The sequence below is a fragment of the Aquicoccus porphyridii genome, assembly GCF_008369105.1.
Classification (GTDB): domain Bacteria; phylum Pseudomonadota; class Alphaproteobacteria; order Rhodobacterales; family Rhodobacteraceae; genus Aquicoccus; species Aquicoccus porphyridii.
Window position 1 is genome coordinate 310,180 of the sequence record NZ_VINQ01000003.1, and the last position, 57,350, is coordinate 367,529.

52 protein-coding genes and 3 pseudogenes (1 of these 55 running past the window's edge) are annotated in these 57,350 nt (G+C 61.8%); 40 read left to right on the plus strand and 15 right to left on the minus strand.

Annotated features, from left to right (window positions below):
• On the minus strand, positions 1-638 hold the 5' portion of the coding sequence (ribA, locus tag FLO80_RS06760; protein ID WP_111362990.1) for a GTP cyclohydrolase II. 454 nt of this gene lie to the left of the window's left edge; the window shows 638 of its 1,092 coding nt (coding positions 1-638); it begins with the start codon at positions 636-638; its stop codon lies off the left edge, out of view.
• 156 nt (positions 639-794) lie between these two features.
• Here ribA and FLO80_RS06765 point away from each other — a divergent pair, with 156 nt between their 5' ends.
• The 5 genes from FLO80_RS06765 to FLO80_RS06785 all read left to right on the plus strand — a co-directional run bounded on the left by FLO80_RS06765 (position 795) and on the right by FLO80_RS06785 (position 4,482).
• Entirely contained in the window at positions 795-1,481 is a 687-nt protein-coding gene (locus tag FLO80_RS06765; RefSeq protein WP_111362991.1) for a response regulator transcription factor, read from the plus strand.
• Positions 1,482-1,817: 336 nt separating this feature from the next.
• Positions 1,818-2,606, plus strand: a complete 789-nt coding sequence (locus tag FLO80_RS06770) for an exodeoxyribonuclease III (protein WP_111362992.1) — start codon at positions 1,818-1,820, stop codon at positions 2,604-2,606.
• 104 nt (positions 2,607-2,710) lie between these two features.
• The gene (trxA, locus tag FLO80_RS06775; protein WP_111362993.1) at positions 2,711-3,622 is read left to right on the plus strand and encodes a thioredoxin; all 912 of its coding nucleotides are present in this window, start codon (positions 2,711-2,713) and stop codon (positions 3,620-3,622) included.
• A gap of 27 nt (positions 3,623-3,649) precedes the next feature.
• The gene (locus tag FLO80_RS06780) at positions 3,650-4,294 is read left to right on the plus strand and encodes an LON peptidase substrate-binding domain-containing protein (RefSeq protein ID WP_111362994.1); all 645 of its coding nucleotides are present in this window, start codon (positions 3,650-3,652) and stop codon (positions 4,292-4,294) included.
• A gap of 5 nt (positions 4,295-4,299) precedes the next feature.
• On the plus strand, positions 4,300-4,482 hold the full coding sequence (locus tag FLO80_RS06785) for a Trm112 family protein (protein ID WP_111363245.1): 183 nt from the start codon (positions 4,300-4,302) through the stop codon (positions 4,480-4,482).
• Between the two features lie 18 nt (positions 4,483-4,500).
• Here the strand turns inward: FLO80_RS06785 and FLO80_RS06790 are convergent, their stop codons facing one another.
• The gene (locus FLO80_RS06790) at positions 4,501-5,712 is read right to left on the minus strand and encodes an FAD-dependent monooxygenase (RefSeq protein ID WP_146611006.1); all 1,212 of its coding nucleotides are present in this window, start codon (positions 5,710-5,712) and stop codon (positions 4,501-4,503) included.
• A 123-nt stretch (positions 5,713-5,835) separates the two neighbouring features.
• On the opposite strand from FLO80_RS06790, the gene FLO80_RS06795 reads away from it, so the two are divergent.
• The 4 genes from FLO80_RS06795 (at position 5,836) to FLO80_RS06810 (ending at position 12,202) form a co-directional block, all read left to right on the plus strand.
• Positions 5,836-7,164: an amidase gene (locus FLO80_RS06795; RefSeq protein WP_111362999.1), complete on the plus strand. Its 1,329-nt coding sequence runs from the start codon at positions 5,836-5,838 to the stop codon at positions 7,162-7,164.
• A 119-nt stretch (positions 7,165-7,283) separates the two neighbouring features.
• The gene (locus FLO80_RS06800; RefSeq protein ID WP_111363001.1) at positions 7,284-8,462 is read left to right on the plus strand and encodes an aminotransferase class I/II-fold pyridoxal phosphate-dependent enzyme; all 1,179 of its coding nucleotides are present in this window, start codon (positions 7,284-7,286) and stop codon (positions 8,460-8,462) included.
• Positions 8,463-8,475: 13 nt separating this feature from the next.
• Complete coding sequence (locus tag FLO80_RS06805; protein WP_111363004.1) at positions 8,476-11,385, plus strand: DNA translocase FtsK; 2,910 nt, start codon at positions 8,476-8,478, stop codon at positions 11,383-11,385.
• Positions 11,386-11,599: 214 nt separating this feature from the next.
• Positions 11,600-12,202, plus strand: a complete 603-nt coding sequence (locus FLO80_RS06810; RefSeq protein WP_111363006.1) for a LolA family protein — start codon at positions 11,600-11,602, stop codon at positions 12,200-12,202.
• A 183-nt stretch (positions 12,203-12,385) separates the two neighbouring features.
• On the opposite strand, the gene FLO80_RS06815 is transcribed toward FLO80_RS06810, so the two are convergent.
• Positions 12,386-12,973, minus strand: a complete 588-nt coding sequence (locus FLO80_RS06815; protein ID WP_111363009.1) for a transglycosylase SLT domain-containing protein — start codon at positions 12,971-12,973, stop codon at positions 12,386-12,388.
• Between the two features lie 231 nt (positions 12,974-13,204).
• Between FLO80_RS06815 and hspQ the strand changes: the two genes are divergently transcribed.
• Positions 13,205-13,531, plus strand: a complete 327-nt coding sequence (gene hspQ / locus FLO80_RS06820) for a heat shock protein HspQ (protein ID WP_111363247.1) — start codon at positions 13,205-13,207, stop codon at positions 13,529-13,531.
• A 25-nt stretch (positions 13,532-13,556) separates the two neighbouring features.
• On the opposite strand, the gene FLO80_RS06825 is transcribed toward hspQ, so the two are convergent.
• From FLO80_RS06825 to FLO80_RS06840, 4 genes are all read right to left on the minus strand, one after another.
• Positions 13,557-13,940 carry a rhodanese-like domain-containing protein gene (locus FLO80_RS06825; RefSeq protein WP_111363011.1) on the minus strand — a complete coding sequence of 128 codons (384 nt, stop codon included), beginning with the start codon at positions 13,938-13,940 and terminating at the stop codon, positions 13,557-13,559.
• Positions 13,941-13,943: 3 nt separating this feature from the next.
• Entirely contained in the window at positions 13,944-15,521 is a 1,578-nt protein-coding gene (gene ggt, locus FLO80_RS06830) for a gamma-glutamyltransferase (protein WP_111363013.1), read from the minus strand.
• Between the two features lie 240 nt (positions 15,522-15,761).
• A complete protein-coding gene (locus FLO80_RS06835) occupies positions 15,762-16,226 on the minus strand; it encodes an ATP-binding protein (RefSeq protein ID WP_188078229.1) in 465 nt (154 codons plus the stop codon).
• A gap of 42 nt (positions 16,227-16,268) precedes the next feature.
• Positions 16,269-16,610 (minus strand): STAS domain-containing protein, encoded by a 342-nt coding sequence (locus FLO80_RS06840; protein WP_111363019.1) that lies wholly within the window; start codon positions 16,608-16,610, stop codon positions 16,269-16,271.
• 98 nt (positions 16,611-16,708) lie between these two features.
• On the opposite strand from FLO80_RS06840, the gene FLO80_RS06845 reads away from it, so the two are divergent.
• From FLO80_RS06845 to FLO80_RS23515, 6 genes and pseudogenes are all read left to right on the plus strand, one after another.
• Positions 16,709-17,881 (plus strand): thiolase family protein, encoded by a 1,173-nt coding sequence (locus tag FLO80_RS06845; RefSeq protein ID WP_111363021.1) that lies wholly within the window; start codon positions 16,709-16,711, stop codon positions 17,879-17,881.
• 128 nt (positions 17,882-18,009) lie between these two features.
• Positions 18,010-18,579 (plus strand): helix-turn-helix domain-containing protein, encoded by a 570-nt coding sequence (locus tag FLO80_RS06850; RefSeq protein ID WP_111363024.1) that lies wholly within the window; start codon positions 18,010-18,012, stop codon positions 18,577-18,579.
• A gap of 10 nt (positions 18,580-18,589) precedes the next feature.
• Entirely contained in the window at positions 18,590-18,961 is a 372-nt protein-coding gene (locus tag FLO80_RS06855) for a GFA family protein (protein ID WP_111363026.1), read from the plus strand.
• 3 nt (positions 18,962-18,964) lie between these two features.
• The gene (locus FLO80_RS06860; RefSeq protein WP_111363028.1) at positions 18,965-19,588 is read left to right on the plus strand and encodes a LysE family translocator; all 624 of its coding nucleotides are present in this window, start codon (positions 18,965-18,967) and stop codon (positions 19,586-19,588) included.
• A 258-nt stretch (positions 19,589-19,846) separates the two neighbouring features.
• Positions 19,847-20,638 carry a phytanoyl-CoA dioxygenase family protein gene (locus FLO80_RS06865; protein ID WP_111363031.1) on the plus strand — a complete coding sequence of 264 codons (792 nt, stop codon included), beginning with the start codon at positions 19,847-19,849 and terminating at the stop codon, positions 20,636-20,638.
• A 176-nt stretch (positions 20,639-20,814) separates the two neighbouring features.
• A pseudogene (locus tag FLO80_RS23515) lies at positions 20,815-21,054 on the plus strand (winged helix-turn-helix transcriptional regulator); the annotation flags it as partial.
• 83 nt (positions 21,055-21,137) lie between these two features.
• Here the strand turns inward: FLO80_RS23515 and FLO80_RS06875 are convergent.
• A complete protein-coding gene (locus tag FLO80_RS06875) occupies positions 21,138-22,034 on the minus strand; it encodes a LysR family transcriptional regulator (RefSeq protein ID WP_111363034.1) in 897 nt (298 codons plus the stop codon).
• Positions 22,035-22,279: 245 nt separating this feature from the next.
• Between FLO80_RS06875 and FLO80_RS06880 the strand changes: the two genes are divergently transcribed.
• Complete coding sequence (locus tag FLO80_RS06880; RefSeq protein ID WP_111363036.1) at positions 22,280-22,894, plus strand: NADPH-dependent FMN reductase; 615 nt, start codon at positions 22,280-22,282, stop codon at positions 22,892-22,894.
• Positions 22,895-22,952: 58 nt separating this feature from the next.
• The gene (locus FLO80_RS06885; protein ID WP_111363038.1) at positions 22,953-24,149 is read left to right on the plus strand and encodes an MFS transporter; all 1,197 of its coding nucleotides are present in this window, start codon (positions 22,953-22,955) and stop codon (positions 24,147-24,149) included.
• Between the two features lie 295 nt (positions 24,150-24,444).
• On the opposite strand, the gene FLO80_RS06890 is transcribed toward FLO80_RS06885, so the two are convergent.
• Positions 24,445-25,050, minus strand: a complete 606-nt coding sequence (locus FLO80_RS06890; protein ID WP_223145461.1) for a LysE family transporter — start codon at positions 25,048-25,050, stop codon at positions 24,445-24,447.
• 93 nt (positions 25,051-25,143) lie between these two features.
• Complete coding sequence (locus FLO80_RS06895) at positions 25,144-25,479, minus strand: cupin domain-containing protein (protein WP_111363043.1); 336 nt, start codon at positions 25,477-25,479, stop codon at positions 25,144-25,146.
• 166 nt (positions 25,480-25,645) lie between these two features.
• On the opposite strand from FLO80_RS06895, the gene FLO80_RS06900 reads away from it, so the two are divergent.
• Positions 25,646-26,206: a MarR family winged helix-turn-helix transcriptional regulator gene (locus tag FLO80_RS06900; protein WP_111363046.1), complete on the plus strand. Its 561-nt coding sequence runs from the start codon at positions 25,646-25,648 to the stop codon at positions 26,204-26,206.
• A 129-nt stretch (positions 26,207-26,335) separates the two neighbouring features.
• Here FLO80_RS06900 and FLO80_RS06905 read toward each other — a convergent pair whose 3' ends face one another.
• Complete coding sequence (locus tag FLO80_RS06905) at positions 26,336-26,788, minus strand: Lrp/AsnC family transcriptional regulator (protein WP_111363048.1); 453 nt, start codon at positions 26,786-26,788, stop codon at positions 26,336-26,338.
• A gap of 121 nt (positions 26,789-26,909) precedes the next feature.
• Here FLO80_RS06905 and FLO80_RS06910 point away from each other — a divergent pair, with 121 nt between their 5' ends.
• From FLO80_RS06910 to FLO80_RS06965, 12 genes and pseudogenes are all read left to right on the plus strand, one after another.
• Complete coding sequence (locus FLO80_RS06910; protein WP_111363051.1) at positions 26,910-27,890, plus strand: nucleoside recognition domain-containing protein; 981 nt, start codon at positions 26,910-26,912, stop codon at positions 27,888-27,890.
• Between the two features lie 136 nt (positions 27,891-28,026).
• Positions 28,027-28,257: pseudogene (locus FLO80_RS06915) on the plus strand (DUF899 family protein); the annotation flags it as partial.
• Complete coding sequence (locus tag FLO80_RS24410; RefSeq protein WP_223145463.1) at positions 28,254-28,712, plus strand: hypothetical protein; 459 nt, start codon at positions 28,254-28,256, stop codon at positions 28,710-28,712. The pseudogene FLO80_RS06915 and the gene FLO80_RS24410, both read left to right, overlap by 4 nt.
• A 70-nt stretch (positions 28,713-28,782) precedes the next feature.
• Positions 28,783-29,367, plus strand: coding sequence for an ANTAR domain-containing response regulator (locus FLO80_RS06925; RefSeq protein WP_111363054.1), 585 nt, complete (start codon positions 28,783-28,785; stop codon positions 29,365-29,367).
• Positions 29,364-30,533 (plus strand): ABC transporter substrate-binding protein, encoded by a 1,170-nt coding sequence (locus tag FLO80_RS06930; protein WP_111363056.1) that lies wholly within the window; start codon positions 29,364-29,366, stop codon positions 30,531-30,533. Before FLO80_RS06925 ends, FLO80_RS06930 begins: the two co-directional genes overlap by 4 nt.
• A 255-nt stretch (positions 30,534-30,788) precedes the next feature.
• Positions 30,789-32,156: a CmpA/NrtA family ABC transporter substrate-binding protein gene (locus FLO80_RS06935; RefSeq protein WP_111363059.1), complete on the plus strand. Its 1,368-nt coding sequence runs from the start codon at positions 30,789-30,791 to the stop codon at positions 32,154-32,156.
• A 102-nt stretch (positions 32,157-32,258) separates the two neighbouring features.
• The gene (locus FLO80_RS06940; protein WP_111363061.1) at positions 32,259-33,335 is read left to right on the plus strand and encodes an ABC transporter permease; all 1,077 of its coding nucleotides are present in this window, start codon (positions 32,259-32,261) and stop codon (positions 33,333-33,335) included.
• A gap of 5 nt (positions 33,336-33,340) precedes the next feature.
• Complete coding sequence (locus tag FLO80_RS06945) at positions 33,341-35,026, plus strand: ABC transporter ATP-binding protein (RefSeq protein ID WP_111363064.1); 1,686 nt, start codon at positions 33,341-33,343, stop codon at positions 35,024-35,026.
• 5 nt (positions 35,027-35,031) lie between these two features.
• Complete coding sequence (gene nirB, locus FLO80_RS06950; RefSeq protein WP_111363067.1) at positions 35,032-37,461, plus strand: nitrite reductase large subunit NirB; 2,430 nt, start codon at positions 35,032-35,034, stop codon at positions 37,459-37,461.
• On the plus strand, positions 37,458-37,787 hold the full coding sequence (gene nirD / locus FLO80_RS06955) for a nitrite reductase small subunit NirD (protein WP_111363069.1): 330 nt from the start codon (positions 37,458-37,460) through the stop codon (positions 37,785-37,787). Before nirB ends, nirD begins: the two co-directional genes overlap by 4 nt.
• Positions 37,787-40,417, plus strand: a complete 2,631-nt coding sequence (locus FLO80_RS06960) for a nitrate reductase (protein WP_111363072.1) — start codon at positions 37,787-37,789, stop codon at positions 40,415-40,417. Before nirD ends, FLO80_RS06960 begins: the two co-directional genes overlap by 1 nt.
• A gap of 72 nt (positions 40,418-40,489) precedes the next feature.
• Complete coding sequence (locus tag FLO80_RS06965; protein ID WP_111363075.1) at positions 40,490-40,717, plus strand: hypothetical protein; 228 nt, start codon at positions 40,490-40,492, stop codon at positions 40,715-40,717.
• A 344-nt stretch (positions 40,718-41,061) separates the two neighbouring features.
• On the opposite strand, the gene FLO80_RS06970 is transcribed toward FLO80_RS06965, so the two are convergent.
• From FLO80_RS06970 to dapF, 3 genes are all read right to left on the minus strand, one after another.
• Positions 41,062-43,026 (minus strand): alpha/beta hydrolase family protein, encoded by a 1,965-nt coding sequence (locus tag FLO80_RS06970; RefSeq protein ID WP_111363077.1) that lies wholly within the window; start codon positions 43,024-43,026, stop codon positions 41,062-41,064.
• 516 nt (positions 43,027-43,542) lie between these two features.
• Entirely contained in the window at positions 43,543-44,814 is a 1,272-nt protein-coding gene (mtaB, locus tag FLO80_RS06975; protein WP_111363080.1) for a tRNA (N(6)-L-threonylcarbamoyladenosine(37)-C(2))-methylthiotransferase MtaB, read from the minus strand.
• A 1-nt stretch (position 44,815) separates the two neighbouring features.
• A complete protein-coding gene (gene dapF, locus FLO80_RS06980; RefSeq protein WP_342781713.1) occupies positions 44,816-45,598 on the minus strand; it encodes a diaminopimelate epimerase in 783 nt (260 codons plus the stop codon).
• A 172-nt stretch (positions 45,599-45,770) separates the two neighbouring features.
• Here dapF and FLO80_RS06985 point away from each other — a divergent pair.
• The 6 genes and pseudogenes from FLO80_RS06985 to FLO80_RS07010 form a co-directional block, all read left to right on the plus strand.
• Positions 45,771-46,001 (plus strand): annotated as a pseudogene (locus FLO80_RS06985) (IS5/IS1182 family transposase); the annotation flags it as partial.
• A 272-nt stretch (positions 46,002-46,273) separates the two neighbouring features.
• Positions 46,274-47,254, plus strand: coding sequence for a LysR family transcriptional regulator (locus tag FLO80_RS06990; RefSeq protein WP_281286968.1), 981 nt, complete (start codon positions 46,274-46,276; stop codon positions 47,252-47,254).
• Between the two features lie 139 nt (positions 47,255-47,393).
• Positions 47,394-48,911 (plus strand): amidase, encoded by a 1,518-nt coding sequence (locus tag FLO80_RS06995; protein ID WP_111363090.1) that lies wholly within the window; start codon positions 47,394-47,396, stop codon positions 48,909-48,911.
• A 15-nt stretch (positions 48,912-48,926) separates the two neighbouring features.
• The gene (locus tag FLO80_RS07000) at positions 48,927-50,201 is read left to right on the plus strand and encodes a TRAP transporter large permease (protein ID WP_111363092.1); all 1,275 of its coding nucleotides are present in this window, start codon (positions 48,927-48,929) and stop codon (positions 50,199-50,201) included.
• Between the two features lie 32 nt (positions 50,202-50,233).
• Positions 50,234-51,205: a TRAP transporter substrate-binding protein gene (locus FLO80_RS07005; protein WP_111363095.1), complete on the plus strand. Its 972-nt coding sequence runs from the start codon at positions 50,234-50,236 to the stop codon at positions 51,203-51,205.
• A gap of 85 nt (positions 51,206-51,290) precedes the next feature.
• Positions 51,291-51,818 carry a TRAP transporter small permease gene (locus FLO80_RS07010; protein WP_111363251.1) on the plus strand — a complete coding sequence of 176 codons (528 nt, stop codon included), beginning with the start codon at positions 51,291-51,293 and terminating at the stop codon, positions 51,816-51,818.
• 218 nt (positions 51,819-52,036) lie between these two features.
• Here FLO80_RS07010 and FLO80_RS07015 read toward each other — a convergent pair whose 3' ends face one another.
• Positions 52,037-53,683, minus strand: a complete 1,647-nt coding sequence (locus FLO80_RS07015; RefSeq protein ID WP_188078230.1) for an amidohydrolase — start codon at positions 53,681-53,683, stop codon at positions 52,037-52,039.
• Between the two features lie 94 nt (positions 53,684-53,777).
• On the opposite strand from FLO80_RS07015, the gene FLO80_RS07020 reads away from it, so the two are divergent.
• The 3 genes from FLO80_RS07020 (at position 53,778) to FLO80_RS07030 (ending at position 57,209) form a co-directional block, all read left to right on the plus strand.
• On the plus strand, positions 53,778-54,284 hold the full coding sequence (locus tag FLO80_RS07020) for a MarR family winged helix-turn-helix transcriptional regulator (protein WP_111363253.1): 507 nt from the start codon (positions 53,778-53,780) through the stop codon (positions 54,282-54,284).
• A complete protein-coding gene (locus FLO80_RS07025; protein WP_111363099.1) occupies positions 54,281-56,170 on the plus strand; it encodes a TRAP transporter permease in 1,890 nt (629 codons plus the stop codon). The genes FLO80_RS07020 and FLO80_RS07025 overlap by 4 nt, the downstream gene beginning before the upstream one ends.
• 70 nt (positions 56,171-56,240) lie before the next feature.
• Positions 56,241-57,209 (plus strand): TAXI family TRAP transporter solute-binding subunit, encoded by a 969-nt coding sequence (locus FLO80_RS07030; RefSeq protein ID WP_188078231.1) that lies wholly within the window; start codon positions 56,241-56,243, stop codon positions 57,207-57,209.
• The last annotated feature ends 141 nt before the right edge of the window (positions 57,210-57,350 follow it).

Consider the following 57,350-nt stretch of genomic DNA (forward strand, 5'->3'; position numbering starts at 1 on the left):
GCATCGCGAGAAGGTCGCCCGATTTCAATGGCATAGTGCTCTTCCCCGCCATCCTCGGGGCGGTAAATATGCAGCCGTCCTGCCCCCGCCGCCTCCATCGGAAGCCGCGCCGCCACGACCGGATGCAGATCGCTCACCTGCTCCAGAACCGGCCCCGCAAGCGCCGCCTGAACCACCGTCAGGCTGTTGGCCAGCGCGAACGCCGCCGCATCCTGCAGGTCAAGCACCACCGCCGACGGCAAGAGCTGCGCCGTCTTCACCAGCCGGATCGCCAGCCGATGCATCCCCGCATCCCCCTCCCGCGCGGACAACAGCGGCCCCTTCATCGGTGTCTTGAGATCATCCGCCGGATCGGCCACCGCCAGCACCCAATCGAGCCGCGCATCCGGCGGCAACACGATCCGCGCCAGATCACCGTCATAGGCCCGCGCCTTCAACGTCTCGGCCCGCCGCGCGGTAATTGCCAGAACCGGTACGCCTCCCAACACCCGCAGGTCCGCCAGCCTCTGCGCGTCCATCGTCTCCGCCGCCAGCACCAGCACCGCCGCCTTTGCATCGGCGATCACGACCGGCACACCCATTCGCAGATCGGCGCGGGCACGGGCCAATGTTTCAATGATGTCAGGTGCAAAGCTCATGTCCGGTTCCTTTTCCCGCTCCGATCTAAGGGAATCCATCACAATATGAAACATTTGCGCACGTGATTACACGTCGACGTGAGAGAATTGCAGCATACCTTGTTCAATGCCATTTCCTGCCTCATGTCTTGATCATACGAACGAGGAGGCCAAACCATGGCACAGCTCAAGAAAATTCTACTGGTCGATGACGACGACGATCTGCGCGAAGCGCTTAGCGAACAATTGATCATGACCGAGGATTTCGACGTTTTCGAAGCCGCGAACGGCAGCGATGCGATCCGCAAGAGCCGCGAGGGCATATTCGATCTCGTGATTCTCGATGTCGGACTGCCCGATACCGACGGGCGCGAGTTATGCCGCGTCATGCGCAAACAGGGCGTCAAGGCCCCCGTGATCATGCTCACCGGCCATGACAGCGACGCCGACACCATCCTCGGCCTCGACGCAGGCGCCAACGACTATGTCAGCAAACCGTTCAAGTTTCCGGTTCTTCTGGCCCGTATCCGCGCCCAGTTGCGCCAGCACGAACAATCCGAAGACGCGGTTTTCCAGCTCGGGCCATACACGTTCAAACCGGCGATGAAGATGCTGATCACCGAAGATGATCGCAAGATTCGGCTGACCGAGAAAGAAACCAATATATTGAAATACCTGTATCGTTCCGCCGAAGGCGTGGTTGCACGCGACATTCTGCTGCACGAAGTCTGGGGCTACAATGCGGGTGTCACGACCCACACGCTCGAAACCCATATCTATCGCTTGCGGCAGAAAATCGAACCTGATCCGTCGAACGCCCGCCTTCTGGTAACCGAAGCCGGCGGGTATCGACTGGTTGCTTAAATGCCACAGGTTGAGTGGTCGTATGGAATACCCGACTTATTTGAGCCAGATCAAAGTTGTATCTTGAACTTGTAAATACGGTTTACCCATCCCGTTGCATGTGCGGGTTATCACATGCACCTCCCTGTTGGACTGGCCCGGGTCACGACCCGGGTCTTTTTTCATCAAGGTGTCGCGACCACATGCCAAGACAGGGATAAGCCAAAACGCTCATGGGTTTTGAGCAACCTGCTTTCAGCGTCCGGTTCCGATATTGCCGCTACCGGAAAATCAGTTCTGGTCACTCTTTCATGCCCGCGATAGCCTGCACCCCACGAACGACAGGAGACGCGGAACATGGCCTTTACCCTTGCGACATGGAACATCAACTCGATCCGTTTGCGCGAACCGATCGTGCGCAAGCTGCTTGAGGAAGAGGCCCCCGACATTCTCTGCCTTCAGGAATGCAAAAGCCCGGTCGAGAAGATCCCACTCGATGGGTTTCGCGCGCTGGGCTATGGCCACATGATTGCCCGTGGCCAAAAGGGATATAACGGTGTGGCCATCCTCTCGCGCCTGCCGATCGAAGACGTGGGAGACAAGGATTTCGCCGCGCTCGGCCATGCCCGCCACGTTGCCGGGCGGCTGGAAAACGGCGTGACCATCCATAATTTCTATGTCCCCGCCGGTGGCGACATTCCCGACCGCGAGAAGAACCTGAAATTCGGCCAGAAGCTCGACTACCTGACCGAGATGCGCGACTGGTTCCACTCCGACCGCCCGGAAAAATCCATTCTGGTCGGGGATTTGAACATCGCCCCGCGCGAAGACGACGTCTGGAGCCACAAGCAGTTGCTCAAGGTCGTCTCCCACACCCCCATCGAGGTCGAACACCTGGCCGACACGCAGGATGCCGGGAAATGGGTCGACATCACGCGAAAGGATATCCCCGAGGGGAACCTCTATTCATGGTGGTCCTACCGCGCCCGGGACTGGGATGCGGCCGACAAGGGGCGCAGGCTCGATCATGTCTGGACCACGCCCGACATCTCGAACGCGGGCCATTCGTCGCGCATCCTGCGTGCCGCCCGCGGTTGGGAAAAACCATCTGATCATGCGCCTGTTTTTGCCACGTTCGATCTCTGAACCCCGGTACGACAGGCCCAACCGGCAAATGCGCATGCGGGCCTTGCAACACAGGCGCAGATACATCATCTAACGGGCAACCCCGAACCCGGAGGACTGCCGTCATGGAAATTGATCTCACCAAATCCGCCAACGCCGCCGAACTCGTCTTTGACGTGACCGAGGCCGACTTCATGGAAAAGGTCATCGAGGCCAGCAAGGAGGTGCCGGTGATCGTCGATTTCTGGGCGCCATGGTGCGGCCCGTGCAAGACGCTTGGCCCGGCGTTGGAAGAGGCCGTGAACAAGGCCCGCGGCGCCGTGAAAATGGCCAAGGTCAATATCGACGAGAACCAGATGATCGCAGGTCAGCTTCGGATTCAGTCGATCCCCACCGTCTATGCCTTCTGGAACGGCCAGCCGGTCGACGGATTTCAGGGCGCCGTGCCGCCCTCGGAAATCCAGAGCTTCATCGACCGCGTGGTCAAGGCCGCGGGCGGTGACGCGTCGGGCGGTCTCGACGAGGCGGTGACCGCCGCCGAGGACATGCTCGCCGAAGGCGCGGCCGTTGACGCTGCCCAGACCTTCGCCGCCATCCTGCAAGAGGATCCGCAAAACGCCGCCGCCTATGGCGGGCTTGCTCGCGCGCATATCGCCATGGAGGATCTCGATCAGGCCGAGGCGATTCTCAATGGCGCCCCCATCGAGATTTCGAAGAAACCCGAGCTCGAGGCTGCGCATGCCCAGCTTGACCTCGCACGGCAGGCCACCAATGCCGGCCCCGTGGACGAGTTGAAAGCCCAGGTCGAGGCCGATCCCGACGATCACCAGGCGCGACTCGATCTCGCACAGGCCCTGCATGCCAAGGGCGAGGTGCAAGAGGCCGTGGATCAACTGCTCGAATTGTTCCGCCGTGACCGCGAATGGAACGATGGCGCCGCCAAGCAATTGCTGTTCACCATCTTCGAGGCACTCCCGCCCCAGGACCCGATCGCACTCAACGGTCGGCGCAGGCTGAGTTCGATGATCTTTGTGTGATCGGGCCTGCCGCGTTATGATACCGGCATGAACCCCGATATGGACCTGCCCCGGACAATTCCGGTTTTTCCGCTCACCGGCGCGTTGCTCTTGCCACGCGCTCGGCTGCCCTTGCATGTGTTCGAGCCGCGTTACCTTGCCATGCTCGATGATGCGCTCAAGACGCCCGAGCGGCTGATCGGAATGATCCAGCCAAACGAGGTTCCGGGTCGTGACGGCCTGACCCTGATGACGATCGGCTGCGCGGGCCGGATCACGCAATTCTCGGAAACCGAGGATGGGCGCTACATGATCACGCTCTCGGGCATCTCGCGCTTTCGCATCCAGAGCGAGGTCGAGGGCTTCACGCCCTATCGCCGCGCAAATGTCAGTTGGGAAGGCTTTGAACGCGACCGTGGCGGCGCTGACCACGATCCGGAGTTTGACCGCGCGGGCTTCTTCCGCTTGCTGGGTCGTTATTTTCAGGCCCGCGGGCTTGATACCGACTGGAACACACTCAAAGACGCCGATGACGAGCTCCTGATCAACTCGCTCTCGATGCTTCTTGAATTCGAACCCGAGGACAAACAGGCCCTGCTCGAAGCACCTTCTCTCTCGACCCGGCGCGAAACTCTTGTCACACTGATCGAATATGCGCTTCACGGCGGCGACGGCGAGGATCTGATGCAATGACCGACATGCCGAAAACCGACTTTGACCGGCATATGCTCGAATCCCTGGTCTGTCCGCGCACCCAGGGGCGGCTCGACTACGATGTCGAGCGGCAGGAACTGATCAGCAAATCCGCCGGTCTCGCCTATCCGATCCGCGACGGCATCCCCGTGATGCTGATCGACGAAGCGCGCGTGATCGAACCATAGCGCGCAAACGCTTCGGTATCACCGCATCAATTCCGGCAATTCACCGGTCAGCCCGGCCGCCTCGCGCAGGAAACCGCGGCGCAGGCCCGGCATGGCGTTCACCACCCCCATGCCCAGATCACGCGCCGTGCGCAAAACCGGGTTGTCGTTGGAAAAAAGCTTGTTGGTCAGGTCCGTCGCCATGGCCAGCGTCGCCACGTCGAACCGGCGCCACTCCTGATAGCGGTCGAGCACGAGAGGAGACGTAAAATCCTCACCCCGCCGCGCGGCCTGTCCCAGAACATCCACCAGCGCCCCCACATCACGCAGCCCAGCATTGAGCCCCTGCCCGGCAATCGGATGCATCCCATGCGCCGCATCGCCGATGAGCGCCAACCGCTCGTCCACGAACCGGTTGGCAATGGTCAGCTTCAGAGGATAGGCAAAACGCTTGCCCTTGAGGCGGATCTGCCCAAGGAAATCGCCGAAACGCGGCCGCAGGACATCAAGATAATCCTTGTCGGACAAGGCGTTGATCGCCGCTGCGCTGTCATGTGTCTCGGACCAAACGATGGACGACACGTTGCCCGGCAACGGCAGGATCGCCAATGGCCCCGGCGGCATGAAAAACTGGTGTGCGATGCCGTGATGCGGCTTTTCATGTCCAATCGCGCAGACCAGCGCGGTCTGCCCATAGTCCCAACCGGTCCGCCGGATTCCCGCGCGCTGCGCCGTGCCCGACTCGCGCCCGTCGCACCCAACCAGCAACCGCCCGCGCAGAATCTGCCCGCTTTCCAGCCGCAAACTCACGCCGCTCGCATCCACCTCTTGTGCGATGACGCGGTCCTGAACCTGATGAATTCCGGGCTCTTCGTTCATCGTATCGAGAAAGGCCCGCCTCAGATAGCGATCTTCGAGCATGTGGCCCATCGGCCCTTCTTCGATCTCGGCCGAGTCGAAATGCAGGAAAAACGGTGCAGGCCCTTCGCCCGCACGCCCGTCACTGGCCTTGATCTCGTGCATCGGCTGGCTGTGCCCGGCCACCCGGTCCCAGATGCCTATCCGCGTCAGAAGCCGCTGCGACGCCAACGCCAGCGCATAGGCCCGCCCGTCGAATGCCGCGTTCTTGCGCACCGTCTCGGGCAGGGCGTCGACCACCGTCACGCTGAAACCCTTGCGGGCCAGCGCCAGTGCCAGCGCCGGACCATTGAGTCCGCCACCGACGATCAAGATATCCCGTGTCTCTTCCATGCCCCTAAATGTGGTCATTCGCTCGGGATTGTCCATGGCACAGATCGCCGCTAGCGTGGGTCCATGTCGCGAGGGCGGATGCCTCCGGCGGGAGTATTTCAGGCAAGATGAAGGACGGGCAGGATGAAAGACTGGTTGTGGATGAGCATGGGCGATCTGGGGCGCGGCATCGAGGCGGGCGAGATCGACCCTATCGCCCTCACCGAAACCTATCTTTCGGCCATCAAGGCCCATGAACACCGCGACCGCATCTATGCACGCCTGACCGAAAGCCGCGCCATGGCCGAGGCCGAGGCGGCATCGAAGCGGGCCAGGGCCGGGCAACGCCGCGGCCCTCTCGACGGTGTGCCGGTCAGTTGGAAAGACCTGTTCGACACCGCCGGGGTCGCGACCGAGGCCGGATCGGCCCTGCTCGAAGGGCGGGTGCCGGACGAGGACGCGTGGGTTCTCAAGAACGCGACGCTGGCCGGGACGGTCTGCCTTGGCAAGACGCATATGTCAGAACTGGCCTTCTCGGGCCTCGGTCTCAACCCCGTCACCGCCACCCCACCGAACGTGAACGATCCCGAGGCGGTGCCCGGCGGGTCGTCCTCGGGCGCGGCGGCGTCGGTCGCCTTCGGCCTCGCGCCCTGCGGGATCGGGTCGGACACCGGCGGATCGGTGCGTATCCCAAGTGCCTGGAACGACCTTGTCGGGCTCAAGACCACGGCCGGACGGATTTCAATCAAAGGGGTCGTGCCGCTTTGCGCCAAGTTCGACACGATCGGACCGCTGGCCCGGTCGGTCGAGGATTGTGCGCTCATGCTGGCCGCGATGGAGGGCGGAAACCCCGCAGACCTCACCGGGGCGCGCATTCGGGGCGCGCGGATCGGCGTATTGCAGACCGTCGCGCTCGACGATGTGCGCGATGCACCAATGGCGGCCTATCGCGACGTCATGGAACGGCTGGCCGATGCCGGTGCCGTACTTGAACCGTTCGAAGCACCCGAAGTCACCCGCGCCATGGCACAATCCGCCATCACCTTCACCTCCGAAGCCTGGGGAACCTGGGGCGACCTGATCGAAACCGCACCGGACACGATGTTTCCGCAGATACTCGAACGGTTCCGTTCGGGGCGCGATCATGCCGCCGCCGATTATGTCCGGGCATGGCACATAGTCGACGCCGCACGCGCCGAATGGGCCACCCGTGTTGCAGGGTATGACGCGGTCATCATCCCATCGGCCCCCAATCTGCCCCCCGAGGTCGACCGTTTGCTGAGCGATCACGACTATTACGTGACCGAGAACCTGCTGACCCTGCGCAATACCCGCATCGGCAACATGCTCGGGCTGTCGGCCGTGACCCTGCCCACGGGCACGCCCTCCTGTGGCGTGATCCTGATGGGCAAGGCCTTTGGAGAAGAGGCGCTTTTGCGCGTGGCCGCCGGGGCCGAGGCGGCGTTGGCCTAAATGCCACAACCGCCTGTGCCAACGCGCGAATTTCTGGACGTGGCCGCGCCGCTTGGGTAACATGATCCCAAACGGGGCGTTCATGACCCCGGCCCTGAGGCAGAAAAAGCAGTAAACCCATGTTTCCCGATCGGTTCTCGAACCTGCCGGAATATGCATTCCCGCGCCTGCGCGCCCTGCTGGATCATCACCAGCCGGGGGGCGATGTGGCACATATGACCATTGGCGAGCCGAAACACCCCTTTCCCGACTGGGTGCCGGGCGTCATTGCCGACAACGCCGCAGGCTTCAACAACTACCCCCCGAATGACGGCACCCCGGGTTTGCGCGGCGCGATCTCGGACTGGTTGAAGCGCCGGTTCGGCGTGAAACCCGACCCCGACACCCAGATCATGGTCCTGAACGGCACCCGCGAAGGGCTTTACAACGCCTGCATGGCGCTGGTGCCGGAAAAGGTTCGGGGCGATCAACCGCTGATCCTGCTGCCCAACCCGTTCTACCAAGTCTACATGATCGGCGCGATTTCCGTCGATGCCCGGCCCGTGATGGTGCCCGCCACCCGCGCCACCGGCTACCTGCCCGATTATTCCGGTCTGCCCACCGACATGCTCAACCGGGTGGCCGCCGTCTATATCTGCTCGCCATCGAACCCGCAGGGTGCCGTCGCCGACCGCGCCTATCTGCGCGAGTTGATCGGGTTGGCCGAGCAGTTCGATTTCCAGATCTTCGCCGACGAATGCTATTCCGAGATCTACCGCGACACCCCGCCCCCCGGCGCAATGGAAGTGGCCACCGAAATGGGCGCCGATCCGGAGCGCGTGGTGGTGTTCCACTCGCTTTCCAAGCGCTCGAACCTCCCGGGGCTGCGTTCTGGTTTCGTCGCGGGCGGGCCGCAATCCATTGCCCGGCTCAAGCAATTGCGCGCCTATGCCGGCGCACCCGTTCCCCTGCCGCTCCAGATCGCATCCGAGCGGGTCTGGGCCGACGAAGAGCATGTGATCGAGAACCGCCGCCTTTACCAGGAAAAATATGATGTCGCCGATGCGCTCATGGCGGGAATTCAGGGATATAAGGGCCCCGAGGCCGGGTTCTTTCTCTGGCTGCCGGTCGAAGACGGCGAGACGGCCGCGCTCAAGGCGTGGAAGGAAACCGGCGTTCGGGTCTTGCCCGGCGCATACCTCGCGCGGGATGTAGACGGCAGCAACCCGGGCAAGGGCTATATCCGGGCCGCAATGGTGGCCCCAAAACATGAAATGGAGCACGCGCTGATCCGGTTGCGTGACTGCATCTACAGCTGAGGACGAGGAATAAATGGCATATCAGGCACGAGGACGCGATCCGCTGCTGGACAGCAACATGGCCGAAGCGATCGAGAAACGCGGCAAGGAATTGCTTGGCATCCTGCTCATTCTCATCGGGTTGTCCGCGGGGGCGATGTTCTGGTCCTACGCGCCCTCCGACCCGTGGTGGATGTCGGCCACGGACGCACCGATCCAAAACTGGATGGGCCGGTTCGGTGCCTCGATCGCGGCCCCGATGTTCATGATCGTGGGTCTGGGAAGTTGGGGCCTTGCCGCCGTGCTTGTCGTCTGGGGGCTGCGCCTGGCCCTTCACCGCGGCAGCGATCGGGCCTTGGGTCGCCTGATCTTTGCCCCGATCTGGATCGCGATCTTGTCGATCTATGCCGCGACGCTCGTGCCCGGCCCGGAATGGACCCATTCCTTCGGGCTTGGCGGCCTCTTCGGCAAGACCGCCGCAGGAAGCTTGCTGACCCTTCTGCCCATATCCGCCACGTTCGGGTTGAAACTTTTGTCGATCATTCTGGGCATTGCCATGGTCGCGGGCGCGGCCTTCGTGTTGGGCTTTACCCGTTCCGAACTGCGCCATTTCCTGCGGTTCCTGCTGATCGGCGTGATCATGCTCTATGCCGGGCTGATGGCACTGATGGGCAAAACCACGCGCGGCGCCGTCACCACAGCCCAGAAACTCCAGGCCAGAAATGCCGCTCGCCGCGCGCGACGCGCGCAAGAGGCGGCCGAAGCTGCCGAATGGGCCGCCATGCAAGAGGCGCAAACTGCCCCCGCCTCTACATACCGGGCGGACGAGCCGACCATGGGTCGCACCTCGCCGTCCTTTGAAACCACGCAAGGCTTCGAGAAACCCGGCATCCTGTCGCGGGCGACAAACCTCATTCGTCGGCCCGACCCCGACATCACCACGTTGCCCGAACCCGAACTCATCGAATCCGAGCCGCATTTCAATACCGCCCCCGAGGCCCCGGGCGACGACCGTATCCGCGCCCGCATTGCCGATGTGATCAAGACGCGGGCCCGGCAGGACCCCACGTTCCAGTCCGACATCCATGCCCCGCTGACCAAGGGGCGTGGTCGCGGCCCCGACCCGCTCGTCCTCTCCTCGGGCCCGGCCATGGACTTGCCACCCGAACCGCCATTGTCCGCAGCGCACCATATGCCCGAACCACCGGTCACGGCCCAGCCCGAACCGACCGGTTATGACCATGCGCCCGAGGTCGATCATGATCTCGTGGCCGAGGCGACCCCACGCGCGCTTCATTCCGGGCCCATGGCCACGCCCAGCCTGCACGCCGAGCCCCGCAAGGTGGTCCAGCAACCGGCGCGCAAACCGATCCAGCCGTCGACACGGGCCCGGGCCGAAGCCCAGCCCGCCCTGCAATTCGACGACCCACAACATGCCTATGAGCTTCCCCCGCTGTCGCTGCTCACGAGCCCCGAAAAGGTCCAACGCCTCCACCTCTCCGACGAGGCGCTCGAAGAAAATGCGCGGATGCTGGAAACCGTGCTCGACGACTACGGCGTGAAGGGCGAAATCGTTTCGGTCCGCCCCGGCCCTGTCGTCACCATGTATGAACTCGAACCCGCCCCCGGCCTCAAGGCCAGCCGCGTGATCGGCCTTGCCGACGACATCGCGCGTTCGATGTCGGCCCTCTCGGCCCGGGTCTCAACCGTGCCGGGCCGCAGCGTGATCGGGATCGAACTGCCCAACGACAGCCGCGAAATGGTCAATTTCCGCGAAATCCTCTCCTCGCGCGATTATGGCGATGGCAACCACAAGCTGCCGCTAGCACTGGGCAAGGATATCGGCGGCGATCCGATCGTCGCAAATCTCGCCAAGATGCCTCACCTGCTGATCGCGGGCACCACCGGGTCCGGCAAATCCGTGGCGATCAACACCATGATCCTGTCGCTGCTCTACAAGCTTTCGCCCGAAGAATGCCGCATGATCATGATCGACCCCAAGATGCTTGAGCTTTCCGTTTACGACGGCATCCCGCATCTGCTCTCGCCCGTCGTGACCGATCCGAAAAAGGCGGTCGTGGCCCTGAAATGGGTCGTGGGCGAGATGGAGGAACGCTATCGCAAGATGTCCAAGATGGGCGTGCGCAACATCGACGGCTACAACAGCCGCGTCGCCGATGCGCTCACCAAGGGCGAGATGTTCTCGCGCACGGTGCAGACCGGGTTCGACGACGAGACCGGCGAACCCGTCTTCGAGACCGAGGAATTCGCCCCCGAGAAGATGCCCTATATCGTCGTGATCGTCGACGAGATGGCCGACCTGATGATGGTCGCGGGCAAAGAGATCGAAGCCTGCATCCAGAGGCTCGCCCAGATGGCGCGCGCGAGCGGAATTCACATCATCATGGCCACGCAACGCCCCTCGGTCGACGTGATCACCGGCACGATCAAGGCCAACTTCCCGACGCGCATCAGCTTTCAGGTGACGTCCAAGATCGACAGCCGCACCATTCTTGGCGAAATGGGCGCCGAACAGCTCTTGGGCATGGGTGACATGCTTTACATGGCTGGCGGGGCCAAGATCACCCGCTGCCACGGCCCCTTTGTGTCCGACGAGGAAGTCGAGGAGATCGTCAATCATCTCAAGGGCTTCGGTCCGCCCGAATATCTCAGCGGTGTGGTCGAAGGCCCCGATGACGAAAAAGCCGATGGAATCGATGCCGTGCTGGGTCTCGGCGGCAACACCGATGGCGAAGACGCGCTCTATGATCAGGCGGTGGCCATCGTGATCAAGGATCGCAAATGCTCGACCTCGTATATTCAACGCAAGCTGGCCATCGGCTATAACAAGGCCGCCCGTCTGGTCGAGCAGATGGAGGAAGAGGGCGTCGTCTCATCGGCAAACCATGTCGGCAAGCGGGAAATCCTCGTGCCCGAACAGTAAGGCCGGCGACCTGCCCACCTCCGGCGATGGGACGCCGCGCAGCCGACCCGCCCCGGCCTTGAGTCGGGGCGACTGTTCCCCATCAAACGCGACACGGATTAGCGCGACCTCCCTCCCCGAGCACCGGCATGTTATCGCTTAACAGTTGGGTTTGCGGCAGTCTGTGCCTATCTAGACCGGTAAGACATCGGTGCTGCATCAAAGGTTTTCGTACATGACCCTGAAACATCTCGTCCTCGCCTCTGCCACGATCATCGCCTTCGCGAGTCCGGCCTGGGCCGAGAAACTGTCGCTGGCCGCGATCTCGCAATATCTAAACGGGCTGCAAACCGCGCAGGGCGCGTTCACCCAGATCAACGATGACGGCACGATTTCGACCGGCACGATCTATATCGCGCGCCCGGGCAAGATCCGTTTCGAATACGACCCGCCCGAACAGACCCTCGTGCTCGCCTCCGCCGGTGCCGTCGCGATTTTCGACCCGAAGACCAATCAGGGGCCGGAAACCTATCCATTGCACCGGACACCACTCAAGATCATCCTTGCGGAAAACGTCGATCTTGGGCGCGCCAACATGGTGGTGGGCCATTCCCATGACGGCACGGCCACCACGGTGACCGCCCAGGACCCCGAACATCCCGAATATGGCAATATTCAGCTCAGGTTCACCGGCAACCCGGTCGAACTGCGCCAGTGGATCGTCAATGACGATTCCGGCTCATCCACGACCGTTGTTCTCGGCGAATTGAAAGTCGGCGGCAACCTGCCCTTCCGTCTGTTCGACATCGAACAGAACACCCGGCGAACAGACCGCTAGCCCGCATCGCGTTCTCTTGAAAACACCCGCCCCGGCCTTGAGGAGGGGCCTCTCACCCTTGTCATTGGCCCCGGTTCAAGGCCGGGGCGGCAAGGCTGGGCTCCGTTCCAGTGCGACATCCAATAAGGCATTGAGCGCGCTCCACGAAAAGCGGTGCATCTGAGGCTTCCCAGGAAGATCCGATCACCGCCATTTCCGGCATGTGGCCAGTTGCGAACGATACATGTTGGCCCGCGAATCCACTTCGCCCGCGATCCGAAGCAGCCACGCCTTGTTGTTATAGCTGCCCCGGGCAAAACCGGTATGACCCTCGTGATAGGCCATGTACTGGTTGCGCGCATCCGACACGGCCACGCCGTTGCGCTCGCGTGTCTTGGTCATGTACCAGCCCATGAAATCGGCGGCATCGTTGATCCTGTCACGCCGCGCGCCCGGGCTTCTGGTCTCGCGCCTGTATTCATCCCACGTCCCATCCAGCGCCTGCGCATAGCCATAGGCGCTCGATTGTCGACCCATCGGGATCACGCCCAGCGCATAGCGAAACGGTGTGCGCGCATCGCCAATGAACTTGCTCTCCTGGTAAAGCGTCGCCATCTGGACATGCGCGGGAACGCCCCATTTGCGCTCGGTCGCGCGAAAGGCCCGCACGAAATGCGGCCTTTGCTCCAGAATGCTGCACGCATTGTCCAGAGATGTCGGCGCCGAACCGTCCCGCTGGGCACAGCTGCCCAGCACGACCAGAATCACCAGGGCGCGAAGAAGTCTGCTCATCTGCCTCTCGCTATGTTTTTTATCGTCTTTTGCGATTATTTTAGCGGATTTTTCGCCCGGGATAAACGTATTTCATGCGCAACTCCGCGTTACCCCGGTTTCGCATACAGCGAAAGGTCACAGATCACTGTCAAAACAAGGTTCACAAACTGTTTCCCATGAATTCGCGGCGTGGAAATGGACAACCCCCCCTTGAAGGCATTATGATCGGGCGTTAGGGGCTGCACCATGATGTTAAGAACGCGAGCGAAATATCACCTCGGACAGGTTGTCCGTCACAAGAAACACCCGTTTCGCGGGGTGGTTTTCGATGTCGATCCGGAGTTCAACAACAGCGAGGAATGGTATGAATCCATTCCCGAAGACAGCCGCCCGTCGAAGGAACAACCCTTCTACCACCTGCTCGCCGAAAACGATCAAAGCTATTACGTGGCTTACGTCAGCGAACAGAACCTCGTCGCCGATTATTCCGGCGAGCCGGTCGATCACCCGGACATCCCCGACCTGTTCGGCCCGTTCGAAGACGGGCATTACCCGCTGCATTTCCAACTGAACTGAAAACCGCAGCAGGTTGACGCCCGACCTAAAGGTCGATCGGGCGCTCCTCTTTCTTCCAGGCCGCGAAACCGCCCTCCATCTCGGCGATGTTCTCGACCCCCATCTCCTTCAGCGTCTTGACCGACAGCGCCGACCGCCACGCACTGGCGCAGAACAGAACCAGCGTCTTGTCAGTAGCCAGCCCCTCCTTGTGATAGGGGCTCTCCGGGTCGACCCAGAATTCCAGCATCCCGCGCGGCGCATGAAACGCGCCCGGAATACGTCCGTCACGGCTCAATTCGCGCGGGTCGCGAATATCCACCAAAAGCGCCTCGCCCGCCTCGGCCATCCGCGCGGCCTCCTCGGTGCTGAGCGAGGTGATCGTTTTCTTGGCCTGTGCGACCATCTCCTTCACGGGTGTGATAGCCATCTCTCAATACCCCAATGCAATGCCGTCTTTGCGCGGGTCCGACGCGCCTTCCAATATCCCGTCCTCACGGATCAGGATCGCCTGCGCCCCGCCCAACGGTCCCTCGGGCACGATAACATCATGCCCCAGTTCGGCCAACTCGGCCCGCACCGCCTCGGAATAGCCCTTCTCGACATTGAGCTTGCCCTGATCGGTAAAACTGCGCGGCGCGTCCAGCGCATCCTGCAATTCCATCCCGTAATCGACCATGTTGGTCACGACACGCGCATGCCCGTTGGGCTGATAGGCCCCGCCCATCACACCGAACGGCATGATCACCTTTCCGTTCCGGCGCAGCATCCCCGGGATGATCGTGTGCATCGGCCGCTTGCCGCCCGCCATCTCGTTCGGATGCCCCTCGTCAAGAGTAAAGCCCGCACCCCTGTTCTGCATCAGGATGCCGAATTTCTCGCTCGCGATCCCCGAGCCGAAGCCATGGAAAATCGAATAGATGAACGAAACGGCCATCCGGTCCTTGTCGACCACGGTGATATAGACGGTATCCTTGTGCACCGCCTCGCTTACCGGGGCTGCCGCCGCCATCGCCTTCTTGGGGTCGATCAGCGCGGCAAGTTTCTTTGCCGTTTCCATGCTCAACATATGGTCAAGCCGCGCCGTCTGGTCCGGGTCGGCAATGAACCGGTTGCGCGCATCATAGGCCAGCTTCGCCGCCTCGGCCTCGATATGCGCCCGCGCGGCCCCGAACGGCTCCATGCTGGCCAGATCGAACTGCGCCAGGATGTTGAGCATCAGGATCGCGGTCGCCCCCTGCCCGTTGGGCGGATGCTCGACAAGATCGGTGCCCCTGTAGTCACCGCCCACCGGCTCGGTATAGAAACTCTCCGCGCCTGCGAAATCCTCAAGCGTGTGCACGCCGCCCAATTCCCGCAGCGCGGCAACCATGTCCTCGGCCACCTCGCCGGTATAGAACGCGTCGCGCCCATCCCGCGCGATGCGGCGCAGCACTTCGGCCTGCCCGGGCGCGGCAAACATCTGCCCGACCTTAGGAACCTCCCCGTTGATCAGGAAATGCGTTTTCCCATGCGCTTGCAAAGCCTTCGCCGCACTCGGCAGATCAAAGGCCACGCGCGGCGCAATCGGAACGCCGGTCTCGGCATAGTGGATCGCCGGGGCCAGAACCGCATCGAGCCCGATCTTGCCCCAATCCGCGCTCAACCGGCAGAACGCGTCAATCGCCGTCGGGATCGTCACCGCCTCGGACGCATAGGTCGGCACCGTCTTGTGCCCCTTGTCGCGCAGTGCCGCGGCGCTGGCCGCCGCGGGCGCCCGTCCTGACCCGTTGAACGCCCGAATCTCTTCTTTCCCCGCGGGCTTGAACAGAACGAAGCAATCCCCGCCGATACCCGTCATCTGCGGTTCGCAAATTCCCAGAAGAACCGCGCCCGCGATCGCCGCGTCCATCGCGTTGCCGCCTCGCTCAAGGACATCCACCGCCGCCTTCGCGGCCAGCGGATGCGATGTGGCGCAAACCCCGTTCGCAGCCAGAACAGCCGACCGTCCCGGAAAATGAAAATCGCGCATCTCGTCTCTCCCCATCCTGTCATCCCGGCAACACTAAGGTCCGATTGCACGAATGCCAATCGGGCCGTTGCGTTCAACATGATCCGGAATGTGGGATGGGTAAACCTCGACGCCGGACACTGGGTGGGGGCTGTTAACGCCCGACGTCGAGGGAAGCTATATGCAGCTACCCTTACCTTATCGCGTTACAATCGGGCGGCAATGCGGGGCGTATGCGGCGATTCAGCGAATTGATTCGGGCTATTCTGCGACGGGGCCACGCGCGTTCATCTCAGGGTTGCGCCGGTATGGAATAGCAAAGCGCAAACGGTTGCACCCGGCATCGCGGCAATACTCCAGATCGTTGGCAAGACGATGCACAAGGAACCATCCGAACCCCCCTTCGGGCAGGTCTTGCCGCGCCCCGTCGACCGGCGCCAGCCGTCCCGGCGGCAGGCATAGCCCCGGCATCGGCGCGCCATGATCGCGGATCGTGAACCAAAGCGCATCCTGTCCGCTCTCGCAGCATAATTCGACCTCGCCCTGGCGATCCGGCCCATAGGCATGTTCCACGATATTGTTGAGAATCTCGCCAAGCACGATCTCGGTCGTGCTTCGCAGGTAATCGTCGCGCCCTTCGGCGGCCAGCGTCGCGATCAGCTCTTTCAGGGCGGCCCGCACGGCAAGCGCGGTCCCGGTAAAGACAAGGCGAAAGTGGTCAGGCATCGGGACATCCTTCGGCCTCATGACCATTTCGCCGGGCCGGCCTCAGCCGTCGGCATAGATCGCATGCGCCTGTGCAATATCGTCATGAATGGTGAACACGCTGTCCATCCGGGTCAGGCGAAAGACCTTTTCGACATTGGGGCGCAACGCCGCCAGATCGAGCCGCCGGGTCGCGCCCAACTGCTTCATCGCGGCCACGATCGCGCCCAGGCCACTGGAATCCATGAAATCGACCTCACCCAGATCGAGGACAACATGCGGCGCCCCGCTCGCCGTCAGTTCCCGCATGCGATCCTTGAAACGGATGGCCACCGCCGCGTCGATCCGCGCTTCCTTGACCGCCACGATCTGAAGATCACTCGTTCCGCTGCTCTCAAGGTTCATGGCTTCTCCGATGCGTAGAACTACGAATTCTTGCGAACAGGCTAGACCTCAATCCTTACCATTCGGTATGCATGGGGCGAACATATCGGAGGCAGACCATGAAAGAAGTCGTTATCGCGGGCGCAGCCCGCACACCCATGGGCGGGTTTCAAGGCGTCTTTGACGGGGTGCCTGCCGCCAATCTTGGTGGCGCCGCGATTCGCACCGCGTTGAAAGACGCGGGCGCCGGGTCCGTCGACGAGGTTCTAATGGGCTGTGTCCTGCCCGCCGGTCAGGGGCAGGCGCCCGCACGTCAGGCCGGGTTCAATGCCGGTCTCGGTGAAGACGTGCCCGCCACCACCCTCAACAAGATGTGCGGCTCGGGCATGCGTGCCGCCATGATGGGCTTTGACCAGATCACGCTCGGCCATAATGCCACGATGATTGTCGGCGGCATGGAATCGATGTCGAACGCCCCCTATCTCCTGCCCAAGATGCGCGGCGGCGCCCGCATCGGCCATCAGGAGGTCAAGGACCACATGTTCCTCGACGGGCTCGAAGACGCCTATGACAAGGGCCGCCTGATGGGCACCTTCGCCGAAGACTGCGCCGAGGCGTTCCAGTTCACGCGCGAGGCACAGGACCAATACGCCATCGGCTCGCTCGACAACGCGCTCGAAGCCGAACGCACGGGTGCCTTCGACGATGAAATCACCCCCGTCACCATTCACGCTCGCACGGGGGAGGAAATCATCACCTGTGATGAGCAACCCGGCAAGGCACGGCCCGAGAAGATCCCGATGCTCAAACCCGCCTTCCGCAAGGATGGCACCGTCACCGCGGCCAATTCCTCGTCCATCTCCGACGGTGCCGCCGCGCTCGTGCTGGCCGACCGCGACCATGCCGATGCGCAGGGCATGAAGATCCGCGCCCGCATCCTCGGTCATGCCAGCCACGCACAGGCCCCGTCTCAATTTCCCACCGCGCCGATCCCCGCGGCGCAAAAGCTGCTCGAGCGTATCGGCTGGAACAAGACCGATGTCGACCTGTGGGAAGTGAACGAGGCTTTCGCCGTGGTGCCCATGGCCTTCATGCGCGAACTTGGCCTGCCGCGCGATATCGTCAACGTCAATGGCGGCGCCTGCGCGCTGGGCCATCCGATCGGCGCCTCGGGTGCCCGCATCATGGTCACGCTTCTCAACGCGCTGGAAAAGCGCGGCCTGAAACGTGGCATCGCTGCAATCTGCATCGGCGGCGGCGAAGGCACGGCCATCGCCATAGAACGGGTCTGACCCGAACCGGGGCAGGCCACACATTCAAACGGCCACCCTTCGGTTTTCACCCGCGTGAAAAAATCGTTTATATTTTCACCCGCCCCTGCTAGTATGAAATTATAGCTACGTATTTCACGGAAGCGACCATGCACCACGATCCACCCGCCTCGGCCACGCTCGGCGCCGACATCCGTGCGGTGCGCAAATCCCGCGGGCTGACACTTTCACAGCTCGCGGCACGTCTCGACCGCTCGATCGGCTGGCTCTCACAGGTCGAACGCAACCTGTCGCACCCCTCGATCACCGATCTGCGCCACATTGCCGCCGCGCTCGACACGACCGTTTCGCTCCTCTTCGGTCAGGCCCCGGCCCCCGCGCACGAGGTCGGCTATATCGTCCGCAACCACGCCCGCCGCCCCATCGGCTCAAGCGAAACCGGCCTCATCGAAGAGCTGCTCTCACCCGATCTCACCGACGATTTCGAAGTCGTCCACTCGACCTTCTTGCCGCATTCCCGAATAGGCGAGGTGGTCACCCGCCAGGCCCAGGAACTGGGCTACCTGGTTTCGGGCAGGCTCGATCTCGTCATTTCGGGGCGCAGGTTCACCATCCACCCCGGCGACAGCTTCCGCATCCGCAACGAACCCTTCGAATGGATCAACCCCTACGATGCCCCCGCCATCGCGATCTGGGTCATCGCCCCACCCATCTACTGAGGAGACCAACATGATCAAGGGACACTGCCTCTGTGGCGCCTGCACCTTCGAAACCGATGCCGCACCAAGGGGGCCCTCGATGTGCCATTGCGGCCAATGCCGCCGCCAATCGGGCGGCATCTGGTCCTCGGCCTATGTCGCGCGCGCGGCCCTGCGCATCTCCGGCCCGGTCAAATGGTTCGCCTCCAGCGAGAACGCCCGTCGCGGCTTCTGCCCCGAATGCGGCAGCTTCCTGTTCTGGGAGGCGCTGGACGAGGACACGTGCAGCTTCGCGCTCGGCGCCATCTCCAATCCCACCGGGCTCAGGCTTGAAAAACATATCTTCACCGGCGACAAGGGCGACTATTACGACATCGCCGATGGTCTGCCGCAAAAGGAATAGGCCATGTTAGAGACTCTTTTGGCCATGGATTTCGCCACCGTTGCCGCTTTTGCGGGCGCGGGCATCCTGCTCAATCTCACGCCCGGCTCGGACGTGATGTTCGCCTCCGCCTCGGGTCTTTCGGGCGGCCCACGTGCGGGGATCGCGGCTGCGGCGGGCATTTCGCTCGGCGGGCTTGTTCATACCGCGCTGGCCGCTTTCGGCCTCGCCGCACTCATCGCCGCAAGTCCCGCCACCTACGACGCGATCCGCTGGCTCGGGGCGGCCTACCTCATGTTCCTTGCCGTCAAAACATGGCGCAGCCCGCCCACGTCACGGCATGGGACCGGCGAAAACCGTCTCTATACCGCCTTCAAACGCGGTTTCCTGACCAATATGCTCAATCCGAAAGTGGCGCTTTTCATCCTTGCCTTTCTGCCGCAATTCACCACGCCTGCCGCGGGTCCGATCTGGCACCAGATCCTGATCCTTGGCGTTGTCTTTGCCAGCACCGGATTTTGCATCACGGCGGGCTATGGCGCCACGGCGGGCCTTCTGCGCACGGCCCTCGGCCGGGTCTCGAAAACACTGAATCGCATCACCGCGCTTGTCTTCGGGGCGCTCGCCATCCGTCTCGTCTGGGAATAGAGCGCGCGGCGTTGCGGGGCGCAATGCGGACGGAAGCAGACGCCTGGTTTGGTGATGAAACGGCTCGATGAGCCGTGGTCTCGCCAAGGTTTCGGGTAACGCCGGTCTTGACCTGTCCGCGTGGCAGCAATAGCTAACGAGCCATGATGTTCACGTCCACCTTCTTCCCGCGATTCTGAGCGACCTTCGTCGCAGGCGCTCTGGCGCTTTTGAATCGCAATGGCTCCGCGTCGCGAGAGCCGAAAAGGAGGACGTGAAATGTCCATTCCCCAAGCAATGGGCCTGACCTCGCATCAGGTCGAAAATTTCATCAACGATGGCTTCGTCAAGGTAGAAGACGCCTTCAGCCGCGACCTCGCCCGGGACTGCCGCAACGAGTTGTGGGCCGATATCGGCCTCGCCCCGGACCGGCCCGAGACCTGGAACGAGCCGGTCATTCGTGTCGCTTCGAAATTATCGCCACCCTTCGTGGCTGCCGCCAATACGCCGCGGCTGCATGCCGCCTACGACAGTCTCGTCGGTGAAGGGCGGTGGCTGCCCCCCCGGGGGCTCGGGACATTCCCGATCCGCTTTCCGTCGAACGAAAGCGCCGGGGACGACGGCTGGCATGTGGACATGAGCTTCGGGACCGAGAACCCTGACTTCATGGAGTGGCGGGCGAACGTCATGAGCAGCGGACGGGCACTGCTGATGCTCTTTCTGTTCTCGGACGTCGGTCCCGACGACGCCCCCACGCGGATACGCAAAGGTTCGCATGCCACCATCGCCCGCGAACTTCTGCCCCACGGCAAGGCTGGCGCCACACTCAGGCAGCTTTCGGCCGACGGCTATGCCTCGACGCAAGATTGCGAGATCGCTCTCGCAACTGGCGCGGCGGGTACGGTCTATCTCTGCCATCCTTTCGTGGTTCATGCGGCCCAGCCGCATCACGGAACCGAGCCACGCTTCATGGCACAGCCGCCTCTGATGCCGATCGTGGATTTCGATCCGACGCTGGCCCCATCGCCCGTCCAGGTCGCCATCCGGAAGGCCTGCGGACTGACGATGTAAACCGAAGCGGCTCCGGGACCGCAGGTCGGTTCCCGGGTATCGAATACACCCGGCCGGACCCACCAGTCGCAGATTTCTTTCGTGGTGAGGGCACGAAACAGACGTTCCGGTGTGGTGTTGAAGACTGCTGCGGCTTCGACATCGCCCGATTTCGGGTCCGTCGGGGCCGCTACAAACTGCACATCCTCTGCGTCCTGCATCGCGGCCCACTGCGCTTTGGAGAAATCGGAAGATCGCTGGTGAAGGGCGGTCTGGGAAAGCCGATCACCCCGCGTATCCTCAGCCGCGAGTTGAAGGATATGACCGAGCTGGGGTTGCTTCACCGCACGGAGTATCCGGTTGTGCCGAGAAAAGTAGAATACGCCCTCGCGCCACGCGGCAAGGCCTTGCTGCCGATCCTGTCCGAGATCGTCAGATGGGGCGCGACCGGTGCACACGAGGATATTCTGAAACTACCCAACAGTCGGGCGGTCCGGGACAGCGAGTTTTGCCCGGAAGGTTATGCTCCCCGGCCATGGGGATCGCTAACCATGCATCGCAGTATCTCCACCAACCGGCGGACACCCGGGCTGGCCCCGACAGCATCACGGAACACCAAGAAAAGCTCGGCTGATCTGCGCGCAGGCTCAGCAAGCGGCAACTCCTTCAATGTGCCGGCTTCCAGGTCCGCTCCGATCAGCGTCTCGGCATACCAGCTGAATCCCACACCACGCCGCGCGGCCTCGATCGATGTCGAAGTCTGGGAAAAGATGATCCTGTTCTGGGAGACCTGCCAGGCGCCTTGGTCAACCTTGCGCGCGCCGCTGTCCCGAATGATGAGATGATGATGGTCCCGCAGGTCGTTCAGTGTGACTTTTTCGAGGCGATGGAGGGGATGGGATGGAGCGGCGACCGGCAGGAACTGGACGCGCATGATCGGCTCACCCAGGAAACCATTCGGCAATTCCGGGGCGATTGCGACATCAACCTGCCCGTCTGCAAGTAGTTCCATGGACCCGGCCACGACAGTTTCATAGATCTCAAGGCGAGTCGTCGGTCGCTCGGCGGCGAAACGCTTGATGCTCTCAAGTAGGATGGCCGGCGGGAACATGATGTCCGCGGCCAGGCGCAACTCGGCCTCATGACCAACGGCCATCTCGGCTGCGGCTTTCTCGATGCGCCCCGCCTCGGCCAGAAGGTACTTGGCCCGCAGATATAGTGCCTTGCCCTCGACAGTGAGGACGGCTTTCCTTCCCTGGATCCGGAAGAGTTCAACACCGGTCCGCTCCTCGATTTGGTTCACGGCATAGCTGACCGAGGACTGACTCTTGCCAAGGAGATCGGCCGCCAGGGCGTAGGTGCCCGCGTCAACGACGCCAACCAGCGCGCGCCACTGCTCCAGTGAGATCAGAGTCATCTATTCACCCGATAATAACGACCTAATTTTTGCGCTATTATATTTACCGGGTCAATGTATCTTGCCTGCAATCCCACTCGACAAAGGTCGCATCACATGAAGCTACCAACCCCGACCTGACGTTACGCCTTCAACGCGCGTCGCCCGACATTCCCAATACCAAGCCTGAGAACGCATTGCGAAGACCGCGCAATGCGATGGCTTCCGCTCGCTTCAAATGAACAATGCAGAAAGGAAAACATACCATGTCAGACAAACCGATCCACCTCGTCATTCTCGTTGGCAGCAATCGCGAAGGCCGTTTCGCGCCGGTGATCGCCAACTGGTTCACAGAGCAGGTCCGGTCGAACGCCGATTTCACGGTGGATGTCATCGATTTGGCGGATGTCGCACTGCCTGCGGCCATATCGGATACACCAAGCGCCGAGGCCGTGTCGTTCTGCGAACGACTGGCGGCGGCGGATGCCTTCGTCATGGTGGTGCCCGAGTACAACCACAGCTTCCCGGCGGTTCTCAAGCACGCCATCGACTTCGGCTACCACGAATGGCAGGCCAAACCGGTCGGCTTCGTTTCCTATGGCGGATTTGCCGCCGGCCTGAGAGCTGTCGAGCACCTGCGGGGCGTCATGGCGGAGCTGCACGCCATGACTATGCGCGACACCGTCAGTTTCCAGAACCCCTGGGATGCGTTCGACGACGAGGGGCACGCCATCCGCCCGGACGGCTGCGCAGCAGCCGCGGCTGTGATGCTCCACCAGTTGAAATGGTGGGCCACCGCACTGCGCCAGGCGCGCAGAGCCGAGCCCTATATCGAAGCGCCGGCCGTGCCGCAAAAACAGGATCTGGCCGACGTCGGGTGACGCACGCGCCAGGCAAATCTTTCAAGCAGCATGAGCATTCCAGACGGAGGCGATCGTCATGTCCGTAGCAGAAAACACTGAGAACGGCCGAGCCGGGGACGCAGGTTGGCCCACGGTTTTTGTCATCGCTGGCGCCGGCACCGTATCCGCGTTCCAGGTCGGCAAGGCGCCCATGGCGCTGAGCGTCATACAAGGCGATCTCGGGATCAGCCTTGCAGTGGTCTCCTGGCTCATCTCGGCCTTCGCCATCGTCGGCGCCGGTTTCGGCGCACCCATCGGATTGGCAGTAGACCGGATCGGCGCCAAGCGTATGGTCGTGGGCGGGCTTCTGCTTCAGGCGCTCGGCTCCGGCCTCGGCGGTATGGCCGGGGGCGCCGGTCCGCTCATCCTGTCGCGCGTCGTCGAGGGGCTGGGTTTCGTGTCGGTCCTCGTGGCGGCGCCGACGATTATTTTCGCAACTGTGTCGCCGGATCTTCGGGATCGCGCCATCGCGGTCTGGGCGACGGTGATGCCGGTCGGGATGACGGTGGTGATGCTTGCGGTGCCCCTGTTCACCTATCTCGAATGGCGCGGGTTCTGGATGCTCAATGCAGCAATCCTGCTCGGCTACTGCCTATTCTTCGCGGCTTCGATTCCGGCAGTGGTAACGATGGGGAATGCCCACAGCATTAAGGAGCAACTGGCCAACGTCATCGTCGCACCGGGTCCCTGGGTGCTGGCCGCGCTGTTCGCCGCCTTCTCCGCCGCCTTCTTCGCCATCTTCGGTTTCCTGCCGACACTCCTCACGGATCAATTCGGGTTGAGCCAGAACCTGGCGAGTACGGTCGCGGCCGTGTCCGTTGCGGCAAGCGGGCTGGGCAATCTCGTCGCCGGTGCCCTCCTGTCAGCAGGGCGGCCTCCGGTTCGTGTGCTGACAGCGGGATTTGTTGCAATGATCATCTTCGGTTTCGGGGTCCTCAGTCCCGGCTTGGCATGGGCGTTTGTCGCCGGCCTTGCGGTTCTCTTCTCCTTGACGGCGGGGTTGGTCCCAGTCGTGTTGATGGGGTGTTTGCCAAGGCTCGCACCGCGGCCCGATCTCGTCGGTGCGACGATGGGTTTCGCCATCCAGGGCAACAACATCGGGATGTTGGCGGGTCCGGTCACCGCTGGTGCGCTGGCGGCGAACTTCGGCTGGGGCAGTGTCGCGGTCGTCGTGGCTGCCGTTCTGATCGCCGCCATCGCGCTCGCCCGAACGATGCTACCGGCCAGGACCTGAGCACGCCCGCGACGCATGTTGTCCAACACCTTTGGCGCCAGCGGCACTGATCGTCACCGGGTGCCAATCGGCGGATCGCAACATTATTGAGTCCGGTTTTCGGAGTCATGACATTAGTCCAATAGAGATCGGCAAGAAGCATGCCCCACTTCTTGAGCTGATTGAATGCAGACCTTGCAAAAGAGAGGTCCGATGCCTCCTTGGTCCTGGTCCGCACCGCAGACGCTACAGGTTAGATCTCGCCGCGCGGCCGGGCAACATCAGCTCCGGGGAATGCTGCGTTACAGCGCCGAACTCATCGCCCGGCGATCAACCTGATGCCGAAAATTACGAGAACGGCACCAACGAGACCATCGAAAACCCGGCGCAGACGAAAGAAGCCGTGGCGAATGGCTGGAAGACGGAAAAACATCGCGACCGCGCCCCACCACAGCATCGAAACGACAATCGCTGTCAGACAGGCAATGACGAGCAGAGCGGGCGGACTGTCTTCCGGGATCATCACGCCGAACAGACTGACATAATAGGCGATCACCTTGGGATTGGAGATGTTGGTGATGAAACCGGAGCGCAGCGCGCCGGCTGACGTGACCCTCTTTGCCACGACGTCAATATCTGCGCCTGTTCCGACTTCGAGAACAGATCTCAGCATCCTGTATCCGAACCAGATAAGGTAGGCGCCGCCGAACATGCGTATCGCGACCGGCATCCAGGGGAGCGTATTCATGACCGCACCGAGACCAGCGACCGCAAAGCCGGACCATAACGCTGTCGCGGCAACCACTCCCAAGACAGCGAAGACGCTCTCACGCCGGTGATCCGAATTGGCATGACTGGCAATGACAAACAATGTCGGACCGGGGCTGCTGATGGCGAAAAAGTGGATACCGGCAATGCCCATGATTATGCCTAGATATTCCATCGTTGATGTTCCTCTCAATGATGCCGTTGCCACGGATTTCTTTCTTCGCCGCCCTCGAAAGGCTCATTCGCTTCACAGATTTTTCTGCACGATCACATCGCTAGGATGGATGCAGATAAGTTCGAGCCGCTCCGCGCCGACATTCTCGAAGCGATGGGAAATATTGGCGGCCGCCACGAGAATATCGCCAGGATAGGCGAGTGTCTTTTCGCCGCCCACGGTGAACTCGGCCTTGCCCTTCCTGACGACCCAGGTCTCCACGTAGGGATGCACATGCAAGCCCGACCCCTGGCCTGGCTCTGCATCGACCAGGAAGAAGGATACCGGCCCCCCGAGGTCACGGCCCTCGAAGCGAACCGTGCGGCTCTGACCGGGCTGTGGTTCTTGATGACGAAGGATTCGGGACATTCTCTGCCTCCCTTTCATGCTGACCCCGCCAGCGAAGCTATCTTCTTGAGAAGATATATCGCAATGATTTGTCTTTACGTCAAGATAAATCTCTTCTTGCCAAGATATCTCTCCGGATCATATTGAACATTGCATGCGTTCATGGCGATAACGACGGGTGAGGAAAATGACGGATCCAGCGGCAAGCCGGGAGCGAGCCAAGGGCGATCATGTCGACCGGCTGCGCCAGCAATGGAAGAGGGAACTGCCGGATCTCGATACCGAGCCGATGGCCATACTCGGCCGTGCATACCGGTTGTCGAACCTGGTGCGGCCAAGCATCGAGGCAACCTTCGCCGATTTCGGCCTCGACCGCGGCGAGTTCGACGTCATCGGAACGTTGCGCCGTTCGGGACCGCCCTACCGGCTGACACCAACAGAGCTCTATACCTCGTTGATGATCTCTTCGGGCGGCTTGACCCACAGGCTGGTCCGGCTGGAAAAGGCTGGGCTGATCTTGCGCGAGAAATCGCCACGGGACGGGCGTAGCGTGCTCGTCGTCTTGACCGAGACCGGTCAGGTGCTTGCCGAGAAGGCTTTCAGAGCGGACATGGCAAACGAATCCGCGTACCTGCGGGCCCTGAACCTAAAGGAGCGCGAAACACTCGAGGGATTGCTTCGTAAGCTGGTTACCGGAATCGAGGATGATCTGGCCCGAAAGGAAGAGCCTGACTCACGCGCCGACTGAACGCGAGTCGAGGTTCGCGTGCCGGTCGACTGTTTCGCGAAAGACACGCCTGTAGCCAGCGGGTGCCCTTGCGGAGAATTGGGCGGACAAACAGAACGGTCGTCTGCGAATGCATTGGGCCAGCCGTTATTACAGCGGGATCGCCGTTTCGTCCTTGGCGGTACGGATCACCATCATCGTCCAGTATCGCGCCACATTGGTCCGGCCCTGGAACAGCCGATGGCAAAGCGCATCATATTCTTCCATATCGCGCAGGCGCAGCATCAGGATGGCGTCAACCTCTCCTGTCACGGCATGAGCCTGGATTACCGCCTCTTCCCTGGCCGCCAGATCGAGAAACTGTCGCGTATTTGGCTCGCCGTGAAGTCTCAGTTCCACCGTCACCACGGCTCTCAGCCTGCGCCCGGCCTTGGCGGGGTTCAAGATCGCGACAACCCGGTCAATGATCCCCGCCTGACGTAACCGCCGTATCCGCCGCAAGCAGCTTGATGGAGACAGGCCAACCTCGTCGGCCATATGAGCATTCGTGCGCGACGCATCGCGCTGCAGAAGGTTCAACAGCTTCCTATCGATCCGATCCATCCGTATCTCCCAAATCGCAGCACTCAGAATGCAATAAAATTGCACGGATGTGCAATCTTTGACCGCAGATGCGAATGGGATCGGGCTAGGAAATGACGCGCAACAATTTGAGGAGGCAGAGATGTCCGTGTTCAGATTCGCCGTCAACAAAACCCAGGAAACACTGCAAATCTACTGGGAGTTGGTGCGCATCATGGTGCCGGTCACAATCGTGACCGAGGTGATGTCGCGAACCGGGCTGATCGATTTCATCGCTCCTGTGCTTGCGCCGGTCATGGGGCTGTTCGGGCTGCCGCCGGAACTGGGCCTCGCCTGGCTGACGGGAATGCTGGTGGGGATATGGGGCGCGATTGCGATGATCTTCACACTTGTGCCCGCCGAGTCGATGAGCGTCGCCGACATCACCGTGTTTTCATCGCTTATCCTGATCGCGCATGGCCTGCCGATCGAGCAGAAGATCATCCAGAAAGCCGGGCCGGGATTCGCCGTCACCACGGTGATCCGTATCGCCGGTGCAATCGTCTACGCGATGATCCTCCATCATCTGTTTGCCGCTACCGGTTGGCAGGCGGAAACATTGAACCCGACCTGGATCCCCGTGGCTGACGCCAGCGATTGGATGGGGTTCATGGCCGGGCTCATCGAGGCGCTCATCTACATGCTCGCCATTCTTCTCACGCTTTCCTGGGTGCTGGAAATACTGAAACTCATAGGCCTCATGGCGCTGTTGATGAAGATACTTGCCCCGACACTGCGCCTTGCCGGCATCAGGGGCGAAACGGGACAGTTTACCGCAGTCGGCTTGTTTCTTGGCATCTCTTATGGTGGCGGTTTGCTGATCCGCGAAGCACGGTCGGGCAACCTGTCGCCGCGTCAGGTCTTCATTTCATGCGTCTTCATGGGATTTGCGCATAGCATTGTCGAGGATACCTTGCTCGTGATGGCCTTGGGCGCGGATGTTTTCGGCGTGCTCGTGGGGCGGCTTGTATTCGCGATCACGGCAACCGCTGTGATTGCGCATCTCATACGCTCAATCCCGGATGAGACCTTTTTCGCATGGGCCTTTCGGCGCAGGAGAGGTCAGGCAACGGCAGATTCATAGGTGGGATTGCCGAAATTTCGACCCACGCTGATTGCGAACTTTCTGGCCTGACCACGCTAGTACCGGGGATTATCCTGAACCTTCATGAAATCCCGTCCCCTCTCATTCAGGTAAAGCTGCGGGGAGGCGCGGACACGAGGTGTTCGAGACCTACTGGACGACCCGTCGCGGCGTCGAGGCGATGGACAACAGTTACCGCCTGCTCGACCTGACCGTCTATGGGCGGCAAGAGGATTTTGAAGACTCGCCCGACGGCTGGCCACAGCGCTGGGGCGAGACCAATCATCCATTTCGTCGCGACGGCCGGCCGATCTCTCAATGGCGTCGGCTGGAGGCGGGACATTCCGACGATTTGGGAGTGCCATGACCGGCCCGCGCAACGCAATGGGAGTGGAAAGAATCTGCGGGTCAGGCGGCGGTATCTACGTGAAAGACGGCCAGCCTGCCGTCGAGAACGGCGGCTCCAAGGGTGACCAACATGCCGACCCACAGGGTGGCCGCGAAGGTGCGCGCGGTCTTTCTGCTTGGGGATGGTCTGCTGACACGCGCGGCTCCGGTCATTGGCACCTCCCGATCACGATATATCCGTCGCAGCCCGACATCGTCGCCACGCGGTTCAAACCCCCGAGACAGGCACAGCGCTTCCTTGGCGCACATGAACAGATCAACACCAACTCTCGCCCTCGCCGCTATCATTTCTCCGCCACCTCAAAGCGCTCATCCACCCCCCCCCCGCAACCGGCGGAAAACAACTTGGCGCTGCCCTTTGAGGCCGCATACTCTGCTCAGAAATCGAGCGCGATGATTGCGAATGCTGTGTGAATGTCCGTTTTATCACGCTCGTCATATGTGACCTATTGCGCCAGGCGGGATCACGTTGCAGGCAATGGGAATGCAACCCAGGCTGACAGTTGTCGTGGTGGAAGAGGATCGCGATCGGGCGACCGGGATCGTCGATGCTCTGAAAGAGAACGGCGATTGCGATGTCCATGTGATCGGAAACTACGCGAGTCTCGCACGCAAGATTGCCGCGCATTCCCCTGACATCGTTCTGATCGACATCGACAACCCGACACGTGACATGATGGAGGAACTGACGCTGGCCTCCGGTCCGCTGGACAGGCCCGTGGCGATGTTCGTCTCTGGCGCGGCGGGCGGATTGGCACAGGCGGCGATCGAGGCGGGAGTGTCCGCATATGTTGTCGATGGCCTAGCGCCAGAACGCGTCAAACCCGTGATGAATACCGCAATCGCGCGTTTTTCCGTGCTGCGCCAGATGCGGCAGGAACTGGCCGAAACCCGCCGCGCGCTGGAAGAGCGAAAGGTGATCGACCGCGCGAAAGGGCTGTTGATGAAGGCCAAGGGCATTGATGAAGACGCGGCCTATGCGCTGTTGCGCAAAACGGCAATGGATCGGGGGCGCAAGGTCGCCGATGTGGCCGAGGCGCTGGTCACGGCTGCGGGGCTCTTGGGATGAGGCGCGTCACCATCCCCGTGGCATACATGCCGCTTATCGACGCCGCGCCGCTGATAATCGCGGAGGAAATGGGCTTTGCGAAGGCGGAAGCCATCGCGCTGGACCTGATCCCCGCGCCATCGTGGTCTTCCCTGAGAGACATGCTGGGCTTTGGGCGGGTGGATGCCGCGCATTTGCTCTCGGTTGTCCCGGTCGCAATGGGGCTTGGCCTGGGTAGCATGACCACCTCGCTTGCGGCGGTATCCGTCTTGTCCGTGAACGGCAATGTCATCGGCGTGGGCCGCCCTCTGGAAGACGCCCTTCGCGCCCAGGGCTTCAGGTTCGATTTCTCCGATGCCAAGGCCGCGGCACATGCCTTGCGGCGGAGCCGATCCGGCAAGCTGGTCTTCGGCGTGCCGTTTCCCTTCTCCATGCATGTGGAGCTTTTGCGCTATTGGGCCGAGCGCACGGATTTGGGCGTGGAGAATATCGAGATCCGCACCGTGCCGCCGCCGCTGATGGCCGACGCGCTGGAAGCGGGCGACATTGACGCCTTTTGCGTAGGCGAGCCCTGGGGCTCGGTCGCCGTGGATCGTGGCGTGGGGGCGCTGCTGCTGCCCGGTCGGGCGATCTGGCAGGGCGCACCGGAGAAAGTGCTGGCCACGCGGACCGACTGGGCGGAAACGGAGCCGGACCTCGTGGGGCGCCTGATCCGAGCCGTCTGGCACGCCAGTCGCTGGTTGGAAAAACCCGAAAGCCGGATCGCCGCTGCAGAGGTGCTCTCGCGCAAGGACTTTCTTGACTTGCCGCCGGAACTGATCGACCGCGCCTTGTCCGGCCGGTTGATCCTGTCGGGCCATGGGGAACAACGGAAGTGTGACGGCTTCGTGCGCTTTCATGGCGCCGCAGCCAGCTTTCCGTGGCGCAGTCAGGCGAAATGGATGGCGCACAGGCTTGCGCAACATTACGATCTGGATGCGGACATCAAAGCAGGTGCGTCGGTCTTTCGAGCGGATCTGTACCGCCAGCACATGTCTCAGACGGATGCCGATTTGCCGGGTGCGTCGGAAAAACTGGAGGGGGCGATTCATCACCCCACCGCCGTGGCGTCCAACCGGGGGCGGCTGAATCTGCTGCCGGACCGATTCTTTGATGGCGCGGTTTTCGACCCTGATGCGCTGGAATGATGCTTTTCTGGGCAAATCCCTGCACCACCTGAGACAAGCCGACAGGATGTGACGGTTCTTCTGGCCCTGTTCGCTGCACTGCCGCATGATCGGGTAATCGACCTGCAACGAGGTGGGCCGAACCAAATTCTTCCCAATGACAGGGATATCCTGAGCAAGGTCGCTCGCTTTCCGTCAGCCGATGCTGGTGGACAGTGAACGGCCTTTTACGTTTGCCCGGTGTCTCCCCCCCCGGGCGTGTCGAAAGGACGAAAGATGAAAAAGTTGCTGATCGGCCTTGCCGCCACCACTGCACTCGCCGGCCCGGGCTTCGCCCAACTGCTGGACCTGGAGAAGGATGAACTGACCTTCGGCTTCATCAAGCTCACCGACATGGCGCCGCTCGCGGTGGCCTATGAAAACGGCTACTTCCTCGACGAAGGCCTCTTCGTGACGCTGGAAGCGCAAGCCAACTGGAAGGTGCTGCTTGACGGAGTGATCGACGGACAGTTGGACGGCGCGCATATGCTTGCGGGGCAGCCGCTGGCCGCCACCATCGGTTTTGGCACCGAGGCGCATATCATCACGCCGTTTTCGATGGACCTGAACGGCAACGGCATCACGGTGTCCAACGAGGTCTGGGAAAAGATGCTGCCCCATATCCCCAAGATGGAGGATGGCCGCCCGCAGCACCCGATTTCCGCCGAGGCGCTGGCACCGGTGGTCGAAGAGTTCAGGAACGAGGGCAAGCCCTTCAACATGGGCATGGTCTTCCCGGTGTCGACCCACAATTACGAGTTGCGCTACTGGTTGGCCGCCGGTGGTCTGCACCCCGGCTACTACAGCCAGGAGAACATATCTGGCCAGATCGGTGCGGATGTTTTCCTGTCGGTGACCCCGCCTCCGCAGATGCCGGCGACGTTGGAGGCCGGCACGATCAACGGCTATTGCGTGGGTGAGCCATGGAACCAGCAGGCCGTTTTCAAGGGTATCGGCGTGCCGGTCATCACCGATTATCAGTTGTGGAAGAACAACCCCGAGAAGGTGTTCGGCATCACTGCCGAGTTCGCCGAGCAGTATCCCAACACCACGCTGGCGGTAACCAAGGCGCTGATCCGCGCGGCGATGTGGCTGGACGAGAACGACAATGCCAACCGCCCCGAAGCGGTCGAGATCCTGAGCCGGCCGGAATATGTGGGCGCGGATTACGAGGTGATCGCCAACTCGATGACCGGATTCTTCGAATTCGAGAAGGGCGACAAGCGAGACATCCCCGACTTCAATGTCTTCTTCCGCTACAACGCGACCTATCCCTTCTACTCCGACGCGATCTGGTATCTGACCCAGATGCGCCGCTGGGGTCAGATCGCCGAACCCAAGCCGGACAGCTGGTATGAGGAGGTCGCCAAGTCTGTCTACAAGCCCGAAATCTACCTCGAAGCGGCCCGGTTGCTGGTCGACGAGGGGTTGGCGAACGAGGCCGATTTCCCCTGGGAGAGCAATGGTTACAAGGCACCGACGCCCGCCGAAGATATCATCGACGGCATCGCCTATGACGGCAAGACGCCCAACGCCTATCTCGAAAGCCTGCCAATCGGCCTGAAAAGCGATCAGGTCGTCGTGGGCACCGAAGTCAAGGGCTAAGCCGAACGCGGCCACCCATCTGCCCATGCGGGCATTTCGCGACGAAAGCCCGCACGGGCTTGATGGGCGGCCATTCCCAACCCCAAATCGAGGACAGGTTTCATGACCACCGTTGACCCGAATTTCGCCGAGTCCACCGACCGCGAAGCCCGGCGCGCGCAACTCTTCACCCGCATCAACACAGCCGACAAGTGGTTCCAGGTGCTGGGCCTGGCGTGGCTGACGCCCATGCTCAAGGCCGCCGCAGGGGACAACCCGCGTGCGCAGTTGGGCGAAATCTGGCGCTTGTTGGCCGTGCCACTGTTGGCGATTGCCGCCTTCCTGATGCTCTGGGCTGTGCTGGCGCCCAAGGTGGAAACCTCGCTCGGCGCGATCCCCGGCCCCGGACAAGTGTGGGAAGAGGCGGTGAACCTGCACGAGGACGCGCGGGCAAAGGTCGCCAAGCAAGTCGAGTTCGAGGCCAAGGTCAGCCAGTTGAACGAACGCCGGGTCGAGCAGGGCAAGGAACCGATCGACCGCGCCTATACCGGCGCGCCGACCTATTATCAGCAGATCTGGACCTCGATCCAGACGGTGTTCTTCGGGTTCCTTCTGGCCACCGTCGCGGCGGTGCCGCTGGGCATTCTCGCGGGGCTGTCGGCGACCGCCAATGCGGCGCTCAACCCGCTGATCCAGATCTTCAAACCGGTCTCGCCGCTGGCCTGGCTGCCCATCGTGACGATGATCGTGTCGGCGCTCGCGGCCACCGAGGGCGGATTGTTTCCGAAAAGCTTCATCGTCTCGGCGGTCACGGTCACGCTTTGCTCGCTCTGGCCAACGCTGATCAACACGTCGCTGGGTGTGGCGAGTATCGACAAGAATCTGGTGAATGTCTCCAAGGTGCTGAAGATGAACACATGGACCAAGATCACCAAGCTGGTCCTGCCCTCGGCCCTGCCGTTGATCTTTACCGGGCTGAGACTGAGCCTCGGCGTGGGCTGGATGGTGCTGATCGCCGCCGAGATGCTGGCGCAGAACCCGGGCCTTGGCAAATTCGTCTGGGACGAGTTCCAGAACGGTTCGTCGTCCTCGCTCGCCAAGATCATGGTCGCGGTTTTGACCATCGGCATCATCGGCTTCCTGCTGGATCGCGTGATGTACGCGTTGCAGTCGCTCTTCACCTTCACGAACAACCGGTGAGCGCCATGAGCATTCTCAAACTTGAAAATGTCAGCCAGAGTTTCGGCACAGGCACCCATGCCACCCATGTGCTGAAGGGCATCAACCTCGATGTGCAGGAGGGCGAGTTCCTTGTCCTGCTGGGTTTCTCCGGCACGGGGAAAACGACGCTGATCAACCTGCTGGCAGGGCTGGACCGCCCCACAAAGGGCAGTGTGACGTTCAAGGGCAAGCCCATCACCGAGCCAAGCCCGGAACGCGGCGTGATCTTTCAAAGCTATTCGCTGATGCCGTGGCTGACGGTGAACGGCAATGTGGGGTTGGCCGTGGACACGGTGTTTCCGGGTCTGTCGAGAGCCGAGAAAGCCGCCAAGGTTGCGCATTACGTCGATATGGTCGGGCTGAAACACGCCGCGACACGCCGCCCGGCAGAGCTGTCGGGCGGGATGCGCCAGCGGGTCAACGTGGCGCGTGCCCTGGCGATGAATCCGGAGATGCTTCTGCTGGATGAGCCGCTCTCGGCGCTGGACGCGCTGACCCGCGCCAATCTGGCCGACGAGATCGAGCGTATCTGGGAGGCCGACAAGAAGACCTGCGTCCTGATCACCAACGATGTGGACGAGGCGATCATACTCGCCGACCGGATTATCGCCCTGAATCCCGACGGAACCTTGGGAGAGGAGTTCAACGTCGCCATTCCCCGTCCGCGCAAACGGATGGCGATGAACACCAACGAAACGTTCAAGCGCCTGCGAGCCGACGTTACCAAATACCTGATGGATGTGGGGATCGAGGTCAAAGTCGAAGGAACCCGTGCCCTGCCCGATGTAACCCCGATCCACAATGTGCCCGCCGCGGTGAAAGATGCGCAGCAGGGCCTGATCGTTGAGCGTTTCCTCGACTTTTCGCAACTCCACAAGGTGTATCCGACGCCGAAAGGGCCGCTCACCGTGGTCGAGGATTTCGACCTCAAGATCGACCGGGGCGAGTTCATATCGCTTATCGGTCATTCGGGCTGCGGCAAATCCACGGTGCTGACCATGGCCGCCGGTCTGAACGAGATTTCCAAGGGCGCGATCAAGCTCGATGGCCACCACGTCGAAGGCGCGGACCCGGAACGCGCCGTCGTGTTTCAGTCGCCCAACCTGTTCCCGTGGCTCTCGGCGCGGGAAAACTGCGCCATCGGGGTCGACAAGGTCTATCCCCGCGCGTCCCGGGCCGAACGGCAGGATGTCGTCGAATATTACCTGGAGCGGGTGGGGCTTGCGGACGCGATGGACAAGCCCGCCAGCGACATGTCGAACGGGATGCAGCAGCGGGTGGGCATCGCGCGGGCCTTCGCCCTCTCGCCCAAGCTGCTGCTGCTGGACGAGCCTTTCGGGATGCTCGACAGCCTGACCCGATGGGAACTGCAGGAAGTCCTGATGGAGGTCTGGTCGCGCACCAAGGTTACCGCGATTTGCGTCACGCACGATGTGGACGAGGCGATCCTGCTGGCCGACCGCGTGGTGATGATGACGAACGGCCCGCAGGCCACCATCGGCAAGATCACCAAGGTCGATCTGTCCCGCCCACGCACCCGCAAGGCGCTGCTCTCGCATCCGGACTACTACGCCTACCGGCAGGACGTGCTCGATTTCCTTGAGAAATATGAACATGGCGCGAAACCCAAACCGACACCAGTGGCCCGCAAGGCCATCGCTGCGGAGTGAAAACCATGACACAGAAACTTGTTATCATCGGCGCGGGCATGGCCTCTGGCCGCGTGATCGAACAATTGGTCGAAACCTCGCCGGAAGCGTTCGACATCACGCTTTTCAACGCCGAACCGCGCGGCAATTACAACCGGATCATGCTGTCCCCGGTTCTGTCCGGCGAACAGACCTACGCCGACATCGTCACCCATGACGACGATTGGTACGCCGCCCATGGCGTGACCTGTCGGTTTGGCGAGCATGTGGTGCGCCTCGATCCCGAGATGAAGCTCGTCGAAGGGCAGAACGGGTGTGCGCCATATGACAAGCTGATCATTGCGACCGGCTCTGCGCCGTTCATCATTCCGGTGCCCGGCAAGGAGCTGCCCGGCGTGATCACCTACCGCGATCTGGACGACACCAACGCCATGATCGAGGCCGCCGACAAGGGCGGCGCGGCCGTGGTCATCGGTGGTGGCCTGCTGGGCCTCGAAGCCGCGGCCGGTTTGGCAGAGCGCGGCATGGACGTCACCGTGCTGCATCTGATGGGTCACCTGATGGAGCGGCAGCTGGATGAGGCCGCCGGGTATTTGCTGCGCAAGGATCTCGAGGGGCGGGGCATCACGATCCGCACCCAAGCGTCGACCAAGGCGATCATCGGGGACGGGCGCGTCGAAGCGGTGCTTCTGGAAAGCGGTGAAACGCTGCCGGCCGATCTGGTCGTCATGGCGGTCGGCATCCGGCCCGAAACGCGGTTGGCGACGGATGCCGGGCTGACCGTCGCGCGCGGCATCGACGTGAACGCGCAGATGCAGACATCGGACCCGGACATCTATGCCGTTGGGGAATGCGTGGAATTCGACGGGCATCTCTTCGGTCTCGTCGCTCCGCTTTACGATCAAGCAAAGGTTTTGGCGCGCACCCTGCTGGGCGGGCGTGACGCCTTTGTCGTCAAGGACACGGCCACCAAGCTCAAGGTGACAGGCTGCAACCTGTTCAGCGCCGGCGACTTTGCCGACGGGCCGGGCCGCGAGGATATCGTGCTCCGCGATCCGGCCAAGGGCATCTACAAGCGCCTCGTGATCGAGGAGGATCGCCTGGTTGGCGCCGTCATGTATGGCGACACCGCCGACGGAAACTGGTTCTTCCAGCTCATCAAGGACGGCACCGAAATCGACGAACTGCGCGAGACGCTGATCTTTGGTCCGGCCTTTCAGGGGAGCGCCACCGCGGACCCTCTCTCAGCCGTTGCAGCATTGCCGCGTGAGGCGGAAATCTGCGGCTGCAACGGCATCTGCAAGGGCACCATCGTGGACGCGATCAACGCCGGCGCGACCGAACTGGGCGCGGTCAGGGCCACGACCAAGGCCAGCGCCTCCTGCGGCACCTGCACCGGGCTGGTTGAACAGCTGTTGCAAGTGACGCTGGGCGATGACTTCGCCATGCCGACCGCGCAGCCGATCTGCGGCTGTTGCGATTTCACCCACGAGGACGTGCGGCGCCTGATCAAGTCGCAGGAACTGAAATCGCAGGAAGCGGTCTGGCAGGAACTGGGCTGGAAAACGCGCAATGGCTGCCATGTCTGCCGCCCGGCGGTGAACTTCTACCTGCTTGCCGACTGGCCGCTGGAATACCGGGATGACCCGCAAAGCCGCTTTGTCAACGAACGCAAGCACGCAAACATCCAGAAGGACGGCACCTTTTCCGTGGTGCCGCGCATGTGGGGCGGCATCACCAATCCGACCGAACTGCGCGCCATCGCCGATGCCGCCGAGAAATACGACGTGCCCACGGTCAAGGTCACGGGTGGGCAGCGGATCGACCTTCTGGGCGTGAAGGGCGAGGACCTGCCACATATCTGGGCCGATCTGAACCGCGCCGGGCTGGTCTCGGGTCATGCCTATTCAAAGGGGCTGCGCACGGTGAAGACCTGCGTGGGCACCGATCATTGCCGGTTCGGCACGCAGGACAGCACGGGCCTCGGCATCAAGCTGGAACAGATACTCTGGGGGGCCTGGACGCCGCACAAGGTCAAGCTGGGCGTCTCGGGCTGCCCGCGAAACTGCGCCGAGGCGACCTGCAAGGATGTGGGCATCGTCTGCGTCGACAGCGGCTATCAGGTCGGTGTCGCAGGCGCAGCGGGTATGGACGTGAAAGAGACCGAACGCCTGGTGGACGTCCCAACCGAGGCAGAGGCCATCGAATGGACGACCGCCTTTGTCCAGCTTTACCGCGAGAACGCCAGGTATCTCGACCGGCCCTACAAGTGGGTCGCCAAGGTGGGCCTCGACTGGGTCAGGGATCGGCTGGCGGATGCGGACGAACGGGCCCGCCTGGTCGCGGCGTTCGAGCTTTCTCAATCCATCTACCGCGTGGACCCTTGGGCAGAACACGCAAGACAGGCCGAACGCTTCCAGCCGCTGGCCGATCTGACACTGGAGGCCGCGGAATGAGCTGGATCGACATTTGCGGCACCGAAGACATCCCGCTGCGCGGCGCGCGAACGCTGAAAACCGCGCTGGGCTGCGTTGCCGTGTTCCGCACCGCCAAGGACGAGGTCTTTGCCGCTTCGAACACATGCCCGCACAAGGGCGGGCCGCTGTCCGAAGGCATCGTGCATGGCCAGTCCGTGACCTGCCCGTTGCACAACTGGGTGTTCGATCTGAACACCGGTCAGGCACAGGGCGAAGACGGCTCCATCGCCACCTTCCCGGTGCGGGTTGAGGCTGGCCGCGTGCTGATCGACGCCGCCAAGCTGCTGGCGCGGAGCGCCGCGTGATGGGCGGCAGCGGGTTGCCCGAAACACGTTCGATCTGCCCCTATTGCGGCGTCGGTTGTGGCGTGCTCTTGCGCCCGGATGGGCAGGGCGGACTGGATGTGCGCGGCGATCCGGATCATCCGGCGAACTTTGGACGATTGTGCTCCAAGGGCTCGGCGCTGGGCGAGACCGTGGGGCTGGAACATCGATTGCTCGCGCCTCAGGTCGATGGGCGACAGGTCGATTGGGACACGGCGTTGCGCCTGGTGGCGGAGCGGTTTTCCGACACCATTGCGCGGCACGGGCCGGACAGCGTGGCTTTTTACGTCTCCGGCCAATTGCTGACCGAAGACTACTATGTCGCCAACAAGCTGATGAAGGGCTTTATCGGCTCGGCCAATATCGACACCAATTCGCGGCTCTGCATGGCGTCGTCGGTGGCGGGGCACAAACGCGCCTTCGGCACCGACACGGTGCCCGGCACCTACGAGGATATCGACGAGGCCGATCTGGTGGTGCTGGTGGGTTCGAACCTCGCCTGGTGCCACCCGGTGCTGTATCAACGGCTGCTGGCCGCGCGGAAGGCACGCGGCACGAGGATCGTGGTCATCGATCCGCGCCGCACGGCAAGCTGCGACGGCGCGGACATGCATCTGGCCTTGCAGCCCGGATCGGATGTGGCACTCTTCAACGCGCTGCTGGCCCGGATCAACGGTGCAGGCGCGGTGGATCAGGATTTCATCGCGCATACTCAAGGGCTTGAACCCGCGCTCGAGGCCGCTTGGGCCGATGACCCATCCGTCACCGGTCTGAGCGACTCCGAGATCGCTGCCTTTTGCGACCTCTGGATGGCGACCGAGCGCGTGGTGACGATCTATTCGCAGGGCGTGAACCAATCGACATCCGGTACGGACAAGGTCAACGCGATACTCAACTGCCACCTGGCCACGGGCCGGATCGGCAAGCCGGGTCGCGGGCCGCTATCCGTCACCGGTCAGCCCAACGCCATGGGCGGGCGTGAGGTCGGCGGGTTGGCCAATATGCTGGCCTGTCACCTCGACCTTGAAAACCCCGATCACCGCGGCGCCGTGCGCGACTTCTGGAACGCGCCGCATGTGCCGCACGCGTCCGGGTTGAAAGCTGTGGACCTGTTCCGCGCTGTCGGTGACGGACGGATCAAGGCGTTGTGGATCATCCACACCAACCCCGCCGTGTCGATGCCCGAGGCGGACGCGGTGCGCGACGCCATCGCAGGCTGCGACTTTACCGTTGTCAGCGACATCACCGCGCAGACCGATACCGCGCGGCTGGCCGACGTGATCCTGCCCGCCAGCGCCTGGGGAGAGAAGGACGGCACCGTTACCAACACCGACCGCACCATCAGCCGCCAGCGCCGCATTCTACCTGTGCCGGGGCAGGCACGGCCCGACTGGGACATCCTGGCCGAGGTCGGGCGGCGCATGGGTTATCTGCGCGCCTTCGACTATGATACTCCAGCCGGGATCTTTCGCGAATATGCGGCCTTGTCGGGCATTGCCGGGCAATTTGGCCGGGATTTCGATATCTCGGGCCTCGGTGATCTGAGCGACAGTGCCTATGACGCGCTGGAGCCGCAGCGCTGGCCGGTGACGTCGAAACGCAAGGGGGGTCGGTTCTTCGCGGATGGCGGGTTTTTCCACGCCGACGGCAGGGGCAGGATCGTGCCCGTCACCTGGTGTCCGCCTGTGGCCCGGACCGAGCCGCGCTTTCCGTTCCGTTTCAACACCGGGCGGATACGGGATCAGTGGCACACCATGACGCGAACGGCCCTCAGCCCCCGGCTCTCGGCGCATCTGGCCGAACCGTTTCTGGAGCTTCACCCGGCGGATGCCGCCCGCCTCAAGATTGGCGGCGCCGATCTGGTGCATGTCGAGAGTCCGACAGGCCGTGCCATCCTCCGCGCGCGCATCACCGATGCCGTCCAGCCCGGTCAGGTCTTTGCACCGATGCATTGGACCGGCGAGACCGCGCCCTCGGGCCGGATCGACGCGCTTATCGCGGCCATGACGGACCCGGTTTCTGGCCAGCCCGAAAGCAAGGCCAGCGTCGTGACCGTCTCCCGTTTCGACGCGGCGTGGTATGGGTTTGCCGTCTCGGCGGGGCCGATGGCACCGCGATCCGACTATTGGGCACGGGCCCGGACCCGACAGGGCTACCGGGCCGAACTCGCCGGGTCCACGCCGGTCGACGATTGGGAGGTCGAAGCCCGCAGGCTGTTTGTCGCACCGCACGCGACGGCGGCCACGATCGTGGATGCAAATCGCGGGTCGGCCCGTGTCGTGTTGCAGGAAGGCGGAATGATCATTGGTGCGCTCTTCGTGGCGCCCGAGCCCGTGGCCATCATGCGCGACTACCTCGCCACCCTGCCCGGCACCGACAGCCCCGATGCGCTGACAGGCCGTCCGCCCGCGGATGCGCCCAATCCCGGCCCGATACTCTGTTCTTGCTTCGGCATCGGCGTCAACACCATCATCGATGCGGTCGAGACCAGCGGAGCGCTGAGCGTGGAGGCCATCGGCGAAGCGCTGGGCGCAGGCACGAATTGCGGCTCCTGCCGACCCGAGATCGCCGAGTTGCTGCACAATCTGACACCGAGGGAGGCCGCCGAATGAGCCTGTCGGGAGTGGGCAAAACCTGGGGGTTGGTTGCTTTGATGTAGCGGTTGTTCAAACAGGAAGACCGCCATGGATGTACGGTTTCTGCCGCAATTCACCACGCCTGCCGCGGGTCCGATTTGGCACCAGATCCCGATCCTTGGCCCTGTCTTCGCCAGCACCGGATTTTGCATCACGGCAGGCTACGGCGCCACGGCGGGCCTTCTGCGCACGGCCCTCGGCCGGGTCTCGAAAACGCTCAATCGCATCACCGCGCTTGTCTTCGGGGCACTCGCCATCCGTCTCGTCTGGGAATAGAGTACGCGGGGTTGCGGGGTAGAAATCCACGGGGTCGCAATGCGGGGCATTGCGGACGTTCGATGCGGGTGTGACGTGGTGAAGACTGAACGGCGGTTGTGGGCAGGGAGCGGAGTTTGCAAAGTTAAGAACCTTGACCGCCTTTCCGACGCGACTGGCTCAAGCCCGCAGAGCGTTACATGGTTCGTTGCCGAACCAGCACTTCACTCGAACCCCGGCATCTTCCGGAGGCAAATGGCCGAGAATGCCAACTCATCGTAGGGGTGCGAACTCCAGAGCTTACTCAGGAATCAAGAACCACAGATTGTGACCGGCTCCGCATTCCTTTGTAACGCTCCCTTTCATCAATCTATGACACCGGGGGCCCACTCCACGAATTCAAACCCACCGGACCGGCCACCGGCGTGATTGGCCAGAAAATCCTCGATAGACCGGGCACGGTCCAGATTGTCGCGCCAGTGCTGTGTTCCATGGCCCGCGTTCGGGAAATACCGAACGGTGACATCTTTACCGGCCGCCAAAGCCGCCGCTTCAAAGTCCCGCACTTGTTGTACGGCGGCAATCTGATCGCGCAGGCCACCGTGAATCAGTATCGGGCCATGAATATCGTCGATGCGATTTGCCGGCGAATAGTCACGCATCAATGCAAGATCATCCGGGTCGTCCAGTTGGCCAAAGTATCGCCACCAGCCGTCGATCCCGTTGTTCCAAAAGCCGGGATGGTATTTCGACTGAAATTCCACATCCAGCATCGGAAACTCGACAACCGCCGCATCAAAAAGGCCCGGGTCACGCGTCATGGCAAGCGCCGCGGAATATCCGCCATAGCTGGTGCCCATGGCCACCAAGGCATCGGTATCCGCAAGGCCCTCCTCCACAAGCCATTGCGCAGCATCGGCGATGTCATCCTGCATCGCCCTGCCAAATCGCCCGAAGCCCTTGGCTTGAAAGGCTTTGCCAAACCCCTTGGAGCCACGGAAGTTCACCGACAAAACACCATAGCCCCGGTTGACCAGAAACTGCGTGTCATGGTCATAGCCCAGTGCCGAAGCGCCTGCCGGCCCCCCATGGATATGGACAATGAATGGAATGGGGCCCGAAACCCCTCGTGGCATCGATAAAACAGCGGGGATTTGAAGGCCATCACGCGCTTGGAACCTGACACTTTTCTCTTGAACAAGGCGGTCTTGAAACCGACGGAAATGAAATTCGTCCAGAACCTCGTAAGACTGATTTTCGAGGTCGATCAAAAGATAGATCCAGGATTTGCTCTGGGGCGATATCGCTTGGATGACATAGCGCCCCGAGGGCGTTGCCGAGGTGTAACCAAGGCTTACCGGCTGCGGAAATTCCGCCAATATGTTCAGAAACACCTCCCCACGGTCCGTAAGCGCCACCCTGTCCAGCGTATCAAGCCCCATGCGGATGATATCCGGACCCTCATCATAGGTCAGCGCGGTGGCCGCCCCGATATCCCCGTCAGGGTTCTCAACAAGAACAGTTTCCTCGCCTGTGGTTGTGTCAAGCCTCACAAGCGCGGCCTTGTCACGGCCCCGCGACGAGCGCGCAACAAGATGGCCAGTCTCATCAACCGGGCTCAACGGCTCGAACACATCGTTGAGATCAAGGTCAAAAAGCACATCCCACGTGCTTTCGGTCTTTCTGAACACGCGCTGCGTGGAAGTGTTCAGTGAATCCACCCGCAAGATCGGCTTTGTCTTGCCCTTGTTGAAAACCCAATAATGGCTTCTCGAATTTCCCTCGGCCATTCGTTCCACATCCAGACCATCTTGCGAAACGCGCCACATGTGTCCCAGTTCGCTCCGGCTTGTACGGCCCCAGAAAAGAACCGGCTCTTCCGCATTGGTCGCATATTGAGTGAGGTTCCAGCCACCCGACAGTTTCACGGGGCTGGTCCGCCTCCAGTTCTCCCGCTCCGGATTGAAGGGATCAGCCTCCCAATCATGCCCTTCGAAGATAAAGCGCAAAAGGGGTTTGTCCGGGTGCCAGCGGATACCGGACAAACCAATGGGGAATTCCGCGATCTGCTCTCCGCTTGCAATCTCTCTGACCACCATGCTCCGCCCGAAAAGGCTCGCTTTTTCCGATATGGTGTAGACGCCGTCATGGGAGGCTACATAGCCAAATTCTGACCGCGGATTGGCATAGAACGCGCGGGTCGGGATGAGCGTAGGCAGATCGCTCGCGCGCAAGACCGGATGAGAAGCAGGGGTGTTCTTGGTGAGGGCAAATACAAAAGCGACGCCGCCCAAAACTAGTAGCAAACAAATAAACGCAATTTTTTTCATACAGATTAACCTACGAAGTCCATCTTACTGGTCCAATCGGTAGACTTGCGGACAGTGTTGGTCAACTCTTGCTCGGGTCAGAGCTTATCTGCAAAGAGCAGGGAAATAAGCGTCTGCTTTGGGGCTGACAGCCGCCAAATGCGCCCGCAGCATTGGCGGCAGGTCTGACCGTCCGCAAAGGCCTCAAAACGGTCATCCCACAGTTTCGCTCAGAGCAAATGGACCCCAGCCTGTTGCCCTGCCTTCATCGGGTATCTTGTGTCAGGTGCCGAACTCCGGGGCGTCGACACAAAAGGGGCAGATCCCGGGGCAGCGACCGTTGCGTTAACCACGGTGGGGCAAGGATTTGTCAAGTTTTGCCCGGCAGCCGGGCAGCAGCCGGATGTCAGCCGGATGTCACCCCCCGAAATCCCGCCCCAAAGCGGCGTTAACCTTTGCTGTGCAGAGACCGGCGGCACCGTTCAGGAACGGCCTGACGCACCCTGCAGTCCCGACGTCCTGAGAGCGCGAAGCGCGTCAGGCCATCAACCTGTTGCCCGATTGCCCGCGGATCATGGCGGTCACGATCTTGCCTTCTGGCTGAGGCACATTGAACATCACTTCCGCAAACTGCTCGGTCCGCCCCATATGCGGGTTTTCCGTCAGGATACAATGGGTTAGACCCTGTTGCGCGCCGAGGTGCCGGGCCACCGCCGCATCGCCCGCCGCGCGCAGCCGGGCAGCGCGTTCGCGGATCGCCGTGCCATGAACCTGCGGCATCCGCGCCGCCGGCGTGCCGGGGCGAGGGCTGTAGGGAAAGACATGCAGCCAGGTCAGGTGACACTCCTCGACCAGCTTCAGCGAATTCTCGAAATGCGCCTCGGTCTCGGTCGGAAAGCCCGCGATGATGTCGGCACCAAAGGTCATGTCCGGGCGCAGCCCGCGCGCCTCTTCGGCGAAACGGATCGCATCATCACGCAAATGCCGGCGCTTCATCCGCTTGAGGATCAGGTCGTCGCCATGTTGCAGCGAAAGGTGCAGATGCGGCATCAGGCGCGGTTCGGTGGCAATGGCCTGCATCAGGTTGTCATCGACCTCGATCGAGTCGATGGAACTGATCCGCAGACGCGCAAGATCCGGCACCAGCTTGAGAATCCGCATCACCAGATCACCGAGCCGAGGTGCCGCAGGCAGGTCAGCCCCCCAGGACGTCAGGTCCACCCCGGTCAGCACCACCTCGTTGTAACCCCGGTCAACCAGCCGTTTGATCTGGTCCACCACCACGCCGGCGGGAACCGAACGCGAATTGCCCCGACCATAGGGGATAATGCAGAACGTGCAGCGGTGATCACACCCGTTCTGGACCTGCACATAAGCGCGTGACCGCGTGCCGAACCCGTCGATCAGGTGCCCGGCGGTCTCGGTCACACTCATGATGTCATCAACGACAACACGTTCGGTTTCCCCAGTGAAATCAGGGGCAAGCCGGGTCCATGTCTCGGGTTGCATCTTCTCGCTGTTGCCGATCACGGCATCGACCTCGTCCATCGCGGCAAAGCTCTTGGGGTCGATCTGGGCGGCACAGCCGGTGACGATCACCCGCGCATCCGGATTCTCGCGACGCAAGCGGCGGATTTCCTGCCGTGCCTTGCGCACCGCCTCGGCGGTCACCGCGCAGGTGTTGACCACCACTGCATCGCCCAACCCCGCCTGCGCCGCCAACTCCTTCATCGCCTCGGTCTCATAGGCGTTGAGGCGACAGCCGAGCGTGGTGAATTTCGGCACGGGAAACTTGGGTGATACCGACATCTCAGACCCTCCAGACCCCGTCAAACACATGCGCCGTCGGGCCGGTCATCCAGATGCCATCATCGGCCAGCCGAATGTCCAGCACCCCGCCATCGAGCCGCACACGCACCTCCCGGGCCACCAGCCCACGCCGATGCGCAGCATGGGCCACAGCACATGACGACGATCCCGAGGCCAGCGTGACGCCGACCCCACGCTCCCACACCCGCATCCGGATCCGGTTGTTGCCCTCGACATGGGCGAATTGAACATTCGTGCGTTCGGGAAAGAGCGGATGATGCTCGATCGCCGGACCACGCGCCGCCAGATCGACGGCTTCGCAATCTTCGACGAAAAAGGTGCAATGCGGATTGCCCATCGACGTGACCACCGGCCCGCCCTTGATCGGAAGGTGCAAAGTGTCCACCTCATGCGCCAGCGGGATCTCGTCCCAGCGGACCGCCGCATGCCCCATGTTGACCGAGGTCAACCCATCGCCCGCATCCCGCGCGGGCAACACGCCATGGTCGGTCGCTATCGTCACCGAACCCTGCCCGGTCTCATCCATCACGTAGCGCGCAACACAGCGCGTGGCATTGCCGCAGGCCGCCGCGCGCGAACCGTCGGCGTTGAAAAACGTCAGATGCAGATCGGCCTCGGCGCTGTCGCGCATCACCGCCAGTTGGTCAAACCCCACACCACGATGCCTGTCCCCCAACCGCACGGCGGTTTGCTCGTCGACCATCGGCGCAAGGCCACGCTCGTCCACAACGACGAAATCGTTGCCGAGCCCGTGCATCTTCATGAAAGGAATATGTGTCGCGCGCATGTTCATGACCGGCATATACGCCTGCCCGGGCCCTGAATCCAGCATCACCCCCAAAAACATATTTTCCTCGAACATGTAAGCTCAGGACCCGTTAAGTGGCTCGAGGTTGGATAGGCTGCGTGAGTCACGTTCCCAAACTGAGGGGCGTGTGAGCACTCTATTCTGGTTGACCGACGAGCAGATGGCGCTGTTGCAGCCGTTCTTTCGCTAGAGCCCTGGCAAGCCACGCGGCGATGATCGGCGCGTGCTGAGCGGCATTAACTTCATAAACCGCAATAGCTTGCGCTGCTGCGAAGGAGCATGGCCAGCGAAGACCCGCTGCAATCGCTGGAAATGTTGGGGCGAGATAGGTGTGTTCGCCCGGATCTTCGAAGGCCTTTTGCGTGGAATCTCGAACCGCGCCTGTCCGTGACGACCTCGGTTGTCGGTGGTTGGTAATCGGTCCGTTCTAGCCCCCCGGCCCTAGCTCAAGTGGCGAGGCCGCTGCCCATGGCGAAAGGCTCGGACTCGCTCAATGCCATGTCCGTGACCTGATTCGCCGGGATTGGGCGCACAGGGAGGCTATCGCCCAACTCCAGCCAGCGCGCATTCCAAACTGTCCAACCGTATCGACCGCCAATAACTCTACCGCTATGCTTGCTTACCACAGTCGTGCTGCATGGATCAGCACATCGGATTGGGCGGTTTCGGAGGTCTTTCTTGACGGGCGCGAGATGGCATAGCAGGTTGACCATCCGACATTTCAGGATGATCGACAGCCTTGAACGGCTTGGCCTCGTTGCGAGAGTTGCCGAGGCTTTGAATGTCACGCAGCCTGCCGTATCCAAGCAAATCGCGGATCTGGAGCAGATCGTGGGAAGCCCCATTGTCCTGCGTGAACGAAACAGGCTGTATCTTACCCCGGTCGGCCTGCGCCTTGCCAAGCACGCACGCCTGGTGCTGGCCCAGATCGAACGCGCCGCGCTGGATATCGACGGGCTTGCCGCAGGCATTTCCGGCGCCGTGGCGGTCGGCGCCGTGGGGTCTGTCGCGCCGACACTCTTGCCCCGAGCAATCGCGTTCATGAACAGCGTGGCCCCGAATGTGAACCTGTCCGTGATCGAGGGGCATTTTGTGTCCATGCTGCCCTTGCTGAACGACAACAGCATTGATTTCCTTATCGCGCGGTCATGGCAGCCACAGGAATACTCGGGTATTGCACAAACCCTTTTGTATGAAGAAAGGTTGCGTGTCGTCGCCGGCCCAAAACATCCACTGACAAGGGCCCGAAACGTGTCATGGCCCGACGTCGTAAGCTGGCCGTGGGTCTTTTCTCCTGAGACTTCGGTCGCACGCCAAGGGATTTCGTCGCTGTTTGCGCAATATGGTCTGGCAACACCCGAAAGGGTTACCGCGTCGATCTCACTGACGTTGAACATGGCATTGATGAAGGAAATGAATGTCTTGACCCTGTTTCCCGAGGAGCTTGCCAAGGCGCATGCGCTGCGAGGGGATTTGGCCATACTGCCGTTGGATGCCGGTAACCTGCTTTCCGAAGTGCGCTGCTATTGGCGATCCGACAGGCCGACAGACAAAAGCAAATCCCTCTTCCTGCATTGCATCGAACAAAGTGCGGCTCAGAGGAATGAATAACCAAAAGTTATGGTTGCCGCCCGGGATTTCATTTTTCTGACAGGTCGTCGTCGCCTAGCGTCTGTAGCACACTTTCTTCACATGATCGGGGAGGATCCTGGGGTGAGATTGGTTCACGCAGCGAAATCAGGCGTTCGGCATGTCTGAGGCCAGTTTGCCAGAGCTGTCAGCCGTTGAGATGCTGCGCGGGTTTGCGCAACGCCGCTTTACGCCCGATGATGTGCTTGCGGCTTGTCTGGACAGGATTTCGCGCTGGAATCCGACCATCAACGCCCTGACCACAATCGATACCGAGGGCGCTTCGCAACAGGCGCAGGCCTCGACCCGCCGCTGGGCCAAAGGTCAGCCCCTCGGGCGGCTGGACGGCGTGCCGATAGGCATCAAGGACATGCAGGATGTCCGGGGCTTGCCGACCACCCATGGCAGCCCGCTTTTTCGCAATAATCTCGCTGCGCGCGATCAGGCGATCGTAGCGCGGTTGCGCAACAGCGGCGCGGTCGTCGCAGCCAAGACCAACGTGCCCGAGTTCGGTGCCGGCGGAAACACCAGGAACCCGGTCTGGGGCGCAACATGCAATCCCTTCGACACCCGGCTGATTGTAGGTGGATCGTCAGGCGGTTCCGCGGCGGCACTTGCGGCGGACATGCTGCCGCTCTGCACCGGATCTGATACCGGTGGGTCCTTGAGGCTTCCTGCGTCACTCTGCGGCGTGGTGGGGTTTCGCCCCTCTGCGAATGTGATCGCTCATCCCGATCGCCCGCTGGGCTGGTCGGCGATTTCGGTGCTTGGCCCAATGGCGCGCACGATGGATGATCTTGTGCTGATGCTCGGCTGCATCCACGGGTCCGATCTGGATGATCCGTTGTCGGCTCCTGCCGCAGCAGATCGCTTCAACAACATTCGGCCAACACCGCTTGCGCGGTTGCGCGTCGGCGTCAGCGAGGATTTTGGCGGTTTGCCTGTCGATCCCGAGATCCGAGCGACCTTTCGTCAAAGAATCGATCTGATAGCCCCTCATGTTGCGTCCCTGAAAGAGGTCGATCTGGCTCTGGGTGACATGGACCGCGTCTTTGACATTTTGCGCGCGGAGAGTTTCCTTGCGGCCTTCGGTATCGGGGTTCAGCGCAGTTCGGATGACTTCCCGAGCCAGGTCAGGGCCAATGTCGCCGTGGGACGTAAAATGACCCTGGACGACCGGGCCTGGGCGCATGCCGAGCAGACACGTATCCTGCGGCGTTTCAACCGCCTGATGCGGGAGGTCGATGTCATTCTCTTGCCAACCGCACCGGTATCACCCTTCCCATGGACACAATCCTTTGCCGATACCATCGACGGCCAACCGCAGGATATCTATTACCGCTGGCTGGCGCTGACCTATCGCGGCTCTCTGAGTGGCGGACCCAGCCTGACCCTGCCCGCGGGCCGCGACGCCAGCGGAATGCCCTTTGGCCTACAGATGCTTGGTGCAATTGGGGGCGATGCCCGGCTTCTGGCCATAGGAAAATCGCTTGAAACGCTCTTTCAGCAAGACGACTCTACCGCCCGTCCCCGCCCCGATTTTGCCGCGCTGAAACCCGCCCCGGTCGACCCGCGCAGCATTATCGACAGCGCCAGGCATGCGGACGCAGACCCCACCTCGGCACGCACCGCTGTTTGAGAAAGGCCAAACCACATGTGGCTCATACCGATAGCATTCGTAGTGTTCCTGATCTGCGGCACGGCCTTTGCCTATTTGATGGGCGCGGTATCGGTCATCACGTTCATCACGCTCGACAAGGCGCAGTTCCTGTCGATCATGCCGCAGCGCATCTTCTCGCAGCTTGATGTCTTTGCCTTCATGGCGATGCCACTGTTTATTCTGACCGCAGAGATCATGACACGTGCAGGCGTCATGCGGTGCCTGGTCGATTTCGCCCTGTCCGTTGTCGGGCGTTTCAAGGGTGGCTTGGGTCACGTCAATATCCTGACCAGCGTGTTCTTTGCCGGGGTGTCCGGGTCCGCGGTCGCGGATAGCGCCTCGCTTTCGCGGTCATTCGTGCCTGAAATGGTCAACCGAGGTTATGACAAATACTATGCGGGTGCGATCACCGCCGCGTCGTCAATGATCGGCCCGATCATTCCGCCATCCATCATCATGATCATATACGGTGGCCTGACCAGCACATCGGTGGCCGCCCTGTTCGTGGCCGGAATCGTGCCCGGTCTCTTGCTCGCCGGAGTGCTATTGGCCCTGAACGTCTTCATGGCTTATCGTTACGATCATCCGGGCGGCAAGGCGTCGGAAATTCCCCCGTTCTTTCCGAGTCTTCTGAGGGCACTGCCTGCACTTTGCCTGCCTGCCGTCATTCTGGGATCGCTCGTGTTCGGGCTGGCCACACCCACAGAAGGGTCCGCGATCGCGGTCTTGGTGGCGATCCTGGCAGGGCTGACCTATCGCGGGCTAAGCTGGTCGATGCTGATCGACGCCATCGAGGCGACGGCACGCATGACCGGCACGATCTTTATCATTCTCGCCGCGATTTCGATCCTGGGCTATCTTGCAGGGCAGATGGGCTGGTCCGAAGCCTTGGCGCACTGGGTCGAGGCATTTCACCTGACAGGGTTCCGATTCCTCGTGTTCCTTATGGTCATCTTCCTGATTGCCGGGATGTTCATGGACACAACGGTTGCGGTTACGCTGATGGTCCCCCTGTTTGCCGTGCAGGCCATCAATCAGGGCGTCGATCCGGTCCATCTTGGTATCCTGATCTGCCTGAACCTGTGCATCGGCCTGATCACCCCGCCTCTTGGAAAGTGCCTGGTGCTCGTCGCGGCACTGACATCGCTGAACTACTGGCGGCTGGCGTGGGTCGCGATGCCGTTCATACTTGTTCAGATCGCGCTGCTTTTCGTGCTTGCACGTTTTCCTGAACTCACCTTGGCGCTGCCGCGCGCCTTGGGATTTTGACCCCGCTACCAACCTTGGAGGAGGAGAAGAAAATGAAGATCATGACACTTGCGACCAGCCTTTTGATGGCCGCGACAATGGCTACCGCGGAGGTAAAGGTCGCACTTGACGGTCCCCCCAACCTTGCAACTTCTGGAACCTATAACTGGATTCAGGGCTTTTCAAAGGTCATGTCCGAAAACGGCATGGACGTCCGCGAAATGCCCCGAGGGTCGATTGGCAATGAAGACGAGATTTTCGATCAACTGTCGACCGGGTTGCTTGAGATGTCGCAATCGGATGTCCGGGCAGTGGCGCGGATTGACCCGTATATCTACGGCTTGCGGTTGCCCTATCTGTTCGACGACGCCGCCCACATGGACCGTATGCTCGAGGCCGGTGACTTTTTCGAACGGGTGAACGAAAACCTTGCCCAACAGGATGTTGTTCTGCTCGCCATCGTTCCGATCGGTCCAGCGTCGGGGTTCATCACTACGGAGGCGGCGATAAGGACGCCTGAGGATATCGCCAAGCTGCGAATGCGCGCGCTTGATGACGCGCAGCTCGCCATGTACGAGGCTTGGGGCTCTTCCGGCGTTATCGTGTCATGGAGCGAGATCATGACGGCATTGCAGACGGGCGTGGTCGACGGCTACATGAACTCGCCCTTTGTGCCCATGTCCTTTGGTCAGACCGACGTTGTGCGCAATTTTTCGGATGCCAAGGTGATCATCCCCATGCGCGCAGTCCTGGCCTCGCGGTTGTGGTACGACAGCCTTAGCGACGATGAGCGGGCGGTTGTCACCGAGGCGGTCAAAGCCGGCGACAAGGCAAACCGCATCTGGCTTGACGAAGCATCGGGCTCTGCCCTGGAACAGCTTGAAGAGTTGGGCGTGACCGTGCAGCGCCTGACAACCGAGGAACTGACGGCATTTCGTGAAGGCGTGAGATCCGTCTATGAAACCGGTGTCGTGTCGGCAGAAGACGTGGCAAGCTGGACATCCCTCGCAGACGAGATGCGTTGAGAGCGCTGCACAAGGCGGGGCGGTTGACTGCCTCTCGCCTTGTGCCCCGTGGTTTTCCGATTGCTTTCATTCAGGCAGGACTATGATGCGCAAAGCCGTTATTTTCGTAAGCGACACGTTGCACGCGGTCATCCGGCGGCTTTCCGTGGCGGCGATCGTGGTGATGTTCTGCACGGTCATGCTTCAGGTGATTGCCCGCTATGTTTTTTCATCCCCGCCAGTCTGGACCGAGGATGTAGCGCGGTACATGATGGTGTGGACTGGCCTTCTCGGGGCTACGCTGTCGTTCAAGACAAAAACCGACGCCGTTCTTTTGGCCAGCGTGTTTCCAGATCGTCCAAACGTCTTGGGATATATGGCGGATGCCTTGCACACTCTGGCTGTGCTTGTATTCATCGTGCCGATACTGTGGTATTGCTTCTTCGATCTGAGAGGGCAATTCGGGCGCGGTTTCCTCGGACGGCAATCCACCCTTGTGGCCGATACATTGGGGATCTCCTTGCTTTGGATCGTTGCAGTGGTTCCGATCGCGATGCTGGTCATTCTGATCCACCTTTGCGCGCATTGGGCGCGGGACGGCCTCCGGAGCGCAGAACTGGAACCGGGAAAATAGCCCGTCCAGATTGCCGAATGACACTGGACGGCGCCAGATCTACCTTGCTTTCATGCCTTTTGCGCCTGCGCGAACCCCGGCGCCGGGGGGCGCATATGGACCGCCAGGGAACGGGAAGAAGCTGGGGATCAGGCGACAAGTTTGCCGCGGGATTCTGTCAGCCTGCCGTCGAGATCTGCGTCGGAGGCGCAGCACAACGGAGTTCGCCCTCTCCGATGTCAGTGCTCATGAACGCATTGGCCATGCCAGATCGTCTGCCGAACTTCGATTGCGCCGATTTCCGGAGGCGTCATGTTCCGGATGTCATCGGACAGCACGACCATGTCTGCCCAGGCACCCGCCATGAGTTGACCCGCCTCCCCGGCCATGCCCATGGCGCGCGCGCCATTGACCGTGAAGAGCCGAAGGGCTGCATCGAGTGGGATCGCTTGATCCGGTGCGATTGTCCCGTGGTACTGCCCGGTCGGATCCTTCCGGTCGAGCATCCCGGCAAGCCCGGTCCACGGGTTGGCATCCGGCGCCGAGGCGGGCCAGTCGGTGCCAAAGATAACCTCGGCACCTGCCTCGATCAGCGACCGGATGCGGTGGATGCGGGTCAACCGCTCCTCGCCCAGAACCGCGCGCTGCGATGCGGTCGCCGAATTGGGAGCCCAGAGTTTGGGCGAAACCTCGGCGACGGCCCCCAGTTCGGCGAAACGGAAAAGATCCGCATCGGAAATGAACGTCGAATGCGCGATCTCGTGCCGCAGGCCGGATGATCCGTTGGCGTACCGGGCCGCCTCGATCGCATCCAGCCCCTTGCGCGCGGCATTGTCACCGACCGCATGCATCTTCACGACATATCCCGCTGCGTCCAGCGCCGTGACCGTCTCATTCAGTGTCGACGGGTCCATGAGCAGCGTCGCGTCGGGATCGTGGGAGTCCGGGTCGTAGCCGGGCGCCGGCAGGTAGGGGTCCAGAAAGGAGGCCGTATAAGCCGGTGCGACACCGTCCAGAAAGAGTTTCGCATAGCCCAGCCGGATGCCGGGGCGCTCATACTTGGCGGACAGCCGGTCAATCTCCCTGATCGGAGCAAGTGTTCCTGTGAGTGGCGAGAAGGCGGTGATATGCGCTGCCATGTTCAGGCTCAGATGTCCCTTGTCGCTGGCCGCGGCATAGGCCGTGAGCGCCTCCTCATCGGCCATCGGCTCCTTGAAACCCGTGTAGCCCAGACTGTTGAAATACTTTATAAAATACTCACTTGCCTGCGAAAGTTGCGACTGCGTCCATGTCGTGCATCTGCGAACCGGTGCGCCGGCGGTCTCGGCCAGCATTCCCGTGGGTTCGCCCGCGCTGTCCCGCTCGATCACGCCACCCGGAATATGCGGCGTGTCGCGGTTGATTCCAGCCTGTGCAAGCGCCGCGCTGTTGCACCAGAACGCGTGTTGCGACGTGTCGGCCACGGCGACCGGGTGCTCTGGTGCGATCTGGTCAAGCCATGCGCGCGGGGTCATGCCAAGCTCTGCCCGCATCTCGAGCCGCCAGGGACCGCCTGTAATCCAATCACCGCGTGACAGGCTCCGAGCGCGCTGCCGGATCGCATCGGCCAACTTATCGACCGTCGCGGTGTATCCGACATAGACCTGAAACAGATCCCGACAAGCGCCCCACAAGGCGTGCGTGTGGCTTTCGATCAAGCCAGGCATCGCGAAGCGGCCATGCAGATCGACACGTTGAGTGCCCGGGCCCGTCAACACGTCGATCTCCGCATCGCACCCGGTGGCCAGTACCCGACCGTCCTTCACCGCCAGCGCTTCAACGACTGGTTGCCTGGGGTTCATGGTGAGGATCACACCCCCCGTGAAGACCTTGTCTGCATGAACCATTCCTGTTGCCTCCTCGATCCTTTTGGTCGGGGGGTAATCATTTTCGTTGATTTTGTCAACAAACTGCATTATTAACAAGTGAAGGGGGGATTCCATGACACTAGCCGGGTACCACACACCGCCTGCCGAAAATGTGGAGATAGAACCGCTCCAGTCACTACTCGACGCGCTCAGTTTCCGCATCGCACGGCTCGCCGCCATCAATGAACGCATGGCCGGGCAAATCTTCCGGTCCGAGTTCGGGATTAGCCTGAACGACTGGCGTGTTATCGGCATCACCGGGGCATTACAGCCAGTGACCTTCTCTGCCGTGCGCGAGCTTCTCTACTTCGACAAGGGGCAGTTGAGCCGGGTGATCAGCTCCCTATCGGATCGGAACCTGATCGTCAGCAATACATCCAGTACCGACGCGCGCCAGATCGAATTGCGCCTGACCGAGGCCGGGGAGACGGTCCATCGCGAGGCCCTAAGGTTCACCGCAAAGAGAAACGCCATCATGACATCGGTCTTCACCGCCGATGAACGTTCCGAGTTCCGACGCCTGATCGACAAGCTTGTGACGCACAATGTGGAAAAACTGGAGACGAGCAGGGCAAAATGACGGCAACCTCGCAACCGGAACTGCACGGTATCCAGAAGTTCGGGCGCGCTCTGGCATTCGTCTTCTCCCTGATCATCATCGCCGTGATCGCCTTTTTCGTCCTGGACGAGGCCAATGCCCGCTTCGGTGTACTGGCGATCAGCGTCGTCATCGTCGCGATGACCCGACCCGTTGCCATCTATAATCGCCTGGGGCGCGCAGGCTGGCTTGTCGATATCGGGCTGGTCGCGGCGTTCCTTTACTCCGCAATCTGGTTCTTTCGCGTCAAGCAGGAACTTTACACTGGTTTCTACATGGCCACTCCGGAGAATATTGCGGCCGGCGTGCTGGGTCTGGTCTCACTCGTGGCACTGTCGGTGCGAGCCTGGGGATGGTCTCTGGCGATCATGGCGGCAGTCTTCGTGGCCTTCGGCTTTGCCGGGCCAAGCCTCCCCGGCATCCTGCAACATTTCGGCATGGAAATCGGCGGGTTCATGCAGATCGCCTGGTATTCCTTCGACGGGGTGTTCGGGCGCGTCACGGGCCTTGTTGCTGACAATGTCCTGATCTTCCTGATCTTCGGCGCCGTTCTGGAACGCACGGGGGCGGGCGAAAGTCTGATCCACATCTCGACGGCGTTGACGGCCCGAATCCGTGGCGGCGCGGCGCATGCGGCCATCGTGGCCAGCGCCGTCTTTGGCATGATGTCGGGCAGTGTCGCTGCCAACATCGCAGGGACCGGCGTCTTCACCATCCCTCTCATCAAGCGGCAGGGATTTTCCCCCAACTTCGCGGGCGCCGTCGAAACCGCCGCATCGTCGGGTGGGCAACTCACACCGCCGATCATGGCTGCCGCCGTCTTCGTGATGGCAGATCTCGTGGGCATGCCTTTTGCCCTGGTGATCGTGGCGGCCGCGTTGCCGGCGGTTTTCAAGTATATTGGCCTATTCGCCCAGGTCTATGCCGAGGCGGTGCGGCTCGACATCAAGCCTTTGCCGAAAGACCAGATTCCGGTGCTAACATCACGGGATTGGCTTGATTCCGCGCTGATCTTTCTGCCGATCATGGCGCTGATGGGTGCATTTATCATGGGCAAGAGCCCTGCGATGGCCGGGTTGATCGGTGTGGTCACCGCGATTGCGACCGGACTGGTGCTGAACCCCAAATTCCGCCGTGAACCGCAGCGTCTGCTTCAGGCGCTTGCCGATGGCGGAGTGAGCGCGGCGCAGATCATGCTCGCGGTCGGCGTGATCGGCATCGTTCTGGCGGTGGTGAACGAGACCGGCGTGGCGATCCGCTTTGCAACGTCCATCGCGTCGGCGGGCGAGGAGAGCCTGATCCTCGCGCTGATCCTGGCGATGTTCGGGGCGCTGATCCTCGGAATGGGCCTGCCGACCCTGCCTGCCTACCTCATCATTGCGATCATGATCGCGCCGGCCATCATCAAGGCCGGGGTTCTGCCGCTGGCAGCGCACATGTTCGTGCTCTATTTCGCGGTCTATTCCTCCATCGTGCCACCCATCGCCTATGGTTGCTATGTCGCCGCTCCCATTGCCGGGGGCAATCCGTTGCAGACCTCCTTTGTCGCGCTGCGGATTTCGGTCGTGGGTCTGCTGGTGCCCTATGTCTTCGTGTTCTCGCCGTCGCTCCTGCTCGTAGCCGGCGAGTTCAGCTGGAGCGAGCTGGGCTTCACCATCTGCCGACTGCTGGCGGCGATCTGGATGCTGGCCAGCGCCCTCGGCGGCGCAGACCCAAGACTGGGTCGATTGGGCGCCGGACAGCGGGCGGTTCGGCTCGTCATCGGCGCGGCGGCGATGTTCCCGCTTCCCACGATCTGGGTGCCGGCGGTCGTCGCCACGCTCGCCCTCGGTTTCCTGAGCCGCACGCAGATGCGGCAGACAACCTGACCTACCAACAAGAGGAGTCAATCACATGAATTCGAGACTTGAACGTTTCCGCAAACCGATTGCTGCCAGCTTGGCCGCCATCGCATTCACGGCCGGAGCCGCCGCAGCGGATCTATACAAGGTCACGTCGACCGCACCCGGAATGGCGCCCTTCGTGGTCAACACTGCGATTTCCAAGGTCGTCAATAAACATGTGGACGGAGTCGATTTCCAGGTACGCGCCACCGGAGCGGCGACCAAGCACCTGGTGGATGCCGCCCAGGGCAAGGTCGACTTCTTCTTCGGCTCTCCGACCATCAACTGGCTGATGGTCAACCGGATCGGACCCTTCAAGACATTCGAGGCCGCGCCCGAGCTTGAAAAAGAACTCGGCATGATCTTTTCCTACCAGATCGGGCCCTATCACTACGTCACGGATGCGGGTTCGGACATCAAGACCTTGGAAGATCTCGAAGGGAAGAAGGTCTTTGTCGGCCCGCCGGGCGGCGCGGCAAGGACGGTCGTTCTGGGCAACATCGAGACGATCACGGGCCTCACAGAGGCGGATATGGATGTCCAGACCTACGGTTTCGACGCCGCGATCCAGGCCTTCCAGGACGACAAGATCGACGTGATCGTCCTGCCCACGAACATCCCGAGCCCGGCGATCCAGCAGTTCGCCCTGACCAAGGAAATCAGGATCCTCGACGTCGACGTCGACAAACTCAACATCCGACGGTTCACCGGCGGTACGATCAACACGATCCCCGCCGGCGCCTACGGCGACAATCACCACGGCGGAGATGTGCGCACGCATGGTGCCATCGTCAACTTCAGCGCGGGGATGCATGTACCGGAAGAGGTCGTTTACCAGGTGACCAAAGCGATCTGGGAAAACATCGATGAAATCCACGAGACCGCACAATGGATGCCCTCGACCATCAAGCGGGAAACGGCGCTCGAACTGATTGCGAGCCGCCTGCATCCCGGGGCCGAGCGCTACTACCGTGAAGCGGGATGGGAAATCCCTGAACCTATGACCTTCTTGCCCGACAATTGAGGATAAGGTCTTTTCGGCGGAAGGCGCTGGCATGTGCCTTCCGCCAGTGAGAACAGATCACGGTTGAAATCGCTGCTTTGCCCGTGAAGCCAAGATAGCGGGCATGCCCAATCAATGGCGGCGCCTATCCGCTGGATGGAA

Coding starts and splice junctions, on each gene's coding strand:
- FLO80_RS06970 (WP_111363077.1), bottom strand. CDS start 43,026: ATGAAAAAAATTGCGTTTATTTGTTTGCTACTAGTTTTGGGCGGCGTC.
- FLO80_RS06960 (WP_111363072.1), top strand. CDS start 37,787: ATGGGCGGCAGCGGGTTGCCCGAAACACGTTCGATCTGCCCCTATTGC.
- FLO80_RS06940 (WP_111363061.1), top strand. CDS start 32,259: ATGACCACCGTTGACCCGAATTTCGCCGAGTCCACCGACCGCGAAGCC.
- mtaB (WP_111363080.1), bottom strand. CDS start 44,814: ATGTCGGTATCACCCAAGTTTCCCGTGCCGAAATTCACCACGCTCGGC.
- FLO80_RS06795 (WP_111362999.1), top strand. CDS start 5,836: ATGAAAGACTGGTTGTGGATGAGCATGGGCGATCTGGGGCGCGGCATC.
- FLO80_RS07020 (WP_111363253.1), top strand. CDS start 53,778: ATGACACTAGCCGGGTACCACACACCGCCTGCCGAAAATGTGGAGATA.
- FLO80_RS06810 (WP_111363006.1), top strand. CDS start 11,600: ATGACCCTGAAACATCTCGTCCTCGCCTCTGCCACGATCATCGCCTTC.
- FLO80_RS06825 (WP_111363011.1), bottom strand. CDS start 13,940: ATGGCTATCACACCCGTGAAGGAGATGGTCGCACAGGCCAAGAAAACG.
- FLO80_RS06965 (WP_111363075.1), top strand. CDS start 40,490: ATGGATGTACGGTTTCTGCCGCAATTCACCACGCCTGCCGCGGGTCCG.
- FLO80_RS06785 (WP_111363245.1), top strand. CDS start 4,300: ATGCCGAAAACCGACTTTGACCGGCATATGCTCGAATCCCTGGTCTGT.
- FLO80_RS06800 (WP_111363001.1), top strand. CDS start 7,284: ATGTTTCCCGATCGGTTCTCGAACCTGCCGGAATATGCATTCCCGCGC.
- FLO80_RS06905 (WP_111363048.1), bottom strand. CDS start 26,788: ATGGATCGGATCGATAGGAAGCTGTTGAACCTTCTGCAGCGCGATGCG.
- FLO80_RS06805 (WP_111363004.1), top strand. CDS start 8,476: ATGGCATATCAGGCACGAGGACGCGATCCGCTGCTGGACAGCAACATG.
- FLO80_RS06860 (WP_111363028.1), top strand. CDS start 18,965: ATGTTAGAGACTCTTTTGGCCATGGATTTCGCCACCGTTGCCGCTTTT.
- FLO80_RS06780 (WP_111362994.1), top strand. CDS start 3,650: ATGAACCCCGATATGGACCTGCCCCGGACAATTCCGGTTTTTCCGCTC.
- trxA (WP_111362993.1), top strand. CDS start 2,711: ATGGAAATTGATCTCACCAAATCCGCCAACGCCGCCGAACTCGTCTTT.
- FLO80_RS06995 (WP_111363090.1), top strand. CDS start 47,394: ATGTCTGAGGCCAGTTTGCCAGAGCTGTCAGCCGTTGAGATGCTGCGC.
- FLO80_RS06850 (WP_111363024.1), top strand. CDS start 18,010: ATGCACCACGATCCACCCGCCTCGGCCACGCTCGGCGCCGACATCCGT.
- FLO80_RS06790 (WP_146611006.1), bottom strand. CDS start 5,712: ATGGAAGAGACACGGGATATCTTGATCGTCGGTGGCGGACTCAATGGT.
- FLO80_RS06845 (WP_111363021.1), top strand. CDS start 16,709: ATGAAAGAAGTCGTTATCGCGGGCGCAGCCCGCACACCCATGGGCGGG.
- FLO80_RS06880 (WP_111363036.1), top strand. CDS start 22,280: ATGTCAGACAAACCGATCCACCTCGTCATTCTCGTTGGCAGCAATCGC.
- FLO80_RS06885 (WP_111363038.1), top strand. CDS start 22,953: ATGTCCGTAGCAGAAAACACTGAGAACGGCCGAGCCGGGGACGCAGGT.
- FLO80_RS07000 (WP_111363092.1), top strand. CDS start 48,927: ATGTGGCTCATACCGATAGCATTCGTAGTGTTCCTGATCTGCGGCACG.
- FLO80_RS06865 (WP_111363031.1), top strand. CDS start 19,847: ATGTCCATTCCCCAAGCAATGGGCCTGACCTCGCATCAGGTCGAAAAT.
- FLO80_RS06770 (WP_111362992.1), top strand. CDS start 1,818: ATGGCCTTTACCCTTGCGACATGGAACATCAACTCGATCCGTTTGCGC.
- FLO80_RS06930 (WP_111363056.1), top strand. CDS start 29,364: ATGAGGCGCGTCACCATCCCCGTGGCATACATGCCGCTTATCGACGCC.
- FLO80_RS06855 (WP_111363026.1), top strand. CDS start 18,590: ATGATCAAGGGACACTGCCTCTGTGGCGCCTGCACCTTCGAAACCGAT.
- nirB (WP_111363067.1), top strand. CDS start 35,032: ATGACACAGAAACTTGTTATCATCGGCGCGGGCATGGCCTCTGGCCGC.
- FLO80_RS06890 (WP_223145461.1), bottom strand. CDS start 25,050: ATGGGCATTGCCGGTATCCACTTTTTCGCCATCAGCAGCCCCGGTCCG.
- FLO80_RS06910 (WP_111363051.1), top strand. CDS start 26,910: ATGTCCGTGTTCAGATTCGCCGTCAACAAAACCCAGGAAACACTGCAA.
- FLO80_RS06900 (WP_111363046.1), top strand. CDS start 25,646: ATGACGGATCCAGCGGCAAGCCGGGAGCGAGCCAAGGGCGATCATGTC.
- FLO80_RS06925 (WP_111363054.1), top strand. CDS start 28,783: ATGCAACCCAGGCTGACAGTTGTCGTGGTGGAAGAGGATCGCGATCGG.
- FLO80_RS06935 (WP_111363059.1), top strand. CDS start 30,789: ATGAAAAAGTTGCTGATCGGCCTTGCCGCCACCACTGCACTCGCCGGC.
- dapF (WP_342781713.1), bottom strand. CDS start 45,598: ATGAAGATGCACGGGCTCGGCAACGATTTCGTCGTTGTGGACGAGCGT.
- FLO80_RS07015 (WP_188078230.1), bottom strand. CDS start 53,683: ATGGTTCATGCAGACAAGGTCTTCACGGGGGGTGTGATCCTCACCATG.
- FLO80_RS06945 (WP_111363064.1), top strand. CDS start 33,341: ATGAGCATTCTCAAACTTGAAAATGTCAGCCAGAGTTTCGGCACAGGC.
- FLO80_RS06765 (WP_111362991.1), top strand. CDS start 795: ATGGCACAGCTCAAGAAAATTCTACTGGTCGATGACGACGACGATCTG.
- hspQ (WP_111363247.1), top strand. CDS start 13,205: ATGTTAAGAACGCGAGCGAAATATCACCTCGGACAGGTTGTCCGTCAC.
- FLO80_RS06895 (WP_111363043.1), bottom strand. CDS start 25,479: ATGTCCCGAATCCTTCGTCATCAAGAACCACAGCCCGGTCAGAGCCGC.
- FLO80_RS06875 (WP_111363034.1), bottom strand. CDS start 22,034: ATGACTCTGATCTCACTGGAGCAGTGGCGCGCGCTGGTTGGCGTCGTT.
- FLO80_RS06840 (WP_111363019.1), bottom strand. CDS start 16,610: ATGAACCTTGAGAGCAGCGGAACGAGTGATCTTCAGATCGTGGCGGTC.
- FLO80_RS24410 (WP_223145463.1), top strand. CDS start 28,254: ATGACCGGCCCGCGCAACGCAATGGGAGTGGAAAGAATCTGCGGGTCA.
- FLO80_RS06835 (WP_188078229.1), bottom strand. CDS start 16,226: ATGCCTGACCACTTTCGCCTTGTCTTTACCGGGACCGCGCTTGCCGTG.
- FLO80_RS07005 (WP_111363095.1), top strand. CDS start 50,234: ATGAAGATCATGACACTTGCGACCAGCCTTTTGATGGCCGCGACAATG.
- FLO80_RS07025 (WP_111363099.1), top strand. CDS start 54,281: ATGACGGCAACCTCGCAACCGGAACTGCACGGTATCCAGAAGTTCGGG.
- nirD (WP_111363069.1), top strand. CDS start 37,458: ATGAGCTGGATCGACATTTGCGGCACCGAAGACATCCCGCTGCGCGGC.
- FLO80_RS07010 (WP_111363251.1), top strand. CDS start 51,291: ATGCGCAAAGCCGTTATTTTCGTAAGCGACACGTTGCACGCGGTCATC.
- FLO80_RS06815 (WP_111363009.1), bottom strand. CDS start 12,973: ATGAGCAGACTTCTTCGCGCCCTGGTGATTCTGGTCGTGCTGGGCAGC.
- ggt (WP_111363013.1), bottom strand. CDS start 15,521: ATGCGCGATTTTCATTTTCCGGGACGGTCGGCTGTTCTGGCTGCGAAC.